The 57,671-nt window shown below is 55.6% G+C and carries 53 protein-coding genes (1 of these 53 running past the window's edge); 22 read left to right on the top strand and 31 right to left on the bottom strand.

Annotated elements, in window-relative coordinates; all coding sequences use genetic code 11:
• Both EKM95_RS01910 and EKM95_RS01905 read left to right on the top strand, forming a co-directional pair.
• Positions 1–206 carry the final stretch of a DUF554 domain-containing protein gene (locus tag EKM95_RS01910; protein WP_125696144.1) on the top strand. The gene continues 490 nt to the left of window position 1, outside the view, so the window shows 206 of its 696 coding nt (coding positions 491–696); the start codon falls outside the window, past its left edge; the stop codon is at positions 204–206.
• A 36-nt stretch (positions 207–242) separates the two neighbouring features.
• Positions 243–1,085 carry a metallophosphoesterase family protein gene (locus tag EKM95_RS01905; RefSeq protein WP_125696143.1) on the top strand — a complete coding sequence of 281 codons (843 nt, stop codon included), beginning with the start codon at positions 243–245 and terminating at the stop codon, positions 1,083–1,085.
• 491 nt (positions 1,086–1,576) lie between these two features.
• On the opposite strand, the gene EKM95_RS01900 is transcribed toward EKM95_RS01905, so the two are convergent.
• The 3 genes from EKM95_RS01900 to EKM95_RS01890 all read right to left on the bottom strand — a co-directional run bounded on the left by EKM95_RS01900 (position 1,577) and on the right by EKM95_RS01890 (position 3,274).
• Positions 1,577–1,987, bottom strand: coding sequence for a peptide deformylase (locus EKM95_RS01900; RefSeq protein ID WP_125696142.1), 411 nt, complete (start codon positions 1,985–1,987; stop codon positions 1,577–1,579).
• 10 nt (positions 1,988–1,997) lie between these two features.
• Positions 1,998–2,627, bottom strand: coding sequence for a LysE/ArgO family amino acid transporter (locus tag EKM95_RS01895; RefSeq protein ID WP_125696141.1), 630 nt, complete (start codon positions 2,625–2,627; stop codon positions 1,998–2,000).
• A gap of 227 nt (positions 2,628–2,854) precedes the next feature.
• Positions 2,855–3,274 (bottom strand): GNAT family N-acetyltransferase, encoded by a 420-nt coding sequence (locus tag EKM95_RS01890; RefSeq protein ID WP_164510047.1) that lies wholly within the window; start codon positions 3,272–3,274, stop codon positions 2,855–2,857.
• Between the two features lie 154 nt (positions 3,275–3,428).
• On the opposite strand from EKM95_RS01890, the gene EKM95_RS01885 reads away from it, so the two are divergent.
• Complete coding sequence (locus tag EKM95_RS01885; protein ID WP_125696139.1) at positions 3,429–4,100, top strand: type 1 glutamine amidotransferase; 672 nt, start codon at positions 3,429–3,431, stop codon at positions 4,098–4,100.
• Positions 4,101–4,176: 76 nt separating this feature from the next.
• Here EKM95_RS01885 and EKM95_RS01880 read toward each other — a convergent pair whose 3' ends face one another.
• The 6 genes from EKM95_RS01880 to EKM95_RS01855 form a co-directional block, all read right to left on the bottom strand.
• A complete protein-coding gene (locus EKM95_RS01880; protein ID WP_125696138.1) occupies positions 4,177–4,581 on the bottom strand; it encodes a pyridoxamine 5'-phosphate oxidase family protein in 405 nt (134 codons plus the stop codon).
• 46 nt (positions 4,582–4,627) lie between these two features.
• Complete coding sequence (locus EKM95_RS01875) at positions 4,628–4,813, bottom strand: hypothetical protein (protein ID WP_125696137.1); 186 nt, start codon at positions 4,811–4,813, stop codon at positions 4,628–4,630.
• Entirely contained in the window at positions 4,810–5,046 is a 237-nt protein-coding gene (locus EKM95_RS01870; protein WP_125696136.1) for a hypothetical protein, read from the bottom strand. Before EKM95_RS01870 ends, EKM95_RS01875 begins: the two co-directional genes overlap by 4 nt.
• A 39-nt stretch (positions 5,047–5,085) precedes the next feature.
• Entirely contained in the window at positions 5,086–5,547 is a 462-nt protein-coding gene (locus EKM95_RS01865) for a flavodoxin domain-containing protein (protein WP_125696135.1), read from the bottom strand.
• A 291-nt stretch (positions 5,548–5,838) separates the two neighbouring features.
• Positions 5,839–6,954 (bottom strand): lactate oxidase, encoded by a 1,116-nt coding sequence (locus EKM95_RS01860; RefSeq protein ID WP_125696134.1) that lies wholly within the window; start codon positions 6,952–6,954, stop codon positions 5,839–5,841.
• A gap of 141 nt (positions 6,955–7,095) precedes the next feature.
• Complete coding sequence (locus EKM95_RS01855) at positions 7,096–7,395, bottom strand: hypothetical protein (protein ID WP_125696182.1); 300 nt, start codon at positions 7,393–7,395, stop codon at positions 7,096–7,098.
• A 150-nt stretch (positions 7,396–7,545) separates the two neighbouring features.
• On the opposite strand from EKM95_RS01855, the gene EKM95_RS01850 reads away from it, so the two are divergent.
• A complete protein-coding gene (locus EKM95_RS01850) occupies positions 7,546–7,752 on the top strand; it encodes an LBP_cg2779 family protein (protein ID WP_125696133.1) in 207 nt (68 codons plus the stop codon).
• Between the two features lie 112 nt (positions 7,753–7,864).
• Here EKM95_RS01850 and EKM95_RS01845 read toward each other — a convergent pair whose 3' ends face one another.
• The 3 genes from EKM95_RS01845 to EKM95_RS01835 all read right to left on the bottom strand — a co-directional run bounded on the left by EKM95_RS01845 (position 7,865) and on the right by EKM95_RS01835 (position 11,006).
• Complete coding sequence (locus EKM95_RS01845; protein WP_125696132.1) at positions 7,865–8,497, bottom strand: LVIS_2131 family protein; 633 nt, start codon at positions 8,495–8,497, stop codon at positions 7,865–7,867.
• A 5-nt stretch (positions 8,498–8,502) separates the two neighbouring features.
• On the bottom strand, positions 8,503–9,861 hold the full coding sequence (locus EKM95_RS01840) for an FAD-dependent oxidoreductase (protein WP_125696131.1): 1,359 nt from the start codon (positions 9,859–9,861) through the stop codon (positions 8,503–8,505).
• Positions 9,862–10,340: 479 nt separating this feature from the next.
• Positions 10,341–11,006: a hypothetical protein gene (locus tag EKM95_RS01835; RefSeq protein ID WP_125696130.1), complete on the bottom strand. Its 666-nt coding sequence runs from the start codon at positions 11,004–11,006 to the stop codon at positions 10,341–10,343.
• 674 nt (positions 11,007–11,680) lie between these two features.
• Between EKM95_RS01835 and EKM95_RS01830 the strand changes: the two genes are divergently transcribed.
• The 6 genes from EKM95_RS01830 to EKM95_RS01805 all read left to right on the top strand — a co-directional run bounded on the left by EKM95_RS01830 (position 11,681) and on the right by EKM95_RS01805 (position 17,918).
• Positions 11,681–13,522, top strand: a complete 1,842-nt coding sequence (locus tag EKM95_RS01830; protein ID WP_125696129.1) for an FAD/NAD(P)-binding protein — start codon at positions 11,681–11,683, stop codon at positions 13,520–13,522.
• A gap of 651 nt (positions 13,523–14,173) precedes the next feature.
• On the top strand, positions 14,174–15,550 hold the full coding sequence (locus tag EKM95_RS01825) for a PTS sugar transporter subunit IIC (RefSeq protein WP_125696128.1): 1,377 nt from the start codon (positions 14,174–14,176) through the stop codon (positions 15,548–15,550).
• Positions 15,551–15,629: 79 nt separating this feature from the next.
• Positions 15,630–15,911: a hypothetical protein gene (locus tag EKM95_RS01820; RefSeq protein WP_373301784.1), complete on the top strand. Its 282-nt coding sequence runs from the start codon at positions 15,630–15,632 to the stop codon at positions 15,909–15,911.
• A complete protein-coding gene (locus EKM95_RS01815) occupies positions 15,908–16,159 on the top strand; it encodes a hypothetical protein (protein WP_125696126.1) in 252 nt (83 codons plus the stop codon). Before EKM95_RS01820 ends, EKM95_RS01815 begins: the two co-directional genes overlap by 4 nt.
• 239 nt (positions 16,160–16,398) lie before the next feature.
• Positions 16,399–17,145, top strand: a complete 747-nt coding sequence (locus EKM95_RS01810; RefSeq protein ID WP_125696125.1) for a gamma-glutamyl-gamma-aminobutyrate hydrolase family protein — start codon at positions 16,399–16,401, stop codon at positions 17,143–17,145.
• Between the two features lie 14 nt (positions 17,146–17,159).
• Entirely contained in the window at positions 17,160–17,918 is a 759-nt protein-coding gene (locus EKM95_RS01805) for a gamma-glutamyl-gamma-aminobutyrate hydrolase family protein (protein ID WP_164510046.1), read from the top strand.
• Between the two features lie 119 nt (positions 17,919–18,037).
• Here the strand turns inward: EKM95_RS01805 and EKM95_RS01800 are convergent, their stop codons facing one another.
• Entirely contained in the window at positions 18,038–19,177 is a 1,140-nt protein-coding gene (locus EKM95_RS01800; protein ID WP_125696123.1) for a baeRF6 domain-containing protein, read from the bottom strand.
• A gap of 833 nt (positions 19,178–20,010) precedes the next feature.
• Here EKM95_RS01800 and EKM95_RS01795 point away from each other — a divergent pair.
• Both EKM95_RS01795 and EKM95_RS11590 read left to right on the top strand, forming a co-directional pair.
• The gene (locus EKM95_RS01795) at positions 20,011–20,463 is read left to right on the top strand and encodes a hypothetical protein (RefSeq protein ID WP_125696122.1); all 453 of its coding nucleotides are present in this window, start codon (positions 20,011–20,013) and stop codon (positions 20,461–20,463) included.
• Between the two features lie 3 nt (positions 20,464–20,466).
• Positions 20,467–20,631, top strand: coding sequence for a hypothetical protein (locus EKM95_RS11590; RefSeq protein WP_164510045.1), 165 nt, complete (start codon positions 20,467–20,469; stop codon positions 20,629–20,631).
• 69 nt (positions 20,632–20,700) lie between these two features.
• Here the strand turns inward: EKM95_RS11590 and EKM95_RS01790 are convergent, their stop codons facing one another.
• Complete coding sequence (locus EKM95_RS01790) at positions 20,701–23,070, bottom strand: phosphoketolase family protein (RefSeq protein WP_125696121.1); 2,370 nt, start codon at positions 23,068–23,070, stop codon at positions 20,701–20,703.
• Between the two features lie 244 nt (positions 23,071–23,314).
• Between EKM95_RS01790 and EKM95_RS11915 the strand changes: the two genes are divergently transcribed.
• Positions 23,315–23,443 (top strand): hypothetical protein, encoded by a 129-nt coding sequence (locus EKM95_RS11915; protein WP_263852813.1) that lies wholly within the window; start codon positions 23,315–23,317, stop codon positions 23,441–23,443.
• 27 nt (positions 23,444–23,470) lie between these two features.
• Positions 23,471–23,644 (top strand): hypothetical protein, encoded by a 174-nt coding sequence (locus tag EKM95_RS11585; RefSeq protein ID WP_164510044.1) that lies wholly within the window; start codon positions 23,471–23,473, stop codon positions 23,642–23,644.
• Positions 23,645–23,773: 129 nt separating this feature from the next.
• On the opposite strand, the gene EKM95_RS01785 is transcribed toward EKM95_RS11585, so the two are convergent.
• The gene (locus tag EKM95_RS01785) at positions 23,774–25,096 is read right to left on the bottom strand and encodes a replication-associated recombination protein A (protein ID WP_164510043.1); all 1,323 of its coding nucleotides are present in this window, start codon (positions 25,094–25,096) and stop codon (positions 23,774–23,776) included.
• A 250-nt stretch (positions 25,097–25,346) separates the two neighbouring features.
• On the opposite strand from EKM95_RS01785, the gene EKM95_RS01780 reads away from it, so the two are divergent.
• Together EKM95_RS01780 and EKM95_RS01775 are read left to right on the top strand one after the other, a co-directional pair.
• Positions 25,347–25,673: a hypothetical protein gene (locus tag EKM95_RS01780; RefSeq protein WP_125696119.1), complete on the top strand. Its 327-nt coding sequence runs from the start codon at positions 25,347–25,349 to the stop codon at positions 25,671–25,673.
• Positions 25,674–25,681: 8 nt separating this feature from the next.
• Positions 25,682–26,254, top strand: coding sequence for a GNAT family N-acetyltransferase (locus EKM95_RS01775; RefSeq protein ID WP_125696118.1), 573 nt, complete (start codon positions 25,682–25,684; stop codon positions 26,252–26,254).
• Between the two features lie 62 nt (positions 26,255–26,316).
• Here EKM95_RS01775 and EKM95_RS01770 read toward each other — a convergent pair whose 3' ends face one another.
• Both EKM95_RS01770 and EKM95_RS01765 read right to left on the bottom strand, forming a co-directional pair.
• A complete protein-coding gene (locus EKM95_RS01770) occupies positions 26,317–27,774 on the bottom strand; it encodes an NCS2 family permease (RefSeq protein WP_125696117.1) in 1,458 nt (485 codons plus the stop codon).
• Positions 27,775–28,048: 274 nt separating this feature from the next.
• Entirely contained in the window at positions 28,049–29,044 is a 996-nt protein-coding gene (locus EKM95_RS01765; RefSeq protein ID WP_125696116.1) for a D-2-hydroxyacid dehydrogenase, read from the bottom strand.
• 263 nt (positions 29,045–29,307) lie between these two features.
• On the opposite strand from EKM95_RS01765, the gene EKM95_RS01760 reads away from it, so the two are divergent.
• Positions 29,308–30,366 carry a D-alanine--D-alanine ligase family protein gene (locus tag EKM95_RS01760; RefSeq protein ID WP_125696115.1) on the top strand — a complete coding sequence of 353 codons (1,059 nt, stop codon included), beginning with the start codon at positions 29,308–29,310 and terminating at the stop codon, positions 30,364–30,366.
• Positions 30,367–31,163: 797 nt separating this feature from the next.
• Here EKM95_RS01760 and EKM95_RS01755 read toward each other — a convergent pair.
• Positions 31,164–32,630: a family 20 glycosylhydrolase gene (locus EKM95_RS01755; protein WP_125696114.1), complete on the bottom strand. Its 1,467-nt coding sequence runs from the start codon at positions 32,628–32,630 to the stop codon at positions 31,164–31,166.
• The gene (locus tag EKM95_RS01750) at positions 32,623–33,933 is read right to left on the bottom strand and encodes a sialidase family protein (RefSeq protein ID WP_125696113.1); all 1,311 of its coding nucleotides are present in this window, start codon (positions 33,931–33,933) and stop codon (positions 32,623–32,625) included. Before EKM95_RS01750 ends, EKM95_RS01755 begins: the two co-directional genes overlap by 8 nt.
• Before the next feature lie 105 nt (positions 33,934–34,038).
• Between EKM95_RS01750 and EKM95_RS01745 the strand changes: the two genes are divergently transcribed.
• Positions 34,039–34,656 (top strand): SGNH/GDSL hydrolase family protein, encoded by a 618-nt coding sequence (locus EKM95_RS01745; RefSeq protein WP_164510042.1) that lies wholly within the window; start codon positions 34,039–34,041, stop codon positions 34,654–34,656.
• Positions 34,657–34,745: 89 nt separating this feature from the next.
• Here the strand turns inward: EKM95_RS01745 and EKM95_RS01740 are convergent, their stop codons facing one another.
• Both EKM95_RS01740 and EKM95_RS01735 read right to left on the bottom strand, forming a co-directional pair.
• On the bottom strand, positions 34,746–37,727 hold the full coding sequence (locus EKM95_RS01740; RefSeq protein ID WP_164510041.1) for a glycoside hydrolase family 2 TIM barrel-domain containing protein: 2,982 nt from the start codon (positions 37,725–37,727) through the stop codon (positions 34,746–34,748).
• Between the two features lie 306 nt (positions 37,728–38,033).
• Positions 38,034–38,861 (bottom strand): AraC family transcriptional regulator, encoded by an 828-nt coding sequence (locus EKM95_RS01735; RefSeq protein WP_125696110.1) that lies wholly within the window; start codon positions 38,859–38,861, stop codon positions 38,034–38,036.
• Positions 38,862–38,946: 85 nt separating this feature from the next.
• Between EKM95_RS01735 and EKM95_RS01730 the strand changes: the two genes are divergently transcribed.
• Genes EKM95_RS01730 through EKM95_RS01715 form a run of 4 tightly spaced genes read left to right on the top strand, consistent with a single transcriptional unit; the run spans position 38,947 to position 41,748 of the window.
• Positions 38,947–39,210: a hypothetical protein gene (locus tag EKM95_RS01730; protein WP_125696109.1), complete on the top strand. Its 264-nt coding sequence runs from the start codon at positions 38,947–38,949 to the stop codon at positions 39,208–39,210.
• Between the two features lie 14 nt (positions 39,211–39,224).
• Positions 39,225–39,953, top strand: a complete 729-nt coding sequence (locus tag EKM95_RS01725; RefSeq protein WP_125696108.1) for an ABC transporter ATP-binding protein — start codon at positions 39,225–39,227, stop codon at positions 39,951–39,953.
• Positions 39,943–41,088, top strand: a complete 1,146-nt coding sequence (locus EKM95_RS01720) for an ABC transporter permease (RefSeq protein WP_125696107.1) — start codon at positions 39,943–39,945, stop codon at positions 41,086–41,088. Before EKM95_RS01725 ends, EKM95_RS01720 begins: the two co-directional genes overlap by 11 nt.
• Positions 41,089–41,106: 18 nt before the next feature.
• On the top strand, positions 41,107–41,748 hold the full coding sequence (locus tag EKM95_RS01715; RefSeq protein ID WP_125696106.1) for a TetR/AcrR family transcriptional regulator: 642 nt from the start codon (positions 41,107–41,109) through the stop codon (positions 41,746–41,748).
• A gap of 622 nt (positions 41,749–42,370) precedes the next feature.
• On the opposite strand, the gene EKM95_RS01710 is transcribed toward EKM95_RS01715, so the two are convergent.
• From EKM95_RS01710 to EKM95_RS01665, 10 genes are all read right to left on the bottom strand, one after another.
• A complete protein-coding gene (locus EKM95_RS01710) occupies positions 42,371–42,724 on the bottom strand; it encodes a hypothetical protein (RefSeq protein ID WP_125696105.1) in 354 nt (117 codons plus the stop codon).
• A 28-nt stretch (positions 42,725–42,752) separates the two neighbouring features.
• Entirely contained in the window at positions 42,753–44,228 is a 1,476-nt protein-coding gene (locus EKM95_RS01705) for a metallophosphoesterase family protein (protein WP_164510040.1), read from the bottom strand.
• 259 nt (positions 44,229–44,487) lie between these two features.
• Positions 44,488–45,957 carry an ABC transporter substrate-binding protein gene (locus tag EKM95_RS01700; protein WP_125696103.1) on the bottom strand — a complete coding sequence of 490 codons (1,470 nt, stop codon included), beginning with the start codon at positions 45,955–45,957 and terminating at the stop codon, positions 44,488–44,490.
• A gap of 238 nt (positions 45,958–46,195) precedes the next feature.
• A complete protein-coding gene (locus EKM95_RS01695) occupies positions 46,196–47,665 on the bottom strand; it encodes a response regulator transcription factor (RefSeq protein WP_125696102.1) in 1,470 nt (489 codons plus the stop codon).
• On the bottom strand, positions 47,643–49,370 hold the full coding sequence (locus EKM95_RS01690) for a sensor histidine kinase (protein ID WP_125696101.1): 1,728 nt from the start codon (positions 49,368–49,370) through the stop codon (positions 47,643–47,645). Before EKM95_RS01690 ends, EKM95_RS01695 begins: the two co-directional genes overlap by 23 nt.
• A 119-nt stretch (positions 49,371–49,489) precedes the next feature.
• A complete protein-coding gene (locus EKM95_RS01685; RefSeq protein ID WP_164510039.1) occupies positions 49,490–52,555 on the bottom strand; it encodes an alpha-mannosidase in 3,066 nt (1,021 codons plus the stop codon).
• A gap of 267 nt (positions 52,556–52,822) precedes the next feature.
• On the bottom strand, positions 52,823–54,295 hold the full coding sequence (locus EKM95_RS01680; RefSeq protein WP_125696099.1) for an ABC transporter substrate-binding protein: 1,473 nt from the start codon (positions 54,293–54,295) through the stop codon (positions 52,823–52,825).
• A gap of 79 nt (positions 54,296–54,374) precedes the next feature.
• Entirely contained in the window at positions 54,375–55,292 is a 918-nt protein-coding gene (locus tag EKM95_RS01675; RefSeq protein ID WP_125696098.1) for a carbohydrate ABC transporter permease, read from the bottom strand.
• Between the two features lie 16 nt (positions 55,293–55,308).
• On the bottom strand, positions 55,309–56,289 hold the full coding sequence (locus EKM95_RS01670; protein ID WP_225423116.1) for an ABC transporter permease: 981 nt from the start codon (positions 56,287–56,289) through the stop codon (positions 55,309–55,311).
• A 198-nt stretch (positions 56,290–56,487) separates the two neighbouring features.
• Entirely contained in the window at positions 56,488–57,093 is a 606-nt protein-coding gene (locus EKM95_RS01665) for a YesL family protein (RefSeq protein ID WP_225423114.1), read from the bottom strand.
• Positions 57,094–57,671: the final 578 nt, after the last annotated feature.

The raw sequence follows: 57,671 nt of genomic DNA, 5'->3' as shown, positions 1-57,671 counted from the left end.
AAGGCGCAATTTTTGGCGTGACGCTACTGGCCAGTGACGCGATCTCCAGCGCCATGATTACGGAACTAACGATCACCGGCGGCGCGCTGATCTTGGCGTCCGGCCTTGGCCTGCTCAAGATCAAGGATTGCCATCCGATGAATCTCCTGCCTGCGTTGGCGGTGCCACTTGTGGTCGTACCGATCTTGCAGGCAATGGGTCTCTAACGAAATCGGCTTAATTTAATGAAGGAATGTGAAAAAATGAGAACGATCGCAGTTTTATCTGATTCGCATGGCAATTACAGTGCGCTGCAAGCTGTATTGGCAGATGCCAAAGACCAAGGCGTGACCGATTATTTGGTGGTGGGTGACATGGTCAACCGCGGGCCGCGGCCTCACGAGGTCACAGCGGCGCTCCAGGCGTTGCATCCCCTTGCCTGGGTGATTGGCAATCACGAGGAAGTCTATCAAAGTTTGCTCGCGCACCAGTTCAAGGGATTTGAGGACAACGCCAAGGCAATCATGGCCGTGGTGACCTCCGGGTATGACCGAAGCCAACTGTCCGCCGACGAATTTCGCTTTTACGCCAGCCGGCCGCTGCAGCAAGACGTCGACATTGATGGCCTAATTCTGTCTGTTTTTCACGCGACCCCGACCAGCTGCCGCGGTTCATATACGGCACCAGATGCGCCGCAGGATCATTTTGACAGCCTATTTGAGGGATCCAACGCCCTGATCGCCTTGTACGGGCACACCCACCAGCCACTCTTACGCCCAACGACCCATGGCCAACTCGTGCTGAATCCAGGCAGTATCGGCCAGGCGGTGACCGTCGATCTACGGTTGGCTGGCGCAAAAGCCGAGTACGGGCTCCTGCGCATCGACGACGGCCACTTCGCGGGCTGGGAGCAGCGCAACGTCCCATACGACCTCGCCCAGGAGATCGAATGGGCCAAAACGAGCGACCTGCCCTATGCCAATCTGTATCTCAAGCTGATTCAAACAGGCGGCTTCACCTACAATCGCCCGGCCGTCGCCGCAGACAACCTGGCAAACGACTTCCTGCGCCAAGCCCAGCAACTAATAGAAAAAGACCCGTGGTAAGAGAAGGGTGTGGAAGCCCGCGGGTATGGTCGAGCAGATAGGCTAGCCTGGCGCTTGGGGCGTACTTCGCCCCGAGTGACGGGCGTACCTATTTGCCTCGACCATGCGGGCTGGAACCCGACTAAAGGCTGTGGAGGGGCGCGTTTAGGGGTGAGCAGCTAACCTGGCTCGTGCGCTTGATAGCGGTCTTCGCTAGCGAGTGCGCGAGTCGGTTAGATGTCTCACCCCTGCGCACCGAAACCCGACTAAAGGGTGTGGAAGCCCGCGGGATGGTCGGTCGGGTAGCTTGGCTCGGGCGCTTGAGGCGCTCTTCACCTCGAGTGCCCGAGTCAGCTAGACGATCCGACAATGCGGGCTGGAACCCGACTAAAGGAAGGGTGGAGGGGCGCGCAGTTCTCACCACATAAACTTCACACGCCTTGTCCCACATAAAAACGGTTCAGCGCAACTCATACACATTCCGTGCGAGCTACGCCGAACCGTTTTTTCCGTCAAATCAACTTACCAGCAAGGTGATCGCATTCGTGCTGGATCACTTGCGCGACAAATCCGGTGAACGCCTGTGTATGGGCGACGCCGCCACGATCTTTGAAAGTGACGGTGATTGCCTGGTACCGGGTCGCGGGCCGTTCGCCAAGCAGAGATAGGCATCCTTCTTTTGTCTCATAACGGCCACTTTGTTTGATGATCTGTGGCGCGACCATCACGACTGGCAAGGCGCCCATAAACAGCACGATCATCGCTTTGTTGACGCCGATCATATTTGCGGCCATGCCAACGCAATGGTCTTGGTGCGCGAGCAATGTATCTACCAAATTCTGCGCCAATTGATCATCCGGTAGGCCCGTCGCTGGAGCCGGTTGACTCAAAAAAGTTGGATCTTTCATGATCTTTTGCTTCATATCGCGCCTCCTAGAACAATGCGCCGACGATCGCCTGGCCCGCGTGGAAGATCAAGACGACCCCATAGCCCATGACGATGAACCCCGAAATAATATTGACCCACATCAGTAGACGCCGCGGCAATCGATTTTTTAATAGGCCGATCAAGGTCGTGATGGCGATGAACCAGATCGCCGTCGATGTGATAATGCCGAGCAGAAACGGAATCGCCTGTGCGGCAGTCAGCGTGCTGCGCAAAGCGCCAAGGGTCACGCTGGTGTCGACCAACGCCTGGGGATTGGCAAACGCTACGATCCAGGCTTCGCCAAACGCCTCTCGCAAGGTCAACACCTGGTTGTCATTGCCAAACTGGGCGCTGTGCGCGCTTCGCAAGATGCCCCAGCCCATCCAGACCACGACCGCCCCGCCGATCAACATGATCGTCACCTTGAGGACCGCGTTGCTGGCGATGATCGACCCGAGGCCCAAGAACGCAACGGCGGTCAGTGCCGTATCGGCGACCCAAACGAAAAACGCGATCAGAAATGCGCGGCGCAACCGCTGACTCATTGCCTGATTGAACATGAATATATTTTGCATCCCGATCGAACTGACCAATGCAAAAGTGACGAGCATTCCCCGTAAATAAACCCCTACCATGTGTCCTCCCTAATTTCAAAAAAATAGCATCCGCCATGCGCTTATGGGAGACCCCCGTATCTGCGCGCATGCGAATGCCTGACCCGCCGACCCGATGATCGATGGGAAAATAGCCTTTAGTCAATAGTCTTATACTACTGATGAAACTCGGTGGCGTCAAGAAAGTGGGCAAGGATCACCAGGCTGGTCAGCCTGCTCACGAAGCGCATTGCCCGCGGACCCTGTTTTCACCCCAAAGCGCAACGCATATTGACCTCATGAACGGTCGGCGTGTCGACCACATCCGTCTGGGTGAAGCCGTGATGCCGATACAGCACCTCGGCGCGCTGATTGCCGCGTGTGTAAGTGACCGTCATCACCTTCGCCCCAGGCAGCGTGCGCCCATACGCCTTCAGCGCTTCGAGCACCTCGCCGCCCAGGCCTTGGCCTTGCCGATCGTGCCGAATCACCAGCTCCCAGAGAAAAAGCGTCTCCTGCCAAGGCGCCAGCAGCGCAAACCCCACCAACTCGCCATCGCGCTGCACATTGAGGCCAACCACGCCCGGCTGCATCAGACGTTCATTGAATTTTTCCGCGGTGCAGACCCATCGCAGCTCTGTTTTGGTCAGCGGCAGGTCAAAATGTGTGGTCGGTGTCAGGTCAAGCACGACGCATCCCTCCATTGTCTCGTCTGGCTTCAGTATAAAACAGGCTGCCGGGAAAAACACGCGGGTTGTAATTTCATTAAAGCGAAGGCGCCGGCGTCGACCCGTTCGCCTTCCTGTGGTATCATTGCGTCAAACCTAAAAGGGAGCGACGCAGATGGCAACGATTCGAATCGCCTATCTCTATGAGGACTTGATGAACACTTATGGCGACAGCGGTGACGTGAAGATCTTGCGCTACTGGCTAAATCAGGCCGGCTATGACGTGCAAGTCGATGACGTCTCACTGGATCACGAGTTCAACGCCAGCGACTACGACTTTGTGTTTTTCGGCGGCGGCCAGGATTATGAGCAGACCGTGGTCGCCAAAGACCTGTTTCGGCATAAAAATGAGTTGGCGAAATTCATCGACGCCGGTAAACCGATGCTGGCGATCTGTGGGGGCTACCAACTGTTGGGCGACTATTACGAGACTTCCGATGGGACCGTCATCAAAGGCCTCGGCATCCTGCCGCTACACACGATCTTCAAGGCGGACAGCCGCATGATCGGCGACACCGAATTTCAGACGGAGTTCGGCCTGGTCCGCGCGTTTGAAAATCACAGCGGCCGCACCTATTTTGACGACAAGGAAAAATTGCAGCCCCTGGGCAAAATGGTCGAGGGTTATGGCAACAACCCCGAAGACGGCGTCGAAGGCATGCGCTACAAAAATACGATCGGTAGCTACGCCCACGGCCCAATTTTGCGAAACGAAAACATCGCCAAGGCAATCACCGAAATGATCATCAAGAGCCACGAAGAACGGGTCGGCCAACCAACGGCATAGCCCGTCTCGCGCGCACGAAAAAGCCTGTCTGCAATGCTGACATTGACCAGCATGCAGACAGGCTTTATTGATTTGCTTAATCTTCTGCGATAACTGTCCCGGCATTCGGGCCAGCATCGAGCTTGATGATGCGATGCACATCGATCACAACGGCCGCGATTGCTGCTGGCAGATGACGGGCCTGCGCAAACGCCTGAGCGTCGTCGAAGATCTTGCCATCCTTATGAATCTCGACCGTGCCTTCGAAGCGGAAGCCCTTCAGCGCCGGCCGATCGACTGTCGCAACGGCGACTTTGCCAGAGGCCTGCAGATTGTGCCAAGCATGGCGGCCGGTCTCCTCGTTATAGATCAATTGATGATCGGAGAACACGCGCAATGTGCCTTTAGGGCCAACTTGCGGGTTGCCATCTTCATCGGCTGTCGCCAAAAAGTTGAGCTGAGCACCGATCATGTCTTTCATCTCTTGTGTCAATGTTGCCATATCACTCAGATCCCTTCATCAAAATCAGATGTGTCTCGACAGTTTTTTAGGAATGTGATGGCCACCAGAGTGCAATCAAAATGGCGATCAGCGCCCCGCCGGATAACCCGGCAAAACCGACAGCAAACGGGTTTGGTAGCGGCTCAGCCAATAGCCAGGCGATCAGTGCCACCAGCCCTGCCAGCACAGCCACGAGTCCCACCGTGAGCCAACGCCGTTTTGCGCTGCTCATAAATGTGCCAGAATCGTGTATTTACTTGCGGGCACGTCGCCGTAGTCATTTGCGTTCAACATTCCTGCCGCCTCATAAAAGACGGCGAACTCGCCGCTATCATCCTTGCCAACGACCAGGCCTTGGTCGGTCGGGTGATCGACCTTGAAGACCTCGGCGCTGCGGCGGGCGGCTTGAAAATCATGGTCACGGGCAACCGCGTCACCCGGATTGAAAAATACGATCTCATCCATGTCTTGTCCCTGCCTTTCAAATTGACTTGCGCAACTGAGCTACGCTGTGACCTCTTTGATCTTGGCCACAACGTCCTTGGTGAGTGTTGCAAACAATGGCACGTCTTCTTCGTCTACGCCTTGCTCGATCTTGATCGTCTTTGCCCCGCGAATCGCCCCGCTACCGCGCAACGCGCCGGAAAACAGATCCGGTGCGGTGTTGTAATCCTTGCCGTAAAACAGGTCACCGGTGCCCGCGATCCCGAACACCAGAGGTTTTTGACTATAATCCGTTTGGGCCAGATCCGCGAAGAAATCCTCAGACTCCTCGGGAATCGTGCCGCCAGACCAGGTATACGTCGAGATGATGATGCCGTCGTATGCTTTCAATTTTTCCGCGGCGGTCTGTTGCATGGTGCCAACGTCGACTTCAGCGCCTGCGTGTTTGAAAAATTGTTCGAGTAGCCGGGCCATCCCCTTGGCGTTCCCTGTGATCGATGCGTATAGAATCAAGACTTTCATTGCGCTCACCCCTTTGCTTCAAGTATACCTTGTCAGGCATGGGTGTAAAAGCTTTCAGAACTGATGGCCGGAAAAATCGGAGGCGGGGACGCAAACGCCGTAGCAGGCAGTAAGCAACAGGCTAGCCTACCTGCTCGACCATAGCCGCGCATCGCCACACCCTTTTCCAGTTGGGTTACAGCCCGCATGGTCGGATCGTCTAGCTGACTCGTGTACTCGCGGCTAAGCCCGCCGCAGCACCCGAGCCAAGCTACCCGCCCGACCATACCCGCGGGCTTCCACACCCTTTTATTAATCCGCGTAATTGAAATGGGTCAGTGGCGCGCGCTTCACGTCTTCGATCGTCTTGGTGCCGGCAAGCTGCATCGTGATCGTCAGTTCGTGGTCAAGCTGCTCGAAGACGCTTTGCACGCCAAGCGCACCGCCGAGGGCCAGGCCGTAGATTGCTGGCCGGCCGATCGCGACCAGGTCAGCGCCTGCCGCCAACGCCTTGAAGACATGGGAGCCGCGACGCACGCCAGAGTCGAAGATGATCGGTACTTGATGGTTGACCGCCTTGGCGATCGCTGGCAAAACATCAAACGAGGCCGGGCCACCGTTGAGCTGACGCCCGCCGTGATTGGAAACATAGATACCAGCCGCACCGGCGCCGATCGCCCGTAGCGCATCTTCAGGCGACTGCACCCCTTTGACGATCACGGGCAGATCCGTGTATGCTGCGATCCGCCGAACATCATCCTCGCTGATCTTCTGTGCCGCGGATGCGTAGATCTCGCCAATGCCCTTGCCTTTGCCATCGCCTTCGGAAAACTTGGTGAGGTTGGCCATCGGAATCGGGAACTGGAAGTTGTTAACGATATCCTCTTCACGATAGCCGTCAACGGTCGCATCGGATGTCAAAAGAATGGCTTTCGCGCCGGCTTTTTTCGCTTCGTCCAGCAGGCTCTCATTAAACGTCCAGTCCTTGCTCATGTACAGCTGGAAAAACTGTGGCGCGCCTTCGCCCGCGGCTGCGGTGTCTGCGATCGAAGTCGAGCTGTAAGTACTCTGCGCCATCAAGCCGCCGACTGCCGCCACGCCACGCGCGGTGTCTTTTTCACCTTGGCTGTGGGCGAGACCTTGGGCGGCGGTTGGGGCCATCATCACTGGCGTCTTGAGGGAGATACCAAAAATGCTGGTGGACAGATCAGGCTGCTCGATATTTGACAGGACTTTCGGGACGATCTGCGCGTGACTGAACGCCTTGGTGTTTTCCGCCAACGTCCATTCATCTTCAGATCCGCCGACAATATAGCCGAAGCCGCCTGCCGGAATGATCTTCTTCGCCTCTGCCTCAAGACTTGGCAGGTTCAAGATATCAAGTTTGTTTTCGTTATCGCTTTGTTCATACCCATTCACAATTGTCATGATGATTGCCTCCTACAACAATGATTGTCTTAACCATATCACTTACTAAAAAGAAGTTAAAGGATTTTCGCTTACTTTTCCGCAGAAAAACAAAAAGCGGCCGCCTCGTGGCAAGCCGCCTCACTGATTGGGTTAGGGCGATCAACTGACCGCCAACGTTTCGTCAACATGTAATAGATAGTGAATGGCCGCAGCCAGATCATTCTCCGAGAAAAAGCGGATATCCGCTTGCGCATCGAGCCGGTCGATCTCGATGACCGTCTCAAAGCCACCGAAAGGACGGAGCGCTTGATGAAGCCAGGCGTCCCACACCTCGGTGATCAGTCCGCGTTTATTTTGCAGATTGCGATGGATGATCACATTTTTATTTTCCCAGACCCGTACTTGGAGCGGGGTGGTCTGGGCGGCGGCCAAGTCTTTCAGGTAGGCAAATCGGTCCATGCAGATCACAGTCCTTTCGTCATGACCCACGTCTCTCATACCTTGATTATACAAACGCACGTTCGATTTTGCAAGTCGTGAGACTTTAAGTGCGCGCTTGCGCCAAAATTCGGTATACTAAGAGAGTAGCTTATCGAGGAGGGATAGATCTTGACTGAAAAAGACCAACTAAGCGAGTTCGCGCGTGAGATCATCGACTTTCAACGCAAAAACGACCTGACGGATGCGGAAATGGCGCTGAACAGCCATGTCTCAGTGGAGCACATTCACAACATCAAGGCCATGCGAGAAGCGCCGGACCCGACCATTGTGGCCAGCCTTCGCGATTACATGGAACACAAACCAAACGGCAAGTAAAACAAACGGCCCTTCTCGACATGAGAGGGGCCGTTTTGAGTCTGTGTGGTTTGTCTTGGAAATTGCGGTAAGCGTCAAAAGGGCTCAGACCTAACCGCCCCGCTTCGCACCCTTATTCTCCTCGCGGCAACACGCGCAGGAAGGTGTCGTTTGGAATGCGGATGATCGAGTAGCGCTGAGCAACGTGGCCCACGTGCATCCCGAGGCCGTTGAGGAAGGTCGGCGTGTAGGTCGCCGTGAATGTGGCGATCCAGGCTTTTTCCTCAGTCTTATCCAGCTTCTTGAGCTTTTTCAGCGACCACGGATAGCCCGCCGCCTGCACATTTAACGGATCCGTTCCATCGCTGATGGTCGCGTTGCGGCTTGTGATGGCGTATTTTGCGCCTTCGCGCCAATAGGAAAAATACTTGACCGGGTGATTGCCATTGCCTGACCGCGCCGTCACATAGTAGGAGCGATTCGTGTTGACCTGCAACACAAGCGGGGCGTAGCTGTAACTGCGGCTAACCGTCGCCTCGTCTGCATAATCGACCTGGCGGAAAAATGAGACCCAGCCCATCCCGACGATAGCGGCCAGTAACACGATCACTTCGAGCGTATCAAGGAGATGGTTGCGGTGCCGCCATTCTGTTTGGCGCGTGATCACCATTTTAATGTGGCGGTTGCGGATGTTGAAGATCACGAAGATCAAGTAGATCGCCAGTAGCACCCATGCGCCGAGGCCGATCAAGTTCCATGCGTTCATTACAGTCACCTTTTATTCTGACGATCCGCTTCCGCGACCGCCGCTTGTCCGAGCAAATTGAGGTAGTTCCAAGGTTTATCATAATTCGGATTGAACAACATGTCGACATATGCCAGGTCATCGATCGTGTTGCGATTTTGAATCATCACCGACAAGAGGTTTGCCGACTGCGCGATATCATAGGAAGAATAAAGTTGCGCGCCAAGAATCTGGCGGCTTTCCTTGTCCCACACAAGCGCCATCGTCACCGGCGCGGTGGTCGGCATGAACTCCGGCCGGTAATTGTCGGTCAGCGTCACCGTATCCGCCTCAAAGCCGTGATTGCGGGCGCGCTTCAGCGTCATCCCCGTGCACGCCATGGTTTTGTCATACAGCCGAAGCGCACTGGTCGCCTGGGTCCCCATGTATTTGACCTTATTGCCAAAAACATTGATCCCCGCCAATTTTCCTTGGCGCACAGCATTTGTGGCAAGCGGCGCGTAGGCATCACGGCCAGTTGGATTGTAGTGGACGGCCACGGTATCCCCGGCCGCATAAATATCGGAGTTGCTGGTCTGCATGTAGTCGTTCACATGAATCGAGCGGTCCGGATTCATTTTCACCTGGTCGTCCAGTAGCTCCGTCATCGGCTGAAAACCGGTGCAGACGACCGCCAGATCCGCCTGATGCTCGCCTTTATCGGTGCGCACATAAACGTGAGTCTCATCGCTGTCAAACTTGAGCGCGACCTCATCGAGGACCACCTCAACGTGATGCGCCCTGAGATCCGCGGCGATCACGCCGGCCAGCTCGTCATCGACGTAATGGCTAAGCAAGCCGTGGACACCATTGATCAAGATCACCTTGTGGCCAGTGTGGCTGTACGCCTCCGCAAGCTCCACGCCAATGTAGCCCCCGCCGATCACTGCGATCGTCTCCGCATCCTTTGCGCTTTCCTTGATGGCGATCGCATCGTCATAATTTTTGCACATCAACACCCGCGGCAAGCTGACCCCCTGAACCGGCGGCACAACGGGGTAACTGCCGGTGCAGAAGATCAACTTGTCGTAGTTTTCCGCAAAAGTCGCCTGCGTCTGCATGTTTTGCACCTGAAGCGTATGGGTCGCCGCATCGATGCTGAGGACATCATGGCGCATGAACAGGCGCACATTTGGGCCAAGTGCCGCCAACCCAGGTGCGTCCGCGTAAAACAGCGTCGTTGGATCTTCAACCACGCCTTCAAGATAAAGATAAATGCCGCAGGATAAAAACGAGATGTCGCCACGCCGCTCGAAAACATCGACTGCGGCGTCTGGATGGGTCCGCATAATTTCCTGAACGGCGGCGGTCCCGGCATGGGTACAGCCGATCACTGCGATCTTCATAATTCGTCGTCCTCACTTTACTGGCGGCCTCAGCCGCAACCCAAGTCGATAAAAAGGGTACATTACCATTATCTTAGCGCACAGACACAGGCAACGCAAAAATTTGGGGCGACAGTATGAGGTGTCCATAGCGAATGTGTATGTCTGGGTAAATAGTGTCCACTGAATGATTGCTGGCGCACCGCACCCACAAAGAGCCAGGCCGACTGTCTGTCTTTGATCTACCGTACTGACCCAGCTATCTCGACAATTAAGAACAGAATATGATTGTCTACAGTCAATTACTTATACCGTGAAGAGTCATAGCCGAAATGAACAATTCTGAACGAAAGATAACAACACGCAAAATTGAAAAATATGTAACAGCTTATCCCAGAACACAAAAAATGGGCGACACCTCATCCAATAAGAGACGAAGCGCCACCCACACGTTGACAGTTACATCAGAATATCGCCCCACACAAGATACTGGTTATGCGCTATTGCCAACCCCAGGAACCCTGCGAAAATCCCAGCAAATAATTATAGTCCGCCCAAATGCCACCAGGAGGGGTCAGCATCCCGATAAAGCCGATTAGCGCCGCGGCTACAAATTCTACTCGCACATCAGGCACCTTTCCCACTAAAACCCCTAACCCAGCTAAAAGGCCGGCTTGAACGCCTATAAGGTCGCTTTTTGAAATATAAATTCGCACAAAATTCCAGTGTACCGTTACCTTGCTGAGGCCGTTCTTATATCTAAGACGGCTTGCGGTATCGTGAGTTGTGCTGGTAAATGTTGCTGTCCTTGTAGCAACATCGATGGTGGCTTTGTTGTCCGAGATAACTTGGTTGGTTTTAACGATTAGCATTCTAGCTTCTTGAAGGGCTGTCGCATCCACCTCCAGATTCTGAGGAATATCCAATACAAATTGATTCTCGACGACTCTAACGTAAGGATCCAGCTCAGTGATAGCATGTTGAACAGTTGCTGTCTTTTCGGAAAGCGTGATACCAGGTAAAAAGCTCATGTCGGAAGGATGAACGACACTTTGCGATGTGGCGGCTGTTGCTGTCTCAGACTCCGCTGCAAAAATAGGTGTTGCGGGTGCAATTGCCGAAGCTAAAATAACAACAGTAATGAAGGACACAATACTCTTTTTCATCGGAAGACCTCCAAGCTTTATTTTTTGTGCAAAATAAGATTAATGCGTTTAACCATATATATGCAAGCGCTTTCCAACCCGGCTGGTATATAATTAACTCAGGTCAGAAAGGAGCTATTCCATGAAAACAATTCGATACCGCAAAACAATTCTCTTGGTAGGTGCATACTTCGTGTCGGCCTTACTCACACAGTGTTTCGTTAACGGCAGTTTAGAGCTGACTAAGATTGTGTTTGGTGCCGGCACATTCTTATTGATTATGTTAACAGCTGAAGCCTTCTTCAGGAAAGAGGGTCATGAGAAACGATTTAAATAAATCTGAAACGAATGCCATCAATAACCGTTGTTCAACAACCTTTCACTCGCCAAAATCCGGATTTGTAGTTCCCGTAGTTAAATTCATTGGCAAAAAAACAAGTTCTCTTTGCTTAAGCCGTCGTGTAATCCAGCTTCAAAAAGCACAATGAAGTATCAACAATACCGACCGTCTCACTCTGCCATCGCGAGACAGCTGTATGATGCTGATTTTATTGTTTATCTCCATAATGACCCCAAGTCTCTTTGCTTCCCAAGCCCCCTTCTTTCCAGCTATACTGACGCCAGAGGTGGCTATCTGCGTTGTGACGCACGTCGCCGCCAAATTTCACGTCTGATGAAGAAGGAGGCATCATTATATGCAGATCGCATTGATCGGCGCCGGTCCCCGCGGCCTGCTCGTGCTTGAGCGGCTGGTCGCCCTGCAGCGCGTGGCACTCCAGCCGACGCTGAGCATCACCCTGTTTGATCCATATGGCATCGGTGGGCGCGTCTGGCAAAGTGACCAGCCCCATGAGCTGATCATGAACACCGCCGCCCAACAGATCACCCTATTTTACGACCAGACCGTCGCCCATCCTGCGCCGTTCACCCCGGGCCCCAGTCTGTACGAATGGGCGCGTGATGAGGCAAGTGCTTATCTCGCCGGGCGCAATGACCTCGGGCAGGCCAACGCCCTGGCGACCGAGGCGACCACGCTTGGACCAAATGGGTATGCCAGCCGTGCACTGTATGGCGCCTACCAGCAATGGTTTTTCGCCAAGCTGACCGCCGACTTACCCAAACAGTCCTATGTCGACCTCCAGAAAGAAACAGTGACCGCAGTTCGCAAAAATGGCCAGCGGTTCACGGTGGCGGCACATCATGGCGGCGACTTTGATGCGGTCGTCATGGCGCTGGGCAATAGTGCGAATACGCTGACCCGGGAACAGGAGGTCCTCGCCCAATTTTCAACCGCCAACAACCTCCAATATTGGCCGCCGAACTGGCCGAGCGAACCCGATCTGTCCGCCATCACCACTGAGGACACCGTCATTTTGCGCGGGCTGGGCCTGAGTTTCTTTGACTTCACAGCGCGGCTGACGGAGGGGCGCGGCGGTCGCTTTGTTGAAAAAGATGGTCAGCTCACCTACCTGCCCAGCGGCAACGAACCGCATCTGTTGGCGGGATCGCGGCGCGGCCTGCCTTATCACGCGAAGGCGCGGAATGAAAAAGGCCCAAGCGAACTGGTGCCTGCGCATTTCTTGACTCCTGCCTATCTGGCCAAAATGCGTGCGCAAAAGCCCGCCAGTAGCAGCTGGTTTTGGGAAGGCCTGCAGCACGAAGCCGAGTTCATTTATTATTCGCTTCTATTAAAGGCAGACTATCCCGACCAGTCTGTCATCGATTTTCAGCTGCGCATGCTGGCGGATCCCGAAAAAGCTGTGAGCGCGCTTGCCATCAAGGAAGCAGACCGGCTAGATTGGGCGACACTGATGGCGCCACCGAAGCCAGCCGACAATGCGGCCTTTCAGCGCCTGCTGGATGCCTATCTGCCTGCGGACATTGAAGCGGCCAAGGCAGGGAGTAAGCATGGCCCGTTAACGGCTGCGCTGGAAGTCTGGCGGGATCTGCGGGATGTGGTGCGGACCGTCGCAAGTGGCGGGATGCTGACGGATGACCAGTACCTGGATCAATTTTTGCGCTGGTTCAACGGACTGAACGATTTTCTGACCATTGGCCCGCCGGTGGTGCGCATCGCGGAACTCAAGGCCCTGCGCGACGCCGGCATCGTCACCTTACTGCCACCGCAGATGCAGGTCGCTGGAAAAAAAGGCCGGTTTGAAGTCACATCCGGGCTCTTCCCAGACTTTCGCGCGCGTGGCACCGCCCTGATCGAGGCCCGCGTGCCCGCCGCCAATGCGCCGACTGCCCAAAACCCGCTGATGCAGCAATTACTGCACGATGACATGGCAACGCTTTATGAACTCCAGCTTGCAGGTGATAGACGTTTCCAATCTGGGGCGGTCGTCAACGATCGCCGCACGCTGCAACTCCTCAACAGCGCTCGAGACACCCAGGGGCTGCTCTTTTTCTGGGGTGTGCCGACCGAGGGGTATCATTGGTTGACCACGGCAAGCCCAAGACCGTATGTCAATGACGTCGCGCTGCGAGAAGCCGCCAGCATCGCGTCGGTGATCTGGGGGCAAGATCCCGCATAAGGCATCGACACAAGGTGGACCACTCGGCCGTTCCCAGAACCGGTCCACGCCGTTGAAACCGCGTCCCCATCGCGTTTCGCTCAACCAACAAGAATCCCGGTCTATCAACATCGGTCCCCGGACCGGTGTTTTTGTATACACTAATTTTCGCCCATTGGAAGCGGCTCCGCGCCGATTCTTTTTTGCGGAAAGTGACTGGTATCGCTGTTTTATAATCCTGCCCGGCGCCGTGGTTTCCGCCAAACGCGTGTTACGTTTGACAAACGGCTGGTCAATGGTATACCGGGAAAATGCGTCAAACACGGGCACTCTAAGGCAGATGTTCACACGTTTCAAAAGATAAACGCTACACTTTTCTTGTTTCTTTTTGCGTATGATTTTCATGAATGGTCAATTATAGTAAAGCGTGTTAATCGGAACCGTGAATCTATTTTCGTTATATTTCAAAACTAATTGCCCTACCGTTATCTAAATATGCTACACTGTTCAAGTAATGAAAGCCGTTTCATTACGCCGCATCTCCGAGGCGGTCATTCATTTCGGAGGAAACACGCCGCAACTGCCACTGCGACGGGCTTCCGACAGCCATGATCACCTATTCGCCGACTCGGAAAAGCGGAAGTTTGCATATAACTTAGGGGAGGTAAGTACATGCAAGTCATTATGAACTGGCTCGAGAAGTATGTCGTGCCAGTGGCTGCCAAGATCGGTTCGATCCCTTGGCTGGTCGCGCTGCGTGATTCATTCATCGCAACATTGCCGATCACCATGGCCGGATCTCTTGCAACGCTGCTGAACGCGCTGCTTTCGACATATCCAGCACAATGGGGCTGGACGGGCTTTGTCAATGCAATGGCACCAGTCATTGCCATCGACGGCATCGTCGGCACCGGATCTTTGTCCATCTTTGCGGTATTCTTTGCCGCTATGTGGGGTTACCATCTGTCTACCGCTTATGACGTTGACGGTGTCGCAGGGGCTTTGGTTTCTCTGTCCGCCTTCTTCATGGGTATCAACAGCAACGCAACCGTCACAGTTGCAAAGAACCTGTCCAAGAGCGTTTCCAAGCTCTTCACCGATGCTGGTGCAACCGTAACTGGCGGCACTGTCACCGTACCAAGCGCATTTGCGATTGGTAACATGGGTTCCGCATCTCTGTTTACTGCCATGATCTTCGGCGCAATTGCGCTGGTCGTTTATATCTTCTTGATGAAGAAGGATATCTCCATCAAGATGCCAGATACGGTTCCGCCTGCAGTTTCCAAGGCATTCGTTTCCCTGATCCCTGGGATCGCTGCCTTGTATGCAGTTGCGATCATCGGTTACCTGTTCTCGCACTTCACTGGCAAGAACTTCGGCGACTGGCTGAGCGCAACCATCCAGGCACCACTGCTGCACGCCGGCCAAGGCGCAGGCATGGTTATCCTGGTTGCCCTGCTCGTTCAGATCTTCTGGTTCTTCGGTATTCATGGTCCTAACGTTTTGGCACCTATCCTCGAATCCATCTGGGGCACTTCCCAGATTGCGAACGTTCAGGCTTTCCAAAACGGCGATCCGCTTCCATTCAAGTGGGTTCGTGGTTCCTTCGATGCCTACGTATGGTTCGGCGGTTCAGGTGGTACGATCGTTCTGTTGATCGCCATCCTGCTGTTCTCCAAGCGTGCTGATGAAAAGACTGTCGCAAAACTTGCTTTTGCCCCAGGTCTCTTCAACATCAACGAGCCAGTTATGTTCGGTCTGCCAATCGTTTTGAACGCGATCTACTTCATCCCGTTCATCGTAGCGCCAGTTCTGAACACCGCTATCGCTTACTTTGTAACGATGGCTGGCTGGGTCGGCCCTGTTAAGATCGCTGTTCCTTGGATCACCCCGCCAGTTCTCAATGCCTTGATGGCTACTGGGTTTGACTGGCGTGCTGCGGTTCTTGCGATCGTCAACATGGTCATCGCGTTCTTTATCTGGGTACCGTTCGTCATGGCTTCTAGCCGTGTTCAACAGGACACAGTTGATGAATCCGCGAATGCTTGATCGCATCGCCTAGGCGTCAATAAAGTAAGCCACCGGTTGCCTCGTTGCAGCGGGTGGCTTATTATTACGGCGAGGGCTTTTGCCCATTGCAAAAAAATTCGCCGACTTGCTCGGCATCGATAAAGGAGTGACAACGATGATCTTCATCAATGCACCACTAGAACAAGACAAGATGATCGAAACACTTGAAAGCTACAACGAAAACGGTGTGACCTTCAAGCTCGAAAAAAAGGCAGGTATGAAGCTCACCTTCTCCACGAACATGGAAGACCTCGACGCAGCGGCCAAACTCGCTAAGTCGACGATCAAGGCGCAGCGCTGGGCGTCTGTGCTCTACTTCCAAGTCGGCGTCGAAAAGTGACCAAAAAAGCTGACGCGCCAACGCCCGAGTCTAAGCCGAAAAAGGACTACACGCCAGGGTTGTTGCCACTTGCCATCGGGTTTTTCATCATTATGATCAGCCCGACTGTACCTGGTGCGACCCGTGCGGATCCCGGCCTTGTGACCTTGGGCATCGCGTTTGTGCTCGTCGGGTTCTACATGATGACCCGCAAGCACACGAAAAAAAAGCCGACTGACGCCAGCGCGCAGTCGAACAATAAGAAGTAAGCGAAACGGCGACCTCATCTGGGGGCGCCGTTTTTGCGTCTTGTGACCGGTCTTGAAATTGGCTCCTTGAGCCGGCCCGGAGAGCGTCTGCGTACCGGCCCCGCAAGCGTCGCCTTTGGACCGGAAAGGCTGCATGGCCCACCTGCCTATTTTCCGCCTAGCAAAAGGCCTGCGAATTGCGTCAATCGGCCTCGGCCTCGTATGATTAAAGTAAAGCCAGTTCACTAGGAGGGCCCCCAATGCATCCAGTCATCGCGATTCCCGCCGATAGCCTCACCACGCCCAGCGCCGCCATTAATCTCAATCAGGCGGATTACTCACCGCATATGATCAAAAACGCGCTGATCGCCTGCAAAGCGGTCCCCATCGTCCTGCCATTTCCAGAAGTTGATGATGCCGTGACGCCGCTTGTCGATCATTACATCGGCTTGTTTGACGGGCTCCTTCTGCCAGGCGGGCCCGACATTGACCCGACGCTTTATGGCGAGGAGCCCATCCCAGAATTAGGCGCGGTCATTTATCCAGAGGATCGCTTTGAAGTCGCCCTTGTACGCAAGGCGATCGCGGCTGGCAAACCGCTTTTTGCCATCTGTCGTGGAATGCAGGTGTTGAATGTGGCGCTGGGCGGCGACTTATACCAGGATCTGGTCACCGAAGACCCCGACTCGCGAATCCGGCACGCCCAGGCAGCGTCCGGCCAGTATCCGACCCATCATATCAAAACAATGGCCGATAGCCGGCTGAACATGTTGCTTGGCGATCGCGTCTATGTCAATTCGCGCCATCACCAGGCGATCAGGCGCGTGGCCCCAAGCCTGAAAGTCACCGCCGTTGCCGAAGACGGCGTGGTCGAAGGTGTGGAGAGTCGCGATTCACATCAATTGGTCGGTGTGCAATGGCATCCGGAAAATTTGTGGGAAACGCAGCCCAGCCAGTTGGATCTATTTGCCGACCTTGTCGCCCGCGCCATCGCGCATGCCCAATAAAAAGGAGTGAGTTTATGCGTCCGCTAATTGCCATTGCCGCTGATGTGATCGAAGACACCAGCGTTTTTACCAAACCAAATACCGTCGACATCGCCCCAACCATGTTCAAAGACACCGTGATCGAGGCCGGCGGGGTCCCAGTGATCATTCCATTTCCCACGCACATGCGCGAGGCGCCGGGACTGATTGAACGCTTCGTGAGCCTGTTTGACGGCCTGATCATCCCCGGCGGCCCAAATGTGGACCCCACACGCTATGGCGAGCAGCCCGGGCCCTTTATCGGTGCCGCCATGCCGCGCCGCGATGCCTTTGAGCTCGCGCTGATCAAGGCGACGCGCGCTGCACGCAAGCCCATGTTTGGCCTTTGCCGAGGCAGCCATATTCTCAACGTCGCGTGCGGTGGGAGCTTATACCAGGACCTCGCCAGCCAAAAACAGGACAGTCTGCGCCATCTGCAGCGGACCTCCGGCGAATACCCAACACACCACGTTACGATTGCCCGCGACTCGCGGCTGTTTTCGCTGATTGGGGAAACAGCGTACGTCAACTCCCGCCATCATCAAGCCGTCCGCAACCTAGGCCGCGGCTTGAAGGCGATTGCCACCGCCCCAGACGGCACTGTTGAAGGTTTCGAAAGCACAGACGACGACCTGATCTTCGGCCTGCAATGGCACCCGGAAAATCTGTGGCAGGATGACCCTGCGGAGCTGTCGATCTATCAGGACTTCATCGCCCGGGCCGCGGCGCACCAAGAGGCGGCTGGGGCGCTTTGAAACGGCAATCACAGGGTCTCGCATCCCGTCAATGTGCTGTCAAGCATCGTCTTAGATCTGTCGAATCAAAAAGGAGCGCCGACTTCACGTCAGACGCTCCTTTTTTCGACCCCGCGCGTTTATTCTTCGCTGTAACGACGAATGGCTGCGGCCGCCGGTTCCATCAGGTCACTTGGCAACACGTTCACGGTGCCGCCTTGCGCAATCGTCAGGTCGGCCAGGTCATTGAGTAGATTGTTGTGCTTCGCCATTTCACTTTCGGTGTCGATCTTTTGCCCATGCAGGCGGCCATTGATGCGCGCGCCTTGACGAATCACTAACTGCGCGATTGCCCGATGATGCAACGCATCGATAATGCCACCGACATCTTCAAGATAGCGGCCTTTACTGCGGGCACCATCCAGCTGGGCAGAAATGGCCTCTTGGCGCTGGCGGACGTGCTCGAGCCGCACTGGGTTGACCGCTTCGTCCAGTTGAAGCAGCGTCATGTTGGCCGGGCTTGCTTCCACCTGCATCGACCCGGAAAGATGCGTGTTGCGCGACACTTCGCGGAACATGGCAATATTTTGCGGCAGCCCCATCACAACCAGGCGACGCGCATTCGGCTTGGAAAAATGATCCGCGACATAGCTATCCACCGCTTGGTAATAGCGACGGCGGTCGATCTCGTCTTCTTCGGACTTCGCATTGTGGCCATGATACGTGGCGCCCGGTCCGCCTTGGCGCACCGAATTCAGGGACCCGCCGCGCAGCTCAGTGCCCAATGTCCCCTTCAGCGTCAACGGGGCATCGGCACCAAGGGCAACCGGCGTCAGAACGTCCCCTGCATTGTGATACAAACCGATCTGATCGCCTTGCAGCGTCAGCAGGTCAAAATCCAAATGACGTTGATCATCCAACAATAGTGGCAAGATCTGCGGCATTGCTGTGACCATCGCCATTTCTGAGACCGGATATTCCAGGTCACGGATATAGATCGCATCGCTGTTCGCAAGGACCCCAATCCCTTGACCGGAGAGACTGGCGATCTGGCTTGGATCGTCGACCAACGGCTGCAACAAGTCGGCAAACGGCGCCCAATCAACGTCAGGCCAAGCGGAGGCCATCACCTCTTTGGCGTGAGTGAGCAGGTGGCGCATCATCAGTTTGGATTTATCCGCACTTTGATTTGCCTCGAGGGGCATGTAAAGCGAAACGAACGGACCGCTGCTTGCCTCGGTCAATAGATCTTGGAGCGTGGTATAGGTCATCGTAGCCATGAACAATCGTCCCCTTTCTGTAGTGGCACTACTATTTAAGTATAGCAAGAACCCCCGCTTTAAGGCAAAAAAGCGCTTGCACCTTGCCCCATCTAGTTTCTTTTTAAAATCATAACTTTCTACTCACAAAATCTTCACAGGTGGCCGGTACCAGCCGGCAAGATCCCGCCTTCCCCCCAAGGACGGGATCTTTTTGTAGGGTGCGGAGCGCGGCGTTCAGGTCTGAGCAGCTAGTGCGGCCTGGGCGCGTATGGCGCTTTTAGCCATGCGTGACCGAGCCGACTAGATGCCTCAGACCTGCCGCGCGGAGCCCAACTGTAGGGTGCGAAGGTGCGCGCTTATGGTCGAGCGGATAGGCTAGCCAAGCGCTTGGTGGTGCTTCTTGCCACCGAGTGCTTGGCGTACCTAGCTGTCTCGACCATGCGCACCGGAGCCCAACTGTAGGCTGCGGAGGCCCGCGGGATGGTGGGGCAGCTAACTTGGCTTGGGTGCTTGAGGCGTTCTTCGCCTCGAGAGCACAAGACAGTTAGATGTCCCCGCCATGCGGGCCGGAGCCCAACTGTAGGCTGCGGAGGCCCGCGGGATGGTGGGCAGCTAACTTGGCTCGGGTGCTTGAGGCGTTCTTCGCCTCGAGTGCACAAGACAGTTAGATGTCCCCGCCATGCGGGCCGGAGCGCAACTGTAGGCTGCGGAGCGCGGCGTTCAGGTCTGAGCAGCTAGTGCGGCCTGGGCAGCACGTTCCCCCGCATAATTTCCGCGCACCAGTTTTCTCAAATCTGACCCCCCACACCCCCTTTTCTCTGCTAAGCTCAAAGCAGAAAAGAGGAATTCGCATGCCAAGACCCACGCCTCCACGCAACCACAGCGGCTTGATCACCTTGCTGTGGTGCCTACTTCAAGAAACAACTATTTTTATCGCAGCTATTGCCGCCCAGACCGCCGGAATTATGACCACAGAATTCCTGAACCCTGCGATGGTCAGCACCTTTTTGCTGTTTTACCTGACCGGGCGGACGCTCAACTATGGCCTCATTCACCTGCTGGGCTATCACGCAGCGGCGGCGCTCGACGACATTGGCGGTAGCGCGTCCAGTCGCCCGAGCGTCTCACTGCCGGATTTTCAGCGGAGCAGCAATCATTTTAAACGCATTCATCACCAGCGTGCAAAAGGCCGCCACTTGCTTTATCAGGGCGGCTTCATCCTGATGGAAAGCGGCGTGACCTGGGCCACCACAGCGCTGTTCAACCAGTTTTTTCCCGCCGGTAGCGCCCGCATCTGGGTGTGACTCGTGTGCTGGATCATCGTGCTGATCGCTTGTACGATCGGATACGAGACCTATTTTCCAAAAATCTTCCGGCTCAATGTGATGATGACGGAGCACGGCCAACCGGTCCTCCTTCGCCGCGGGGTGCCGCTGCCGCGCATCCCCGACAACATGCGGGCGGACGACTGACTGATCGACACGCAAAGAAGCGCCGCATCTCCCATGATCGAGGGAAATGCGGCGCTTCTTGCATGCAAGTTACTTGATCGGCTTCCAGGTCCAGTTCAGGACTTCAGGAATATCTTCGCCGGTCTCGCGAATATAATCGTAGTGATATTGCAGCGTGTCATCCATTTTCTGTACAAAGCCCGCAGCCTTCTGAGCGTAACTCGGGACATGCAGGATGATGTCCTTGGCCAAGTGGAATCGGTCGAGCTCATTGAGCACCCGCATGTCAAACGGCGTGGTGATCGCGCCTTCTTCACGGAACCCGTGCACATGGACGTCGCGGTTGTGGCGATCAAAGAAGATGTCGCGAATCAGGTCCTCGAAGCCATGGAAGGCAAAGAAGACTGGCTTGTCCGCGGTGAAGTACTGGTCAAAGACCTCATCGCTCAGCCCACGCGGATCGCTCTTCTTCAGCTTCAACAGGTCCAACACGTTGACGAAGCGAATCTTCAGCTCTGGGAAGTTATCATGCAGAATGTCGATCGCAGCGAGGCTTTCCAAGTTGGGCTCGGTGCCGGCTGCCGCCAAAACAACGTCAGGCTCGACCCCATCATCCGTCGATGCCCAGTCGATGCGCTTCAGGCCATTATTAGCCAGGACGGTTGCCTCTTCGATGGAATAGAACTGCGGCCGCGGCTGCTTCGACGTGATCAAGAGGTTGATCGTGTTTTCACTGGAAAAGACTTTCGGCGAGATCGCAAGCAGGGAGTTCGCATCCGCCGGCAGATATTCGCGAATGTATTCGCCCTTCTTTTCCGCCAAATGGGTGAGGACACCCGGATCCATATGGGTGTAACCATTATGATCCTGCTGGAAGGAGGTCGAAGTCGACACGACGTTCAGCGATGGATATGGCTTGTGCCACTTCTGCTCATGCGCTTCACGCAGCCACTTGAAATGCTGGGTGAGCATCGAATCGACCACGCGCAGAAAGGCTTCATAGGACGTGAAGACGCCGTGTCGGCCCGTCAGCGTGTACCCTTCAAGAAAACCTTCCGCCTGATGTTCGGACAGCTGCGAGTCAATGATCCGGCCACTTGCCGCCATGTCCTCATCGGAGCCATTCGTTGAAATGCCTTCTAACCACTGACGGTCAGTGGTCTCAAACAGGCCATACAGGCGGTTGGACATGGTCTCATCCGGTCCAAACACGCGGAAGTTATGCGCGTTGAGCTTGATCAGGTCGCGCAGGTAATCCGACCAAATGATCATATCCTGCTTGACGTTTTTCCCATGCTCCGTGTTGTCCAGCGCGTATTGCTTATAGTCTGGCAACACCAGCGGCTTCGCGTTCAAGCCCATGTTGGTGATTGGGTTGGCGGCCATCCGCTTGGCCCCTTTTGGCGTCAACGTCTTTAGCTCTGGCTTCAGTACCCCGTTTTCATCAAACAGTTCTTCCGGCTTGTAGGACTTGAGCCAAGCAACCAGCTCATCTGCATGGGTCATATCGTCGCGCTTGACCGGAATCGGCACCTGATGCGCGCGGAACGAGCCTTCGATCTTCTCGCCGTTGAATTCCTTTGGACCCGTCCAGCCCTTAGGCGTGCGCACGATCAACACTGGCCAATGCGGCATGGTCGCATCATGTGTCTCGCGGGCATGCTTTTGAATCGCCTTGATCTCTTCGATGATCGTATCGAGCGTCTTGGCCATTTCCGGACTGAGTTTCTCCGGATCATCGCCTTCGACAAAATACGGATGCCAGCCCATACCTTCATAATACTTAGTCAGATCCGCATCGGATTTGCGCGACAAGATCGTCGGATTCGAGATCTTGAACCCGTTCATGTGGACGATCGGCAACACCGCGCCATCTGTGATGGGATTGATGAACGTATTGGAGAACCAGCTGGTCGCCAGCGGCCCCGTTTCGCTTTCGCCATCCCCGATCACCGTGGCCGCAATGACCTCTGGGTTGTCCAAGATCGCGCCGGTCGCATGGCTCAGCGCATAACCCAGCTCGCCGCCTTCATGAATGGAGCCAGGAATCTGCGCATTGGCATGAGACGCCGCACCCCCCGGAAAACTGAAGCGCTTGAACAGCAGCTTCATGCCCGTCTCGTTTTGCGGCATTTCCGGATAGGCCTCGGTGTACGTGCCATCCAAATACGCGTTGGAGATCATGACCTGACCGCCGTGACCCGGGCCTTCAATGTAAAACATATCCAGGTCATACTTATTGATCACGCGATTGAGATGCGCGTAGATGAAGTTTTGGCCGGCAATGGTGCCCCAGTGGCCCAGCGGATTGAATTTCACATCGCTTGATTGAAGCGGCCGCTTCAACAGCGGGTTATCGCGTAAGTAAAGTTGGCCAACGGAGATATAGTTCGCCGCGCGCCAGTATGCGTTCAGTTTGGCAAAGTAGGCTGTGGAATCAAAATCTTTGATAGCTGCCATGACGTAATCCCTGCTTTCTTAATTGTTGCCTTCAGTGTAGCACAAAATAAGCAAGTCCGCTTAATAATACTTACAACGACTTATTACAATTTCTCATTCACCCTTAGTCTAGCAACTCGGCCGCGCCGACCCAAACAATGTGTCTCGAGCAATCAGATTTTTGTAAAAGTTGACCCGCCGCGCCCCTTCACGGTGTTAAAATAATCACAAGGGGGAGCGACCCCAGACACAAGGAGGCGGCGCCATGACGAAAAGTCAACGGTTGACAGCACTCGGCGGCATCTTGATCGGGGTGTGCGCCACGCTACTCGTTCAGTCTTGGCTCGACCAAGTCGTGGTGATCCACGACGATCGCCGACCGGCCCAGCCATAGTTTCAGTTCGCAAAGGAGTGGAGATCCATGAGACTAACATTTTTCGAATGGTTGATCGCTGCATTTGCACTTATCGCGTTTATCGCGCTGATCGCGATCGGCGCCTATATTAGCGCCATCGTCGTCGCCCTACTGATGGTGGGCGCGATCTTGATCGACCGTGACCCGCGCAACGATCTGCGCGGTAAGCATTTGATCTAAATAGACAGAAGCGACGCACGAATCGGGCACCAGCCTAAGCTCACGTTCCGAGCCCGCATCCGTATCAAAAAAGTCCGTAGTCGGCCAAAATTGGCCTTCTGCGGACTTTTTTATTGCTTGCGTCACGGCTTACTTGTTGTCATGTTCGGCATGCCAGGCCTTGATCTGATCCAGCCGGGCCTTCACACGCGCCTCGCTACCCTGATCCGTGGGATGATAATAAGTGCGGCCTTGCAAATTGTCCGGCATGGTCTGCATATTGGTCAACTTATCGGCGCTGTTATGAGCATACTGATAGTCCTTGCCATAGCCGAGATCCTTCATCAGGCCCGTGACGCCGTTTCTGATCTGCAGGGGCACCGGCTCCGCGAGCGTTTCCATCGCATCTTTTTTCGCCGATTCGTAGGCGGTGTATACGGCGTTCGATTTCGGCGCCATGCTCAAATAGGTCACCGCGTGCGTCAGATGCACGCTACACTCAGGCATCCCGATGAACTGACAGGCCTGAAAAACGGCGATCGCGATCTCCAAGGCCCGACTGTCGGCCATGCCGATGTCTTCCGAGGCAAAACGCACAAGCCGCCGCGCGATATACAGCGGGTCTTCCCCCGCCTCCAGCATCCGCGCCAGCCAGTAGATGGCCGCGTCGACGTCTGAATTGCGCATCGATTTGTGCAATGCGGAGATCAGATTGTAGTGCTCCTCACCGTTTTTGTCGTACAGCAGCGCCTTTTTCGTCAGCAGCTGGCCAACCCCCGCAGCCGTCAGTGTGATCGGCTCGCCATCGCTTTGATTGGCGTTCGTCACCGCCATTTCCAGCGTGTTCAGCGCGATACGGGCATCCCCGTTGGCAAAATCGGCCATGCGTTCAAGCAGTTCCTCGCTGACGTTAATGGTTTGCGAGCCATAACCGCGGGGATCGCTGAGGGCCTGATGCAGCACCCGCACGAGGTCTTGCGTCGTCAGCGGCTGAAGCACGAACACCCGCGTCCGCGACAGCAGCGCGGCGTTCACTTCAAAGGAAGGATTTTCCGTCGTCGCCCCGATCAAGATGATCGCCCCGCGTTCCACATACGGGAGGAAGGCATCCTGCTGGGCCTTATTGAAGCGATGAATCTCGTCGACAAAGACGATGGTTTTTTGCCCAAGCTCGCGGTTCGAGGCGGCTTCTTCCATCACCGCCTTGATCTCCTTGATGCCGGCGGTGACCGCCGAAAATGTGACGAATTGCGCCCGGGTGCGGCGCGCGATGATCTGCGCCAGTGTGGTCTTTCCAACACCAGGCGGCCCCCAAAAGATCATTGAAGGGACCTCATCATTTTCGATCACGTTGGTCAACACTTTACCCGGCCCCAGCAGTTGGCTCTGGCCGACAAATTCTTCCAATGTTTGTGGCCGCATCCGGTCCGCCAGCGGCTGAAACTGGCCGGCCTGATCAAATAAAGAGGCCATGACGCTCACTTCCTTTGTTGTGGCCTGCGTTTCCGCGGGTCTGTGCATCCTTTTAGTTGAGCTCCGCCGTGCAGGGGTGAGGCGTTTAGCTGGCGCGTGTGTGTATGGCTGAGTGCGCCATACGCACGCGCGCCAAGCTACCCGCTCACCCCTGAGCGCACGACTGCGCATCCTTTTCTTCATAATACCATGACAACGCCTTGTTGGCGGGGGTATGCTACACTTAAGAAAAGCGAAATGAGGTGCAAGGATGACTGATACAAAAGTACTGGCAAGTTTTCCAAGCGGCGAGTTCGCGGCGTTTTCCACCGCAAAAATGTCGTATTTTTTGCCCATGCGTGCGGACATGACCCGCAGTGAGATCGAACAATTCTTCGGCGAGGACGCAAAATTCGTGGCGCTGACTCCGATGCCGACGGTCGAACTCCATTTGCCCGACACCAAAGTCCAGATCGCACACCCTGGCGACATCATCGCCCATTTTATCAACGGCAAGTATAAAGTGATCTCCGAAGAATACTACAACAAAAATTTCAACGCCCCGATCGTCGACAAAGACGACCACGGCATGATCTGAGGCATGCGATGACTCGTTTTGAAAAATACCACCCACTTTTATCCGCCCATTACACCATGGACTGGCTGACAATGGCCAAGCTCAAAGACGTGTTTGCCTTGCGCAATGATCCGCTCGTCGCTGCGATTTCGGGCCGCGAGCGCGACAGTAGCATCGAGGCCACCGCCCATTACGTCAATCAGTCGATGCGCCTCGTCATGGCGGACCACGCGCTGCTCTATGGCGTGACCGCGCGCGACGACCACAGTTTCTGCGGCAGTTTTTGCCTGTGGAACTTCAGCGAAAATAAATCTCAAGCGCAGATTCGTTTCGAGGTCCTCGCCGCCCAAGCGAGTCGCCCCGTGATGACCGAAGTGCTGCCACGGATGCTGGGCTTCGCCTTTTTCGAGCTCGGCGTCGCCCAGGTCTATGCCCTGTTGCCGGAAACCGCCACAGCGGATGTGGCCTTGCTGAAGGCGAACCACTTCACGGCAACATCGACTGGCCGAACGCGCACAATGCCAGATGGGCAAAGTGTGCCGCTGCTCAAATTGACACTTGCCGGCGAGACAGTCAAAGACGACCCACAGTATCAGTTCTAAGTTTACTCACGAAAAATGGCGCCTCCACCCATGTGAAGACGCCATTTTTTCGTGCCGACTTTTTACAAAACAGCCAGCACAATGAAGTTCAAGATGAAGCCGAGGGTCGCAATACCCAAAACCGGATGAATGTCGCGGATCTTGCCTGTCAGAATCTTGACCAAGCAGTAGAAGATAAACCCAGCGGCGATGCCGTACGAGATGTTGTAGATGAGGCCCATCACAACGGACGCCATAAATGCCGGCAGGGCCTCTTCCATGCTGCTCCAATCGATCTCCTTGAGACTGGAGACCATCATGACCCCGACGAGAATGAGCGCCGGCGCAACCGCTTGGGTCGGCACGATGCTGATCAGTGGGGCAAAAACAGCTGAGAGCAGGAAGCAGGCCGCAGTGGTCACGGACGTAAGGCCAGTGCGCCCACCAGCACCGATTCCAGCGGCACTTTCAACATAAGTCGTCGTGTTGGAAGTCCCGAAGATCGCACCGATCGAAGTGGCGATAGAATCGGCGAAAAGCGCCTTATCCATTTTCGAGGAGAACCCGTGGCCGGTCTCCATCGCGATCTCATCGGCATCGGAGAAGATTCCGGTGCGCCGGCCCGTGCCGATGAAGGTACCCAGTGTGTCAAAGGTATCGGAGAAACTAAAGGCGAAAATCGTCATCAAGCTGATCACGATCTTATCCGGCGAGGTGAACAGGCTGCCCATCCCCTTGGCCGAAAACGCTGCACCAAATGTGGTGCTGAGCTGGCCGATCGCGTGGCCGAGCGAATTGTTCGCGGAAAAATCAAGACTGGTGACCCCCATCGGAATCCCGATGATGGTCGTGATCACGATGCTCAGCAGAACCGCGCCCGGCACTTTTTTGATGACCAAGATCGCCATCACGAACAACCCGATCAGCGCAAGCAACGCGCCGGACTGCGTGAAATTGACCAGCGCCGGCACGATGCCGCCGCCTGTGACAACGCCGGTGACGCCATCTTTATAGGAAGTCGTGCCGGCGTTGTAAGCCGCATTGTTGATGCTCAAGATATTCGAACTGTCCGACGTGAATTGGAGGAAACCGGCATTTTTCAAACCGATGTAGGCAACGAAGACGCCGATCCCACCGCCGATCGCGTGCTGTAAGCTTTCTGGAATGGCGGTGATGATCAGCTTACGCACTTTGGTCACGGTGATCAGGATGTTGATGAGCCCGCAGATGAAGACCATCGCGAGAGCCTGTTGCCAAGAATACCCGAGGGCGAAGACAACGGTGTAGGTGAAAAACGCGTTCAGGCCCATCCCCGGCGCCAGCGCGTAAGGAACGTTCGCGAACAACCCCATAAACAGTGTCCCGACTGCACTTGCAATGATCGTTGCGAGGAAAACAGCCTGCGATGGCATGCCGGCCAACGACAGGACTTGCGGGTTGACGAATAAAATATAAGACATGGCAAAGAATGTGGTAAGGCCCGCAAGAATTTCACGACCGGTCGTTGTTCCGTTCGCTTTTAATTGGAAAAAGTGATCCATGATGCACCTCTTTGTTCGTATTTGACGATAAACCCAATATACCAAAAAAATGACCACAGTCAAGCGGAAACACGTCTTATTTTTAATTTTTTAGATTTAACGTTCGGTTTATAACGAACAACGGACGTGTTGCGTCGTGAGGCAGTCAACATCATGCCGATTCTTGTTCACCAACGATAACTAGCCGACAATCTTTACTTTTTCCTCGTTCGTGTTTTCGAGCAATCAAAAAGGCCCCGCGTTTGTTTGCGCAAGGCCTTCGATCCGCTGAACTTTATTTTGGATGGACGATTGTTTCCGTGGTGCCTGTGGTCAACAGCTCTGTCAGATAAGTCAGCGAGAAGGTCACCATGTTGTGGACCGCCGTCTCGGTGTAATACGCGACATGCGGCGTTAGCAACACATTCGGCATTTTCTGCAGCTGATCCCATTGTGGGTCGGAAAACCGGCCGGTGTGTGCCATATCCAGCAGCGCCGCCGTTTCATGCTCGTAGGTATCGATGCCAGCCCCTGCTAAGTGGCCACTTTCCAGCGCCGCGATCATGGCGGCAGTATCGACTAAATTACCACGCGCCGTATTGATCAGCACCGCCCCAGGCTTCATCTGCGCCAGCGCCCGGGCATCAATGATGTGATCATTCGCCGGAACGCCCGGAATATGCAGGTCGACCACATCACTGGCCGCGAGCAATTCATCCATGTCGGCATAGCGGCAGGCCAGGGTGTCGTCCTTGGAAGGATGCGGATCATACGTGATCACCTTGGCGCCAAATCCGGAAAACATCTGGATGGCCGCACGCCCAATGCGCCCAGCGCCGATGATGCCGACCGTCTGGCTGCGCAGTTCGCGGCCGATCAATCGCGTTGACCCCGCATAATCGCCATGGCGCAGGGCATGCTCGACTTCCCCCACCCGCCGCAACAGGTTCAGCGTCATCGTCACCGCAAACTCCGCGATGGCTTCCGGGGAATACGCCGGCGTATTGGCCAGCGTCACACCATTTTTGGCTGCGGCTGCAAAATCGACATTATCCGTGCCGACGTTGCGCAACGTCAAATAGTGGATCCCGTATTCGCCCATTTTATCGAAGACAGCCGCCGAATACGGGGTCGTCTGCAGGCAGTTGATGCCATCGTACCCCTTTGCCCATTCGACCGTATCGGCTTCAAGCAGTTCTTCTTTGATCGTCAGTTCGTCGCCTGTTTCTTGTGCCCATTGCTTCATATATGGAATCTCGTCGACGCGCGCCCCATAGGCAATGATTTTCAAGTTCGCCACTCCCTTTTTCAGATATTTTCAGTATACGGGAAGAACGACCCGGTTGGCTAGTCGAACCGCGGGGAAAATAACGAGCGACATCAGGCAGCTGCGAAGCGTTCAACCAAAAACAACGAAGCCCCTCGACTCCTTAATTTTTGGTGAAAGCGCTTCATTCGTTCCAATGACTGCTTCGTTTGTGCTATGCTTAAGGTTCTAAAACTATCGGCTGCGCGGTTCACCCCGCGCGGGAAAAATCAGGAGGTTCTACCCTTATGAAAATTGCCGTATTAGCCGGCGGGCGCAGTACCGAGCGCAACGTCTCGTTCTCCAGCGGCTACCGCATCACCAACGCCCTTCGCGAAAAAGGGCACGAAGCGACATTCATCGACCTGTTTCTCGGCTACGACTTGGCAGGCAAGGCGCCAGTCTCAGCCTTTGACGACGCGAACACGTCCAAAGATCTGAACATCTCGGATGCGATCTTGACCGACGCCGACATCAACGCGCTGCGCAGCGACGGCTCAACCGAGCTCTTCGGCCCAAACGTCCTGGCCATTTGCAAAGAAGCCGACATCGTTTTCCTCGCCCTGCACGGCGGCGACGGCGAAAACGGCAAGGTGCAAGCCGTGCTTGACCTGAACAACATCAAATACACCGGCTCCGGCTCGACTGCATCCGGCATCACGATGAATAAGGTCTACAGCAAAGAGATCATGCTGTATCACGGCATCCAGACCGCGGCCTTCATCGAGTACACCCGCGATCAAGGCGCCACGGGCCATGTCTTGCCATTCGCCTACCCAGTCGTGGTCAAGCCAACTTCCGGCGGTTCCTCTGTCGGCACCCATATCGTGCATGATGCAGACGAACTGGAAAACAGCTTGAATGATGTCTTCCGGTTTGACAACTCGGCCATCGTGGAGGAATTCACCCCAGGGCGCGAGTTCTCACTCGGCGTTGTCAACGGCCATGCCTTCCCAGCCATCGAGATTCAGGTCCATGATGGCTGGTACGATTTCGAACATAAATTCCAACCAGGTCACACCGACTTCGTGACCCCGCCGCATGACCTTGACGACGACGTTCACCAGCAAATGAAAGACGTTGCGGTCCAAACCATGAAGGTCCTCGGTATGCAAAACTACGGCCGTATCGACTTCTTTGCCAACGACGGCGGCGTTTGGGTCATCGAAGCCAATAACCTGCCAGGCATGACACCGCTCTCCCTTCTGCCGCAAGAAGCAGAAGCAGAAGGCGTGGCCTACCCAGACCTCGTCGAAAGCATCGTCGAAGGCAAACTCGCCCTTTACGAAAGTGGCATGAATAATTAAGGAAGGGTGCGGAGCGCGGCGTTCAGGTCTGAGTAGCTAGTGCGGCCTGGGCGCGTATGGCGCACCTAGCCATACGTGACCAGGTCGACTAGATGCTTCAGACCTGCCGCGCGAAGCCCAACTGGAAAAGGGTGCGGAGGCCTGCGGGATGGTCGAGTAGCTAGTTTGGCTCGGGTACTTGGTGGCGAACCTTGCCACCGAGTGCACGAGACAACTAGATACCTCGACCATGCGGGCCGGAGCCCAACTGGAAAAGGGTGCGGAGGCCCGCGGGATGGTCTATGCCTCACAGTCGGGCGCCATCCCATTTTCTCCAATTGACAACTGCACCATGACCCGTCATAATACAGGGCATGGTGCCAAACCATACTGTGAGTCAGGACGATCGGCGCGCAAACGTTCAGAAGGTCGAAGGGGCTCACTTTTTTTGTGCAGTTTTTTGCGCGACCGCAGTCCTAGTTATGTTCGCATCAAGTAGATCATAACCCCGTCTCACCGGCATTTCTAATCAGTTCGCCATTTATATAACCGCTTTCTTAAAAATGTCAAGGGGCAATCTTACCTTTAATTTGTGTAGACTTTTATTGATTTTGGCTATTGAGGCAAGGGCGCTGCGATGAGATAGTAATCATGTCTTCAAGGGGACCTCCCCATCCGCTTGAAGGCGTAACATCCTCTAAAGACTTTCTCTAACGCCTAGGCGGCAGTGCGTTGCACAGCCGCTATTTTTGTACGAAAAAAGCATCGAGCTGCCCAGCACTTTGGCGTCTCGATGCTTTTTTGAACCTGCTTCTTGGTCAGTCCCGCCCTGCCAGTGGCTTCAAAGCCGCCATTAGTCGCTGCTGCTCAGTCCAGGACCGGGCTACGTTGATCGCCGGTGTCCATGCTTTCGCCGCAAACGCCTGCAGCGCCGAACTGATCTCTTGCCGAATCGTCTTTTCATCGGTCAGATCCGGTTCATCGCACCAGATCGCTAAGGCTGCCCCACAGATGCGCGGGTCGTCATCCGGCAGCTCGGTGCCGGCGAACAGCCCCGGATGCCAATTCTCGTAGATGTTCCGATCTTGATCTGGGACGTCGAAGCTGTGCTGGGCGCGCCCGTCTTCGGGCAGCTCGGTGCGCAAGACATAATAGAAGAACGTCGAATTAACGTTGAACAGCCGGCGCTGACCGCGCGCCAGAAAGACCGGCAATTCGGCGACTGCCTTGTTCCAATTCATCGGATACCAGTAGTCGATGCCAAGTGCCGGATCGATCTGGATCCGCTGAGGGGCACCCTGCTCCCCATTTTCGCTGTAATACAGACCGTCATTCCAGACGCGCGCGTGGAAGCCGTGGTCCTCGGCCAAGTCCGCGAGATCGGCGACATAGCCGGCCAGCGCGTCCTTGAACGTCGCCTCCTTGCCATACCGGTGCTTGGCATACGTGTCCAGCACCGGCTGGTAAGTGGTCAAAAACGGCTCGCGGTCCAGTTCCATATATTCGTCGCCGCCAATGTGAAAGTCGCGGCACCCTGCAAACAGGGCAAAATACTCCTCATACAGGCTGCGGAAGTACGCCTTGGCCGCCGGGTCGGTAATATCCAGTCCAGTCGTCGACCGGGTGCCATCCACCCCGCGTTGGCCGAATTCCGGATGTACCTTCAAAATATGTTCCACGTGCCCCGGCGTATCAAAAGACGGAATCACATCAACCTGATACCGCCGCGCTTCGGCCAAGATCTCGCGGACATCTGCCTTGCTCAGATGATGCGTCGACACGATTGCCGGGTCCGTGTCACAGTCGATTCGAAACCCACGATTTTCCGAAAAATGGAACTGCAAGGTGTTGATGCGCAGGAATGAGAGCCAGTGAATCAGGTCAATGAGCCATGCCTTGGAAAAATATTTGCGGCCGGCATCGACAAATAGCCGGCGCTCACCTAATGCGGGCTGTTCGTGCACACTGCCCAGCGGCCAACCACCTGCCACGTGCAGGCGCGCGATCACCGTCCGTAAGCCGTACAGCAACCCCCGCGTGGTCGCAGCCGAAATGGTCAGGCGCGCTTCAGTCGCTTCGATTGCAAACCCGTCCCCACTAGCCATGTCGTCAGCCAGCGCCAGCTGCAAAGCCTGCGTCCCCGTCGCGCCAGCTGCCGGCAGCGACAAGCCCCAGCCGCTTGTCGCTAATTCATCGGCGACGATCGCGACCAGGTCGGCGATGGCCGGCGTCTCTGCCCCACGTAAGGTCGTCTCTGCATTCAATTGCCACATTGGCTCAGTCATTTGGTTCCTCCATCTGTGAAAAATCCGCTAATGTAAATATTTTCAAACATAGCCGCATATGCGCCCAATCACTTTGATCGGCGATGCGCTCGTACAGCACCGCAAACCGCTGATCATCCAGCTGCGTCAGACAAGAATAGCCAAACCCCATCGTGGGCGGTTCAACTTGCAGGACCTGCGACCAGGTCTGGCCGCCGTCGCGCGAAAGATGAATCTGCCCATTTTGCCGCGTTTCGGTGGCGCTCTCCGCATGACTCGCCAACAGGACTGTTTTTCCCCGATCATAGAGGTAGCTCGCCTGATTGATCGGTGTCTGGAAACCGGTGACGGGGCGCAACGTGTCAAAATGGCCCCCGCCATCGCCGCTTGTCGCCACCAGCGCATGCGGCGCCGGCAGATGATTGCGCATAAACAGCTGAACAGTACCGTCTTGCGCCACGACCGCCTGTGCTTCGGTCAAGTTGGCCGCGCCCACATCACTTGTCGCCGGATCGATCACCTGACCAGCCACCACGCGGCCCGCATTTGGCGTTTCGCCCAGCTGCCACGTCGCGCCATGGTCATCGCTATAGATCAGCGCCGCCGACATGAAATGCGCCGCATTGGCAAAATACACCGGAAACAGCAGGCGGCCTTGATGCGCGCCGGCTTCGATCACCGTCCCAATGCCTGGCCCCGCCCCAAGAAATGACATCCAGGGCTGTTTGACCTGTGGATTGAGATCAATGGGCGCCGACCAGGTCACACCGTCATCATCACTGAAGACCGTCTGCAAAAACACAGTGGGCTGTTCCATTAAGTCCTGTGCTTTGTCGCGGGCGTGATACCAATGATGCCCATCGATCATCGTCCCGGCCGCCTGCTGGCCAGTCGGCGTCCCGGCTGCATCGCGCACGATCCCGGCGCCATCGACGGAAAACAAGTGGCCGGCTTCGTCGCTCAGTCGCCGGCCAAACGGGCCAAACCCCGTTCCGACGACGGAATTGAACAGCCCGACACCACTGGGCGAATGGGAAAACAGGACCCAGATGCACCCAGTGGCAGGATCCTGCAGGCTACTCGAGTCGATCGCCGAGGCGCCGTTCAATCCGCGCCCGGGATAGGCGACGACCGTTTGCATCAGGCCAAACGTCGCGCCGCCATCCGTGCTACGCCGAAGTACGCAATGAATCTCGTTGGGACTGTCATTTGAGGACGCCACGCGCCCATCCGCAAACGCCAGCACCGTGCCAGCCGCAGTGGTCAGCAAATTTGGAATCCGGTAGGTGGCGATGCCATTTGTCTCTGGTTCAAATAGTGCCATTTGTGTCTCCTTTACGCATAGTCGCGTCAAAAGTCCATATTCACGAGCCACGTCGCCATTGTGTTTTCCGTCTGGCCTCGTATCATGGCCACAGGAGGATTTATCATGAAACGACTGATCACATTCGGCGATTCGGTGACGTGGTACGATCGCCAGCGCTATTTAGCCACCACTCACACCCCGGGGCAGCGCTGTGTCGGCTACCAACAGGTGTTGCGAGAGACATTCGGCGTACCCGTCCTCAATGAAGGGGTCTCCGGCGAAACGCTCCAGCAGATCACCCAGCGTATGGCGACTTTTGCCTTTCGCCCCGGGGACGCGCTGGTGCTGTTTGGTGGCATCAACAACTTCAACAAGGAGTCGCTCAGCCAGATCGGCGCGCCAACCACGCTGGCGCCCGAGACCTTTACCGGTGCCACCCGACACTGCCTCACCCAATTGGCACAAACGTCCCCGACCATCCCCGTCCTGCTGGTGGCTCCCTACCCCGTTTATAAGCGGGAAAAAGGCTGGAGCGCCGGCGCTTATCGTGAGCGCATCCTGGCCCTTGGTCGGGAATTCGACCGGCCCGTGTGTGACTTGTGGCCGCTGGACGTCAAGGCGGACGTCACACGATTTTTCGCCGATGACGTGGCGCAGACCGGGTTCTTGTTTCATCCGACCGATTGGGGCCATCGCCTGATTGGCCGCCAGATCGCGGATACGCTCGCACAACTTATTTGAACAGCCAACGAAAAACGGCGACGGTCCATGCGGCCCTCGCCGTTTTTTCTATTCCACGGAAATGCAGCCTCGCACTTTGAGGCCGTCGCTCACTGCCCGGCCGCCTCAAAGCGCAGCGTCCACTGCCAATCGATGGTTTCCGGCGTCAGTCGATACCGTTCCGGAAGCCGCGGACCACAGCTGTTTGAGCCGATGCCGGCCTGGGCAAAATCAAGGGTGAGAACCGTTTGCTCGGAAACAGGCAAATCGCGCCGGTTTTCCGCCCGAGTCAGTGTTTCCGCCGTGTATGGCAATACGCTGAATGAGGATGGCTGCGCGAATTGCGCCGTCATCACTTCCGCGCCAAGTCCCACCTGCACACACCAGGTATGGACATGACTGCCATTTTCCTGGGGACGTACATACGGCTCATAATTTTGCTGGGCATCGGTCTCAAACCAGCCCAACACACTGCCCTCCTGCTTATCGATATAGCTTTCGCGTGGACCTTTGCCAAAATAGTGCACCGGCTTGGCCCCGCCGCCCAGCGGCATCACCAGCCCAAACTGTGGCCATTCCGCCATTTCGTCATTGCGGACGACATGTACCGTTGCGCCAAGCGTGCCAGCAGCATCGATCGTCCACTCAGTTTTGATCGTCGCGATCCGCTGCTTGGATACCGCCGTCAGCCCAATGATTGCCGTGACGGTCACCTGGCCATCGCGCGCGTCGGCGGTCAACGCATCGCCCTTAAACAAGACACGGTCAAAGCCGTTGTCCTGCCACTCGTTTTTGATATTGCGATCATTGTCCGTCGGTGCCCGCCAGATCGTCCAGCGGCTCGGCCCGGCCAGCGTTTCACTGCCGCGACGCACCAAGGAAGTCGGCGTGCCGAAATGACGGTCGAAGCGATAGGCAAAATTCGGGCCGCTGACCGTGATCGTAAGTGGCGTTTCGGTGACCGTCAGCTTGCCGGTCGAGGCTGGCCCTGCCGGAAGCGTTGGCGCCGCATCCTGCAAGATGATCTGCTGCAAACCTAGTACTTCATTTGGCGTTGTCGCGTCTGGTGCGCCAAGCGCCCATTCCAGCGTGACCGGTACGCCAGCAGGAATCTGCACCGGAAAGTCAGCAGTTGTAGCCGTCAGCGGTGCCAAACCAGCCAAGTTGACCGCCTGCCACGCACCGGCGACGCCATCAGTGGTGACCCGCGCAAAACCCTGATAGCGCGCATCCGCCGAGGTAAACGCGAGCCGGTTGAACGCCGTCAGCTGGCCATTCTGCCAGGCTGTCAGTTGCACCGGCAAATGGACCGCCTGATATTCTTTCAGCCCGGTGTGCGGCGTACGGTCGGGATAGACCAACCCATCCATGCAGAAATTACCATCATTCGGCTCGTCGCCAAACTCACCGCCGTACCCATAGACTGGCGCCTCATCGACCGCATCCGGGTTCATCAACATGGCGTGGTCGCACCATTCCCACACAAAGGCCCCGACGAAATTGTCGTATTGCTGCATCAATTCATCATAGTGTTTGACACCGCCTGGGCCATTGCCCATCGCATGCGCATATTCGCATTGAAGCAGCGGAATCTTCGGGTGTTCCTTCAAGAAGGTCTCGCAGTCTTCAGGGCTCAGATACATCCGGCTGTAGCAATCCACCAACGGCAACGTCTGCGCTGGGTCTTTTTCAAACCGGCTGGAAAATTGTTCGTAGTGGCGGATACGGCTCGGGTCCGCTTGCTTCGTCCATTCAAGGGCGGCGGCAAAATTCTGCCCCCAACCAGACTCGTTGCCCATCGACCAGCCAAAGATCGACGTAAACAGATGGTCTGCCTTGACCATGCGTTGCACGCGATCAAGAAAGATTGGCTGATAGGCGGAATCGTCGGCGAGCTTATCGCCATCAGCGCCTGCGCCGACCAACGCCCCTGTGCCGTGGGTCTCAATATCCGCCTCGCTCAGCACATAAAAACCCATTTCATCGCAAAGCTCATAGAACCGCGGCGCCTTTGGATAATGTGAGGTGCGAATCGCGTTGACATGATGCGCCTTCATTAACTGCAAGTCGCGGCGCATTTCATTTTCCCCGATCGCCGCCCCCAGCCGCGGATCGCTATCATGATAATTGACACCGTAGAGCTTGACTGGCGTGCCATTAAGTACGAATTGGCCGTCTTGATGGACCCACTGGCGAAAACCGATGGCAAACGGAATCACTTCCGCACCCGCCGTAATTGTCAGGTGATACAACACCGGGTCTTCTGCATTCCAAAAGCGGCATCCAGTCACCTCGATCTGAGTGCTGGCATCCAGTGGCCCCTCCGCCACTTGCTGACCGTGATCATCCGTGAGCTGATACGAAGCAGCTCCGGCAAACTCAAAGCGTGTCATGACCAACCGGCCTATTTGTGTCACGGAATCGGTTGTGATCGTCCAGTCGAAATCGCCCAGATGCGTCTCCGGCCGTGTCAGCAAATACACCGACCGGAACAAGCCACTGACACGGAATTTGTCCTGATCCTCAAAATACGTGCCAACCGACCACTTTAACACCGCGATGGTGAGCAGGTTAGTTCCAGCCACGAGATGATCGGTCAGATCAAATTCACTGTTGGCATAGGAGACGGTGTCGTAGCCGACGAACTGATGATTGACGAAGACATACAGACAGCTGTCCTTGCCTTCGACGTTCAAATAAGCGCGATGCCCCGCAGTTGGCGTGTACGCAAACTGACGCTCATACACACCGATCGGGTTTTCGTCTGGGACATAGGGCGGATCATACGGAATCGGATAATTCACATTTGTATACTGATGCCGGTCATAACCCTGATTCTGCCAGTCGCTTGGCACCGGCGCCGTGGCCGTGAGAAGCGCGTCACCATTTTCCCAGAAGGTGGTTGGAAGCGCGGCGGCACTTGGAAAATAGCCAAACGCCCACTGGCCATCGAGCAAGCTGACCTGCGCCGATGCGGTCCGGTCACCGGTCGCGGCTGTTTCGACCGAGTCATATGGAATGTAATAGGCACGCGGCGGGCAGGTGTTCACCGTCAACGTGGTTGGATCTTCTGCCAAATTTAAGATCGTCATCTTCGCTACCTCCTGAGCATTTTGCCCCATTCGATCCCCATCAGTATAGCGGGCGGGCAAGACCGCTTCCATCTGTAAAACACGCCCATATCAGGCATTATGTTGCATGCCGCGTGGGGCTGGAACTGGCCAGTCACTTTTTTGCCTGGTTTTGGCTGAGCCGAACTATCTGCTCAGCCCTATACGCCCCGCTTTGCACCCTTTTTTAGTTGGGCGCCGCGGGGCAGGGCTGAGACAGATAGTCGGCCCGGTCGTTCGCTGGCTAAGTGCGCCATCAACCGCTCGGGCCGAACTATCTGCTCAGCCCTAAACGCCCCGCTTTGCACCCTTTTTTCGATAATCCCGTGGGGCGAGTTGGTAATGGGCCTTGAATTGTTTGGTGAAATGCAGCGCATCTCGGTACCCGGATTGGCTGGCGACCGTTTCGATCGACAGCTGGGTGGTCTCAAGGAGCTGTTGGGCATGCCCGAGGCGCAAACGCTGAAGATATTGTTGCGGGGACAGGCGCAGCTCCTTCATGAACAATTTGTATAGGTAACTGCGCGTGATATGAACCGAATCCGCCACATCCTGCACCGTGATCGGCTGCTCAAACGAGGCGTTCAGATAGGTCAACGCCCGCATCACCAACTGCGGATGCGGCGGCTGTTCAGGCTCCGTCAACCCCTCAGCCTCGCAGAACGCGGAGAAAAAGGCCGCCAGATCCCGCAGCCGCCGCAAGCTATCATCCCCCTGGCCAGCCGCGGGCATCCGTGCTTCGTTGAACCCCACCAAAAGCTTCCCAGCCACTTGCGGCATCTCGCCGATCCACCACCCCGCCGGCAGAACTGAATCCAAGTACCGCCCCGCCAGTTGGCCGCCAAACCCCAGCCAGCAATACTCCCAGGGGTCATCAAAGGCCGGCCAGTAGCTGACCTCAGTGCCACTTTTTAACAAAAAACATTGGCCGACGCGGACTTCATGCGTTTGTCCCGCCACCTTGAGATAGCCGCGACCCCGGACCACAAAATGAATGATGTGATCGCACTGAATGCGATACGCATAGCGATCCAGCGGCGTGCACCGCTGCCAGCCGCATTCCTGTGGGGCAAGATCGAGCTCACGCGCCGGAAACTTTTGCCATAACAGTTGCATGGTGCCCTCCGATAAGTCGATTTGTTTCCTGTTCGGGCCGACTATAGCACATCTACAACACACCCGGTGGAAGCGCTGTCCAATTGTGGAAAAAGTGGAGCTAAGTGCTTATAACAAGCATTCAAGAACCGGTCGCAAGTCATGGCCTGTTTTCGAAGACTCTGCCATGCCCAGCAAAGAAACGAAAGCGCTGATGTTGCGAAAAGGTTTGCTCGCCGCATTATTTGAGGTTGCGCTCTTGTTGTCGCTGACTATAATGAGTGAGTGGAAACTCACCAACGGGGTTTCAGCATCGAATATGATCGCATCTTATTATTTTCAACGCGGTGAGCGCGTGCTCGCCGCATGAAGGAGGCAACATCCATGGCAACTGTGATCAACGTGAGCCACCTCACGCAAGGCTATGGCAAGACAATCGTGCTTCATGACATTTCGCTTCAAGTGGCGCCAGGGCAGATTCTCGCCTTGATCGGTCCAAGTGGCGCAGGCAAGACAACGCTGGTCAGTTCGATCATGGGCATGCTGCGGCCAAAATCAGGCACAGTCGAGGTCTTGAATACGCCGATGCCCGATCGCGCACTATTGGCAAAGATCGGCTACATGGCGCAGACCGACGCCTTATATGACGAGCTGACCGGCCGCGAGAATCTGGCCTTTTTCGGCACGATGCAAGGCGTGCTGAAAATTGAATTGCAGCAGCGCATCCCACGCGCGGCGGGTGTTGTCGATCTCCAGGGTGATCTGGATAAGCCGCTCAAAGATTATTCAGGCGGAATGCGGCGACGGTTGTCCTTGGCCATCGCGCTGTTGGCCGATCCGCCATTACTGATTCTGGATGAGCCGACTGTTGGCATCGATCCGGAGCTTCGCCAACAGATCTGGGCGGAGCTCCACCGCATGGCTAAGCGCGGCATCACGATTTTATTAACGACTCACGTGATGGAAGACGCCGAAGAAGCCGATCAGGTGATGATGATTCGGCAGGGCGCCGCGATCGCCCAAGGGACGCCGGCCGCTTTGACGGCACAATACCATGTCGACTCGATCGAGCAAGTCTTTTTGCAGGCAGGGAGGAATCAGGATGCGCGTTAAAGGAATGATTCATCGCATTTTCACCGAGATGCTTCGAGACAAACGGACGCTGGCGCTGATGTTCCTCGGTCCCCTCTTGATCTTGACGCTGGTCTATTTTCTCTTCCAGGGGAACGGCACGCAGACCGCGAGCTTGCTGGTGAAAAATGTCGACCAGCCCCTGACCACGGCAATGAAAAATGACCACTTGAAACTAAAGCCCACCAGCGCATCAGGTAGTGCAAAATCGCAGATTCGCCAGCACGATGCAGCAGGCATGCTGGTGCAAACTGGCGACAAGCTCACGTTGACCCTGGCCAACAGTGACCAAAGCCAAAGCGCCATCCTCAAACAGAGCCTGCAACAAGCGCAGGTCAAGCTGAAAATGCAGACTGCGGCCGCCACGATCAAGACCCAAGCAGCCGCCCTCAAGCAGCTTCAAACAGCCCTCGCCAAGGCAACGGGCCAGGCTGGCATCAAAGGGGCCTCGCAACCGACGACCACCGAAAAAGGCGTCACGGTCAAAACCCATTACCTATATGGCGGGGCAGACGCGACCTATTTTGACACGCTTCTGCCAATTCTGCTGGGCTTTATCGTGTTTTTCTTTGTCTTCCTGATCTCCGGCATCGCACTGCTTCGCGAGCGCACGACTGGCACCTTGTATCGCCTGCTGGCAACGCCGGTGCGGCGCGGCGAGATCATTGCCGGGTACCTGGCCGGTTATGGCCTTTTCGCGGTGGTTCAAACGCTTTTGATCGTGCTCTATACGATCGGCGTCTTCAAAGTGCAGATCATCGGGAGTCTGTGGCTGGTCTTGCTGATCAATCTGTTGATGGCGGCCGTCGCCCTGACGATGGGGCTCTTCATTTCGACTTTTGCCGACTCCGAGTTTCAGATGATTCAGTTCATCCCCATCGTTGCCTTGCCACAGATCTTTTTCTCCGGCATCATCCCGGTCGCAACCATGCCTGGCTGGCTCCAGGTCGTCGCCCATGTCTTTCCGCTGTACTTTGGCGCCCAAAGCATGACCGCAGTGATCGAAAAAGGCGCGACCCTTTCGGCGATCGGCCCAAGCCTGCTGATCTTGCTCGGCTTTGCCCTCGTCTTCCTGGTGCTGAATGGGCAAACGATGAAACGCTACCGGCAAGTCTGACAAAGGAGTGGACGCACAATGAGTGAACTGGCAAAACTTTTTGATGAAACCGTCGCCGCAACTGATCTTTCTGAAAAACAAAAAGCGGTCCTGAAGGCAAGCCTGCAATTGTTTGCTGCCAAGGGATTCGACAATACCTCGACTGCGGACATCGCGGCCGCAGCCCACGTTTCAGAAGGCACCGTTTATAAACACTTCAAGACCAAAGACCAGTTGCTGGCGGCCGTCATGCGCCCCTTCGTGCGACAAGTGGTCCCGCGCGTCGCAGGGGACTTCATTGCCCGCATTCAAGGCCAAGCGGCGCCAGACTTTGCGACCTTTTTGCATTATGTGATCAAAGACCGCCTGGAATTTGCCCAGGAAAATCGGGCCGAGGCCAAAATATTTCTCGGTGAGCTGATGCATGACCAGGCCATGCTCAATATGCTTCTCAAGGACTTCCAGCAGGTCGCGCAAGGCCCGTTGACCGCGATCTTCCAGCACTATCAAGCGACTGGAGAAGTTGTCGATTGGCCGGTCGGCGAACTGTTTCGGACGTTTCTCGGGGTGATGGCCGGCCATGCGGTGCCACTGATCTTGATGCCGACGAACAAGTTTGACCTAGAGCGGGCGGCGGACGAAGCAACCGCTGTGCTCGTGCAAGGGCTGCGGCCGGCATAAAAAATAGGCGTCTCTCAGCAGGATCGCACGTTGCGATCTGTGAGAGACGCCTATTTCATTTGAGTTATCCGTTTGTAGCCCCGAAGAAATCAGGGCCGGCCACGACAAAGAGGCCCCGAAAGGCCCCATTTTTAACTTGATGCGATTACGTGACTGCAGTGCCCTATGTGACCGCCAGCACCTACCACTGGCGGGACCCTTTTCACCTTGGCGGGTAACGGCGATGGAACTGTCGCTACCTCTAGTCACTATAGTAGTAATGGTGACCGTCGTGGCTTTATACCACTTGAACTAAGTCAGCGGACCTCGCCCAAGTGGCCCCGGGAAAAGCTGATGATGCTCGGAACCCGGCGCACCGGGTGGATCTCCGAAAAATTGTACAGGAGAGCAGTAGGTTAGCAAGGCCTACACCTGCAATCGAGAATTCTACTTTATTTTATATAGTAAGCGGTTTCTTGTCAATCATCTGAACCGCTTGGCTCAAAGCTTCAGAGCGCCATAAGAACCGCGCCAAGACGCGGTTTCCATTCATCCACAGACAGTTGAGACCCCCAAAACGGTGAATCGTTCATTTTATTGGCGAATCGCCAACCCATTTTGGCGTTTGTATGACCAATGCGCCTCAGACAGACTTCCCTGAGCGCGCCAGCCAGCCCTCAGCCCCGATCAAGCCCGCAAACACCATACAGCATGCGGCAAGTGCAGTGCTCGCTGGCCACACGAGCCAAAGCATCAGTGCCGCGATAAACACCAGGCCGGCCATGATGAGCAGCGTGTGCACGTAATGGCCAAACGCCAGCGCGGCGCCCCCAGCAATGCTAAGCATCAACAGGACCAACAGTACGATCTCAATCGTCAGTTTCTCGGTTGCCCCCGCATAAGAGGCTTCCGTGACGGCGGCCAGCAGATTTGCCGCGATCAAAAATTCCGCGGCGAGGCCAAAGCCAAATTGAAGGAAACGTCGCGTAAATATCATCGAAAGGCTCCTTCCGTATCAAAGCGCATTAGTGCCCCATCGCTGCCAGTAAGTCTTTCATCAACGTCGCCAATTGCCCCGGCGTGGTGGTCGCATCCGCAAGTGCCAGGCGCGCCGGCATCAACGCACGCGTCAGCTGCGGTGTTTTCGTGAGCGCCTGGGCCTGGCTAACGGTCTGCTGCAACTGTGGCCGCTGATCGATCGGATAGCTAGTCGACAGGACCCACGCCAGCGCGTCCAGGGCCTCCTGCAGCGCCGCATCACTGTACCGGGCAAGTTGGCCCTGCATCCGCGCGAGCCGGTCTAGCGCCTCAAAACGGGCCGTTTTGGCGGCCGGCGTGTGCGGGGTCAACGCGGTCACTTTTTTCCCCGCTTCGATCAGCTGATCGAGATACAAGTCGCGAGTCGCAAATACGACCCCATCATGGGCAGCCGACCACGGCGCCGGCGTCTCGCGCTTTCCACCTGGCGCCGTTTCGATCAGCTCACGCATCGTCGTCTGGACGCCCGCGCCAAACAAGGGGGCCTCAAGCGCCTCCTCATCGGCATCCACGTCCTGCGCACTTTGCGAATACGTCGCTGTCAAAAGCGGCAGTGCGCAATCGAGCCAGTCGGTATCCGGCGCCTTTTGGCTCAGTGCATCCGCCCACACACTGCCCAACGTCCGCGCTGGCAGGGCCGCATCGAATGCCGGAAGCCGCTGGTCGTTGGCAAAATCCCAGGCGGCAAGCGTCAGGTGCGCGTCATCCAGCGTCACCTCGTAGCCGCACCCTGCGCTGTGCAGGCCAGCCTTGGCGCGACCGTACGCCGGCGTGTCGATGCACGTCGCATAGGCGCGCGGAATGACCTCGGCCACGCCAAACGCGTTGTGGATGTGCCCACTGAAGAAAAACGTGTCCGGGTGCCGCCGCAACACATCCTTGAGCAGGGCATCCTGCTGACCTGTCCCGCCGTATAGATCCGACAGCCGATGCGTATCGTTCAATGGCTCATGCAAAAACACGAGGTGCGGGCCGGCCTCTTCTGCCAACTGCCGGTCCAGCCAATTGAGGGTCGCGGCTGGCAAATAAACGGCATCCTTCAACCCTTTTTCCGTATTCAGGAAGATCAGTCGCGCGGACCCTGCGCGCAACGTGTACGACAGGCCTTGCCGCTCGCTGATGGGCGCGTTCGCCAGGAACCGCAGGAAAAATGGGGCCGCCACTTGATGAAAATGCTGCGGATCCTCCTCTTGCATGTTCGTCCACTCAAAATTGCGGGGGCCGCGCACATCATGGTTGCCCAGGGTCAGCGCGAAATCCAGCCGGTCGGAAAAATCGTCGAGCACCTCGGCAAACGCCTGATACTCCACTGGGTCTCCGGTGTTCGTCAGATCCCCGTTGATCACCACCAGCGGCCGGCCCGCTTGCTTGCTGATCGTCTCCAGGCCGCGTCGCAGCGCCGCCTGGCTGGCCGAATCTGTTGTCAGATGCGTATCCGCTAATAGGAAAAAATGTGTCTGCATGAGTCGATTTCCTTTCTTTGCCATCACTGTCTAAGAACGAGTTGCGAATCGTCTTGCGCTTCTATTTTGCACGGATCTGCCGCTCAGTCAAAGTGAAATGGGGAAATTTGGAGAAGATGGCGACGATTTTTGCGGCTCTCGCGCCCGAGCCAAGTTAGCCACTCAGACCTAAGCGCCCCGCTCCGCATCCTACAACAAAAAGCACGCCTCTTGGGGGTCCATCCAGAGGCGTGCTCGTTTCGCTGTTACCAGTCAGCGATTATTTGGCTGCGAGGAATTTGTCGTATTGGCTCTGCAATTCCTTGGCAACGGTATCCCAGCCAGCTGTCTTCAGCTCAGCGTTCATCTTGTTGATCGTCGGAACAGGATCCGCGGTACCTGTGTTGATGATATCCGAGTACTTGCTCATGACGTTCGCGATGTTGGTCAGTTCCGTCTTGTACTTATCAAGGTTCGGCATGAAGCCCAAGTCAGCGGCTTCTGGGGTATCCTTGATACTTTGATCGCGTTCCTCGATCTGCTTGTCAGTAACACTGTCAAGCGTGTAGAGGTTGCGGTTGTTACCGGTCATCCAAGCGCCGTAGTAGGTGTTTTGCTTGTAGCCAGGCAGGGTCTTGATCTTGCCCTTGGCCTTGTCAGTGAACTCCCACTGCTTGCCTTCAATGCCCCAGACCATCGTGTTGATGATCTTCTTGTTGGTGTTGATCGCGTTGAGGACCTCGACCGCTTCCTTCTTGTGCTTGGAAGCCTTGGAGATCACATACAGCGCCATCTGTGCGTCAGCCGTGCTCTTGTACGGCTGGGAGATCTGCTTGGTGACAACTGGCTTGCCACCGCGGGCGTTCAAGATCGCCGTGTCGCCATAATCGAATGGGCCGGTGGTCTCGATGCGGCCGAACCAGGTGTCGTCAGCCAGCGAGTACTGTGTGGTCGATGTTGCGGCATCCCGTGGGACATAGCCCTTTTGGTACCATTCATGCAAGGTCGCCAAGTTCTTGCGCATGATGTCCAGGTTGTAAGGATTTTGAACCTTGGTGTCCTTGCCGCTTTGGTCAACGACGAATGGATAGCCATTGGAAAGTGGGTAGGACCAGCCTGGTGTCGGGGCGTGGTAGCCCTTCACGATCGCCATCGGGTTGACACTTGGGTCAGCCTTCTTGAACGCGGCCATTGCGTCGGTCGCGGTCTGCAGCGAGTCGACATTGTCCACATTGATGTTGTACTTATCCGTGAACGTGCCGTTGAAGACCAGCTTCTCTTGTGAAAAGACGTTGGCGTTGGTCGGGAAACCATAGATCTTGCCATCCAGGGTCACGCCTTTCCAGTAAGCTGGGTCGATCTCGTCATATGCCTTGGACGCATATTTCTTGATCAATTCAGTCATATCGGCAAAGCCGCCTTTTTGCGCATTTGCGGAATAGCTGTTCGCAAACGCAAGGTCAAAACCATCACCGGATGTCAGCATCACAGAGAACTTTTGGCCATAATCCCCCCAAGAGATCGGCTTGATCTGTAATTCGACATTCGGATACTGTTTTTGAATCTCCTTGTTGACGATCTTCATCATTTCGGTGGAGTTCGTCAGCGGATCGCCAGGACGATACATCGTGACAACGACCTTCTTGGACGAAGACCCGCTGCCTGAAGAACTGTTGTTGCCGCATGCTGCCAGTGTGACGGCACAGACAGCCGCCGCACTCAAAGCCAAACCTTTACGCCACATACTCATAACAATTTCCCCCTAAAAAACAAATTTGGTGTAGACCCTCCAAACAATTATTAATATGCGCCATGAAAGCGGTTTCGTCAAGTGATTGGACTCGAAACGCCACGAACCGGCCACATTCTTCACCATTTTCACATCGTGGCCTAATTTTCATAAGTCCTTAACCATTAACGAATAAATCTGTAATTAAAAAACAGCGTATACATTGGTATACACTGTTTTGTTTCTCATATTTGAGGGGTCAGTCGGCCGTGCCGTTGTCTGCGGCCGCTCGATATTCGCGAGGCGACATGCCAGTCTGTTGCTTGAAAAGTTTGTAGAAATAGCTTGGCGTCTGGTAGCCGACCCGCTCTGCGATCTGATTGACGTCCTCGCCTGAGTTGCGCAATAGGTCGATGGCGATGCTCATGCGCCAGTCGTTCAGATACTGAGAAAAGCTGCGGCCGACTTCCTGTTTGAATAATTGGCCTAGGTAAACGGCGTTCAAATGAAGCTCATCGGCGACCTCCGCCAAGGTCAGCGGTTCGCCGTAGCGTTCCTGGATCAGCCGGCGCATGGCCAGCACATTGCGCGAGTAGCGGCGATCACTTTCCTGGGCGGCGCGCTGGGCGATGTCGACCAGAATCTCGGTCAGCTTGGTCACCGTCTGCGCCTGATTGATGGCGTTGATCGCCGCGGGTTTGCGCTCGCTGGCCGTCCCTTTTTCACTGATCACCAGCAGGACGATCATCGCGAATTGGCGGGTGAAGGCCACGGTGGCGTTTAGTTCCTTGAGTGTTTCAAGCTGTTCGACGAGCCATTTCTTGAAGGCCACCGGATCCAGTGGGCCAAGCGTTTCGCGCAGCTCGGAAAAACCGGGCAGCGTCGGCATCGCCTCGGTTTCCTCGGGCCTTGGCAGCCGGCGCAGGCCCGCATTGGTCTCGAAGAAATACTGCCGGGCGATCTCCCCGCGCATGGTGTGGTACGCCTCTGTCAGGGTGGTCATGTTCGACACGGTCGGTCCGATCAATTCCGGCCGGCGCGTCGAGGAGATCGGCTGCGGGGCTTCGTTGATGAAGGCGTTGAGCTGGTTGTCATCCCCTTGAAACAGGATGATGAAGTCCTGGCCCTCGCGGAAAAAGCCGGGGACCGCTGCCTGTTCCTGCAAAAAATCCACCAGATCCGTCGGCGGCAATGGATTCAGGACCGCGATCAGGCGCACCGGCGCGGCGGGATTGGTGAAGACGATCTCGAGTCTTTTCAACAGGTCGTGTGCACTGCCGGGGTCGGTGCCGGCCACCAGCGCGCGCATTTCGGCCTGAGCCGCAAGCGTTGCGTTGTGATCGCTGGCCTGCCGCTCGTCGATGCGCTTGAGCGCCGCCTCGAGCGCCGTCACCAATTCCTCAGTGTCAACGGGCTTGCTGAGGTAATTCACCGCGTGCTGCTGCAGGCCCGCACGCACGTAATCAAAGTCGGCGTAACCGGAGATCACGATCAGTTCCATGTCCGGCTGCAATTTTTTTGCCTTGGCCACAAAGGTCGGGCCGTCCAGCTCGGGCATGTTCATGTCTGACAACAGGATGTCCACCGGATTCTCGGCCAACCAATCAAGCGCCTTGAGCGGATTCTGCTCGGTCTTCACGATAGTCAGGCCGAGGCGCGCCCAGTCGATCAATTTCGGCAGGCCGCGCAACAACATGTATTCGTCATCAACGATCATTACTTTTTTCATCGTGGCCTCCTTTGTCGGCAGCGGGGTCGCGGAATTGAATCGTGGTCTGGACCCCTCTCAACCCGTCGCTGGTCATAAACATATTAAAGCTATCACCGAAATAATCGGCGAGTCGTGAATAAACATTTTGAATTCCGATCGACGTGCTCTGGTCCCCGGCCAGCGGTTCCTTCATCCGTTTGTTGAGGCTTTGGACCTCATCCAGCGCCAGCGGTTTGCCGTTGTTGGCGATGCTGATGGTGATCAGGTCGCCTTCCCGCCAGGACTTGATGCGAATCACGTTGTCGCCGCGCGAGAAGTCGACGCCATGCACGAAATAATTTTCAACTAACGGCTGGAAGCTGAACTTCGGAATGCTCAGTGCCGCAATCGTTGGGTCCACCGTGATCTGGTAGGCCAAGCGGTCTGGAAAACGCACCTGATACAGGAACACATATTTGTCGATGAAATCCAATTCGTGCTGAATCGTCGTCAGCGGTGAAAAATCGGTGTTATTTCGCAGCAGGGCGGCAAAATTATACACGACATTGGCCAGCTCCGGCTGATCGGCATCCAGCGCGGCCATGCGAATATATTCCAGGGTGTTGGACATGAAATGCGGATTGATCTGTGCCTGCAGAGCCTTGATATTGGCCTCCTGCTGGGCGATCCGCAGCTGGTAGATCGTATAAATATATTGATCGATGTCACCGAGCATCCGGTTGATGCCATCGCCGAGCTCGCTGAGGTCGGATTGATCCACCGTGACCGGCACCCGCGCCTTGAGATCGCCGTTGCCCACTGTTTTTACCGTGGCCAAGATCGTGTTGAGCTGGACCCGGTACCGGCCAAACGTGACCCACAGCAGCGCACTGAGCAGCGCCAGCACAAACAGGCCGAGCAAGGCGATGGACGCGACCCGCCAGAACATGAGGGCGCGCATGCCACTGCGGCTGACCACAAAGATCAAGGTAAACTCATTGGGCAGCTCCTTTTTCTCGACAGTGAAGTCGTGGAGCTTGCCGAAATCGTCGTTTTTGGCGGCCTTGGTCGCCAGCGCGCGCTCATTTTTATCCACCGAGCTGTCGCTAAAGTGGTTGACCAACACGCCGCTATTGTTGAGGACCAGCACCTGCAAATGCGCCCGGGCGTCGATTGCGGCGAGCTGCTGATCCAGCGTGCTGCGGTCATAATCGATGCCCAGGGTGCCATCGATCGTCGCGTCGGTCGGATTGATCAGGCTCGTGGAAAAATCGGGACTGACGGTCTGGTTCGTGAGCAGCTGGCCCTCTTTTTTCTTCTGGGTGGCCACAAACACCTGGCCCGCTTTGGCCTTCGTCACATTCAGCGTCAGGGTCAGCCGTTTGACCTCGGGATGCTGCATCATGAACGTCGAGGATTCGTTGGACCAATTGTAATACTGGCCCTCCCCTTGGCTCTGGGTGATCGCATATTGCGCGTAGGCGGCCGGTGATAGGGCAAAATACTGCGCGATATTCGTCAACCGGCGGCCATCCGAGGTGATATTTGCGGCGTAGTCATCAGCGATGGTTTGGTAGCGGGTCACCGTTTCGGTCGCGCGCTGCGTTGCCATGTTTTCCGCTTGTTCCAGCGACGATTGGTAACTGCTGACCGAGCTGACGATGCCAACGGTGGTGATGCCCAAGCCCAAAACGAGCAGCACCACGGTATAGATCTGCATCAATCGTCGAAAATTGAGTTTCATCCCGGTCGCCTCCTGTCCCCTCAGTTTACCACACCAAAAGACGAGCCTCGCCGCGAGATTTCGCGGCGGAGCCCGCCTTTGAGAGTGCAGTCAAAACGTGTTTCTTCTATTATATAGGCTTACTTTTGGAAAGTGATCTTAACTGTCTGTATTTCAAATGGCTTAAACGGCACGGTGACCGACCGGCCGTCTTCGCTGATGATCAGTGGGGTCTGCTCGTTTTCCAGCAAGTCGCAGATGGCAGCGCTGGCCAGCGGTTTGGTGAAGGTCCAGGTCGCCTGGCTTGCGGCGTCCGTGAATTCGTAGCCGCGCAGGATGGTGGCGTCGCTGTCCTCCGCGACCTTGATGGTGTCGATCAGGATATCATCCTTGTCGCAGGTGACAAACGGCGCGGTCTCGCTGGCCGCATAACCTTGCCAGACGATCGGCTGGTTGTTCAGCGCGAGCGCGGCCTGCATCGTGCCGGCCTGCACCCAATCGCCGGCATGCGGCATCAAGGTGTAAGTGAAGTGATCCGCGCCAGTATCGGCTTCCGAATCCGGCATCGTCGGGCAGCGGTGCAGCGACAGGCCGAGATGCTGATAGGCGGCATCATAGCCATACTTCGCGTCGGTCAAAATACTCAGGCCATAGCCGCGATCGGAGAGATCCGCCCACAGCTGGGCCGGCACCTCGAATTTGGCCTGTTCCCATGAGGTGTTCTTGTTGACCGGGCGCTTGAGGGTCCCGAACTGAATGTCATACGTCGCGCTGTCGGCGTTCACATCCACCGCGTTTTCGCTGCGCAGGAGCATGTGGTCGTCGTGCCAGTCAAGATCCGTTTCGACCGCGATCCGTGTGGTGCCATGGGTGAAGTGCCAGCGCTGATCGATCAGCGATTGACCGAAGCGGCGAACGATGTGCAGGACATCCTCCAGCGGGCCGCGGCTGGCGATCGTCGCGCTAACGACGTCGCTGACCGGCCAGGACTTCGCGTGATACGTGCTGTCGATATTCCACGCGTCATATTCCGTCGGCAGGTCCTGGTAGACGACGAGCTCATTGAGCTTACCGCCCGCCGGCACAACCTCGCGCCCGGCGTGTTTGTCGATCAGGCTGGTGATGGCAAAATTCGTATCAAACGTGACCGCCAGATCCGCGGTCTCAAACGACGGCCCAAGAGGCTCTTCTGCTGGCAGGTCCGCGGCCGCTTCAGAGCCAGTCGTGATCGTCGTCATGGAAAATGGCGCGGCGGCTGGCACCCGCACCAGCGCCTGTTTGTCGGACAGATGCTGCACCGGCAGCGGCTTGCCCGCCGCGTTGGCCGTTTGCGTCAGCGAAAGCGGCAGGACCACATCCATGTTGCGCGTTTCGCCAAGCGGATTGTACAGCGTGATGGCATCCGTCTGGGCGGTCAGGTGATCCGTCGCAACAGCGGTCAGGATCTTGTCCAGCTCGGCGAAGCCCTTGGCGTAATCCTTGTCCGTTTGATCGTACACTTCTTTGATCGAACTGCCAGGCAAAACGTCGTGGAACTGGTTCATCATGGTGCGCTCCCAAATGTCATCGAGCGTTTCGTGATGGGCGGCCGCTCCCGGCACGGTGGCCAACAGCTTCTCGGTGGCGGACAAAAGCGCCTCGATGGCCCGGTTGTTGTGTTTATTTTTCGCAAGGCTTGTGAAGACGCCGCGGTGGAACTCAAAATACATTTCACCCATCCAGGTCGGCACTTCGCCGGGGTGTTCAGCGAGCTGGGCGGCCAGGTGGTCGAAGTATTCGGCGGCGCCAGCGTTTTTGATGCGCGGCATGCCGGCGATCCCCTGCTTGAACCGCTTGAGGTATTCCATCATCTCGGCAGTCGGGCCGCCCCCGCCATCGCCCCAGCCGTACGCGACCAAAACGGAGTCGGAGACGTCTTTTTGCCGGTACTTGTCCCAAGTCTTCTTGAGGACATTCGGGGTAACAAGGCCGGAATAGGTTGAGTACCACTCGTTGAGGCTCCAGAATTCGGAGATGGTGTTGATGATGTGAGCGACGACCTTGGAGCCGTCGATGCCTTGCCAGTAAAAACTGGTGTCGGGCCAGATGTTCGTGTCGTTCCAGGCGAGCTTGGTCGTCATGAAATAATCCACGCCGGCTTTTTTCATGATCTGCGGCAAGGCGCCGGTGTAGCCAAACGCATCCGGCAGCCAAAGCACGCGCGAGTCGAGGTCAAATTCCTTCTTGAAGAACCGCTTACCGTACAAGATCTGGCGGACCAGGGACTCCCCGGATGGTAGATTGGTGTCAGGCTCGACCCACATGGCCCCCTCTGGCTCCCAGCGGCCGTCCTTGACCGCCTGCTTGATCTGGGCGTACTCCTCGGGATATTTTTCCTTGATCCACTTGTAGAGCTGCGGCGAGCTGTGCATGAACTGAAAATCGGGATACTGCTTCATCAGATTCAGCACGGTCGCCCAGCTGCGGTTGGCTTTTTCGACGGTCTGGCGAATCGGCCAGAGCCACGCCATATCGATATGCGTGTGGCCAATCGCGTAGATCGTCCCGTTTTTCGCATCCGGCGCCTCGTCGAGTTGGCTGTGCAACAGGTCAGACGCCTGGCGCAGACTCTGCTCGTAGTCATCCGAATACGGCGCGCGCAGATCGACAAGATTGGCCGCCGCCTCCAGCGCGCGGTGGTAGCGATTGTCCAGATTATCGTCGCTGTCGACATTTTGCCAGCAGCCCAGATACGTCATGAAGTCAAAATAAGTCGTCCAGCTCTGTTCATCCAGCCAAAACGCCTCGATGTCGACCGGAAACTGCTTGTCGTCGCGCCCGGCATAGATCTGCAGGCGCAGGTCGATCTGATCGTCGACCACCCAGCTCGACTCAACGCGCGTGGTGCGGTGATTGACGTCCAGGCCTTGGACCAGCTCATCGCCGATAAATAATTTCATCTGCGGATTACGACTATTGTCATCGTTGTAGCCGCGCGTCGCAATCGACAGCGCATAATGGCGGCTCGCATCGTAATCGGGCAGCGGCACCGTGGCGGTCATATCGTAATTACCATCGGCCTTGCCAAAATAGTCCCCGGCATGATAGTCGCGGGTGGGTATATCGCCGCCAACCGTTGCCTTGGAAAAAGGATAATGCGCGCGCTGAATGTTGTCCTTCAGCGCTTCCGCGATGCGGGAAATTCGTTTAAAACTCGCTTCGTTCATATTTGGCCTCCAGAAATTTGGAAAATTGAGAAGTGAAATGGGTCTGTATCTTGTCTTGCGGTGCAGGGCGCGGCTCCGCACCCTTTTCATAGCCGGGCTCCGCCTCGCATGGTCGGAGCGTCTAGCAGTCTCGTGCACTCGATGGCCAAGTGCGCCATCAAGCGCCCGAGCCAAGCTAGACGTCCGCCCATCCCACGAGCCTCCGCACCCTCAAAAAAAAGGCATCGATGTCAGCCATCGATACCTTTTGATTAGGGAGGCACTTAGTTACTTGCTTGCAAGGAATGCGTCATACTGCTTTTGCAGGGACTTTTGTACTTTATCCCAGCCCGCAGCCTTGAGTTCCTTGTCCATCTGTTTAACGGTCGTTGTCGGATCGGCAGTCCCGGTGTTCAGAATGTCAGCGTACTTGCTCATGACGTTCGACACGTTGGTCAGCTCGGTCTTCACATCATCCGTTGTCGGGTTGAAGCCCAGCGTTGCGGAGTCCTTGGCAGACTTGATGGAGCTGTCGCGGGTCGCAATGTCGTCAGGTGTGATGTTGGACTTGGTGTAAAGCAGACGGTTGTTACCGGTCAGCCATGCGCCAAGCGCCTTGGTTGCATCGTAACCTTTAAGCGTTTCGATCTGGCCGTTTGCCTTGTTCGTGAACTTCCACTGCTGGCCTTCAACACCCCATACCAGGATGTTTTCGAGCTTCTTGTCAGTGTTGATCGCGTTCATGACTTGCATGGCTTCCTTCTTGTGGTTGGAAGTCTTGCTCATGACATAAACGGCCATCTGTGCATCAGAAGTCTGCTTGTAAGCATCGGTGAACTTGTTGACAATAATGTCCTTGCCGTTCGCCGCCGTCTTCAACGCATTGTTACCATAGTCGAATGGGCCGACCGTCTGGTTCTGAACGAACCAGGTGTCATCCGCCGCATTGTAAGTGGTGGAAGAGGTCGCGGCATCCTTTGGCAGGTAGCCGGCTTGGTAATACTTGTGCAGCGTCTTCATGTCGTCCATCATTTCCTTGGTGTCATACTGGTTGACGACCTTGGTGGACTTGCCCGAAGCGTCGATCGCAAATGGGAAGTTGTTCCCCAGCGGATAAGACATTGCCTTCAGGGAGATACGTGCGCCCTTGACCAGTGGGAAGGCCACGACGTTCGGGTTCTTTTCGTGGAATTCTTTCAAAACTGGCTCGAGTGACTGATACGAATCAACTTTGGAAACGTCGATGCCGTACTTCTTGGTGAAGGTCGGGTTGAAGACGAAAGCCTGCTGAGAAAAGACGTTGGCGTTGGTTGGGAAACCATAGATCTTGCCATCGACTTTGACACCTTGCCAGTACGCAGGGTCGATCGCGTCATAAGCTTCCTTGGCGTTGTCCTTGATCAATGAGGTCAAGTCCTGGAAAACACCTTTGGACGCATTGGCTGCGTAATCCTGAGAAAAGGCCAAGTCGTAGGATTCACCAGAAGTGACCATGACGTTGAACTTCTGGCCATAATCGCCCCAGTCGATCTGCTTGATCTTCAGTTCGATGTTCGGATACTTCTTTTGAAGTTCCTTGTTCGCGGCGGCCATCAGCTTTGTTTCGTTCTGAATGCCACTGCCTGGTTGGATCATCGTCACAACGGTCTTGCTGCTGCTTCCCCCGTTGCTGCTACTGCTACCGTTGCTACCGCAAGCTGCCAGCAAAATGGCACTGGCGGAAGCGGCGGCGATCATCAAAACACGCTTAGAATAATGCATGAATGAACCCCTCCGTGGATTTATTTAAAACTGGACAAACTTTTCATAACGCCTGGAACACTAGATTAGGTAAAACGGATCAACCCTTGACCCCGCCAATGGTCATGCCTTTGACGAAGTACTTCTGGAAGAATGGGTAGGTCAATGCAATTGGCAAGGTCGCCACAACTACGACCGCAAACTGCATGGATTCCGTTGGGAGCTGGGATGCGATCTGGGCAGCGCCGCCCTGAGCGGCTTGCTGCGACAGAATCTGAATGTTGTTTTGAATTTTGACCAGCAAGTACTGCAACGGAATGATGTTACTGGAACTCGTATACAGCAGGGCGTTGAACCAATCGTTCCAGTAGCCGAGCGTCGTGAACAAGGAAATGGTCGCGATGCCAGGTACCGCAAGCGGCACAACGATGCTGCGGAAGGTGCGGAACTCGGATGCCCCATCCATCCGGGCACTTTCGATGATTGCTTCAGGAACAGATGTCTTGAAGAACGTCCGCATAATCAAAACGTTCCAGACAGAGAAACTCATCGGCAAGATCAAGGCCCAGATATTATCTGACAAGTTCAACATCTTGGTGACGACCAAGTAAGTCGGCACCATGCCAGGTGTGAACAGCATGGAGATCAGGGCAAAAACGGTAAAGAACCGAGCAAAGTGGAAGTTCGGCCGGGAGATCGCATACGCGTAAGTCGAAACGAACGTGGAGTTGATGATGGTCCCGACGATGGTAACAAACAAGGTGACACCCAGGGACGTCATGAGCTGGCCGCCCATGCTGCCGAGGTATTCGTAAGCGCCAAACGACCAGTGTTTTGGCCAGAATTGGTAGCCGTACAAGGTGATGTCGCTTTCCTTGGTCAGTGACAAAACAACGATGAACAGGAATGGTGCCACACAGCTGATCGCAAAGAGGGCTAAGAAAATGTTGAAGAACACGTTGGTTCCGTAGCTAAATTTGCGAATCTCTTCTGAAGTAATGTGCCTTTTTTTCCGCAAAACGTGTCCCTCCCCTCTAGAACAATGCGGCGTCTGGCTGACGCTTGCGAACGATCAAGTTGGTGATGATGATCAGCGCGGCCCCGACAACGGACTGAACCAGCCCAGCGGCGGTCGACATGCCGATATCATTGGTGGTGGTCAACGCACGGTAGATGTAGGTATCAAACGTCTGCGTGACATTGATCAAGGTCCCGGATGTTCGTGGCAACAAGTAGAACAGCCCGAAGTCGGAACGGAAGATCCCGCCGATGTTCAAGATCAGCATCAACGTCGCAACTGGCATGATATGTGGCAGTGTGACGTTGCGGATCTGTTGCCACTTGTTGGCACCATCGATCATCGCGGCGTCATAGTATGACGGGTCGATCCCGCTGGCAGTGGCGAAGTAGAGAATACTGTTGTAGCCGATGCCCTTCCAAACACCCATAAAGATGATGATGAAAGGCCAGAACTGCGGCGCGTTGTAGAAGTCGATCGCGGTCCCACCGCCACCAGTGATCCAGTGGTTGATGATCCCTTTGTCCGTGCTCAGGAAGGCATAAACGAAGTATGCCAGGATGGCCCAAGACAAGAAGTACGGGAACAGCATCGATGTTTGATAAACGCGCAGCGCCCGGTGGTTACGCAGCTGACTCATAACGATCCCAAAGAAGATCGCGAAGAAGAAATTTAATAGCAGGAATGTCAGACTGTACCCGACGGTGTTACGCAAGACCAGCATGAAATCCGCTGACTTGAAGAAAAATTCAAAGTTCTTGAACCCGACAAACGGACTGGTGAGCAAGCTCCAGAGGAACCCCTTTTCCGAATATTGGAAGTTCTGGAATGCGACGATGTTGGCGAACACTGGAATGTAGAAAAAGATGATCAGGAACAATGTCCCAGGCAAAACGAACAACAGATAGGTCTTGTTTTCGTTGACCTTTTGGAAAAAGCTCTTCTTCTTTTTCTTGGTCCGTACCGGTGCTTGTTCAATAGCGGCACTATTTTCCACGTTGACCCTCCCCCTTACTTAACTGATAACGGTTACATTGTAAAAAACGGTTGTTCCGATGCCAATATACATATTTAAGAGATTAGTGTCCAAATTAAAGTCTCGGAAGTTTCAAAAGTGTCGCAACCCGGAAACACAGGGCTTTGGCGGACGCCTCCGGACAACAAAAAAACGGGCATCGCGGCCCGTTTTAGTGACTTACTTGACTTGTTTGTCGACAAACTTGTACCACTTCGTCGACATGTACGAGGTCCAGACCAATACGCCTGGCACACTGAGGAACAGAATCAGGCCCGACCATTTGGCACTGACCACGATGATGATGATCAGCCCCGTCCAGAACAGCAAGAGCCGTGGAAAACTGGCGAAAAATTGGCCCGCCGCCAAGCGCAGCGCTGGTTTGAAGCTCACATCATAATGGCTGTGCACTCCGTTGAGGAACAGCCAGAGACTGACGACCAACAGCAGCGCGAAAATGAGAATGAAGGTAATGACCAGCATCCAGATCACTTTCAGCTGCAGAGCGAGATAGAGGTTATACCCCAAGATCGCGCCGACCGCCGCAAAGCCCCAGAATTCCAGGTTAGCTTGCTTGAACACTTTTTTATAAACGGCCCAGACATCTTTGAAATGATACTGCCGGTATTCCCACTGGTTCTGGTCGAACACCTCGGCGATCGCGCGATACGCCGGCCCGATGCCGAGTACGACCACCCCGCACAAGGTGAAGACCCAGAAGAAGAGGCTGAGCATCAGCATGACATAGACTTTGATAAAAATATTTTGTGAGGCCTTCCCGATCACGAGCGGCACCATCCTTTATTTCGATTTGCCTTTCCAGTGTAGCACAGCCTTTCAAGTCCCCGACCGAAAAAGTTGCGGCGGCCCCGCCAAATCAGTCCAAAGCCTGAGAGACAAATACCCGCGTCACAAGGCGCCACCCATCGCGTGCAAAAATGGACCCGCAGCAGATTCCACGGCGCGTGCCTCCCGTTGACGCATCCCGTGCCACAATGAATAATTTGTTTTTATTTAGCCAAATACGATGGTGGAAAATTCATTTCACGCCGGGTTAATGGTCAAAATCAGGAAAACTGTTCATTATCGCAAAGATACTGAACAGATCATGCATAAACGTCAACCCCCGAGATCGGAATCCCAAATATTTCTTACGAATGTTGACGGAAATTCCCATTAAAAACCAGTTGACGTATCCGCTTACATCGGTTATACTGATCTCGACACTGAGAGGCGTGGAGGAGCTGGCCACGAGTTCTCTCCCAGCGTCGGTCAGTCCGGCGGGAACCAACCCGCGACCCACCCCGAGCGACGCAATGACGGTTACCTGCAGTAAGGGAGTAACCCAAAGGGCTTAAACGGAC

It is taken from the genome of Lacticaseibacillus yichunensis, from assembly GCF_003946405.1.
In the GTDB taxonomy this organism is placed as follows: domain Bacteria; phylum Bacillota; class Bacilli; order Lactobacillales; family Lactobacillaceae; genus Lacticaseibacillus; species Lacticaseibacillus yichunensis.
This window is presented reverse-complemented; position numbering and strand designations above follow the sequence as displayed.

What these genes read in the sequence shown, in the direction of transcription:
- EKM95_RS01905 (WP_125696143.1), top strand. Translation starts at nt 243, where the DNA reads ATGAGAACGATCGCAGTTTTATCTGATTCGCATGGCAATTACAGTGCG.
- EKM95_RS01900 (WP_125696142.1), bottom strand. Translation starts at nt 1,987, where the DNA reads ATGAAGCAAAAGATCATGAAAGATCCAACTTTTTTGAGTCAACCGGCT.
- EKM95_RS01895 (WP_125696141.1), bottom strand. Translation starts at nt 2,627, where the DNA reads ATGGTAGGGGTTTATTTACGGGGAATGCTCGTCACTTTTGCATTGGTC.
- EKM95_RS01885 (WP_125696139.1), top strand. Translation starts at nt 3,429, where the DNA reads ATGGCAACGATTCGAATCGCCTATCTCTATGAGGACTTGATGAACACT.
- EKM95_RS01880 (WP_125696138.1), bottom strand. Translation starts at nt 4,581, where the DNA reads ATGGCAACATTGACACAAGAGATGAAAGACATGATCGGTGCTCAGCTC.
- EKM95_RS01875 (WP_125696137.1), bottom strand. Translation starts at nt 4,813, where the DNA reads ATGAGCAGCGCAAAACGGCGTTGGCTCACGGTGGGACTCGTGGCTGTG.
- EKM95_RS01870 (WP_125696136.1), bottom strand. Translation starts at nt 5,046, where the DNA reads ATGGATGAGATCGTATTTTTCAATCCGGGTGACGCGGTTGCCCGTGAC.
- EKM95_RS01865 (WP_125696135.1), bottom strand. Translation starts at nt 5,547, where the DNA reads ATGAAAGTCTTGATTCTATACGCATCGATCACAGGGAACGCCAAGGGG.
- EKM95_RS01860 (WP_125696134.1), bottom strand. Translation starts at nt 6,954, where the DNA reads ATGACAATTGTGAATGGGTATGAACAAAGCGATAACGAAAACAAACTT.
- EKM95_RS01855 (WP_125696182.1), bottom strand. Translation starts at nt 7,395, where the DNA reads ATGGACCGATTTGCCTACCTGAAAGACTTGGCCGCCGCCCAGACCACC.
- EKM95_RS01845 (WP_125696132.1), bottom strand. Translation starts at nt 8,497, where the DNA reads ATGAACGCATGGAACTTGATCGGCCTCGGCGCATGGGTGCTACTGGCG.
- EKM95_RS01840 (WP_125696131.1), bottom strand. Translation starts at nt 9,861, where the DNA reads ATGAAGATCGCAGTGATCGGCTGTACCCATGCCGGGACCGCCGCCGTT.
- EKM95_RS01835 (WP_125696130.1), bottom strand. Translation starts at nt 11,006, where the DNA reads ATGAAAAAGAGTATTGTGTCCTTCATTACTGTTGTTATTTTAGCTTCG.
- EKM95_RS01830 (WP_125696129.1), top strand. Translation starts at nt 11,681, where the DNA reads ATGCAGATCGCATTGATCGGCGCCGGTCCCCGCGGCCTGCTCGTGCTT.
- EKM95_RS01825 (WP_125696128.1), top strand. Translation starts at nt 14,174, where the DNA reads ATGCAAGTCATTATGAACTGGCTCGAGAAGTATGTCGTGCCAGTGGCT.
- EKM95_RS01810 (WP_125696125.1), top strand. Translation starts at nt 16,399, where the DNA reads ATGCATCCAGTCATCGCGATTCCCGCCGATAGCCTCACCACGCCCAGC.
- EKM95_RS01805 (WP_164510046.1), top strand. Translation starts at nt 17,160, where the DNA reads ATGCGTCCGCTAATTGCCATTGCCGCTGATGTGATCGAAGACACCAGC.
- EKM95_RS01800 (WP_125696123.1), bottom strand. Translation starts at nt 19,177, where the DNA reads ATGGCTACGATGACCTATACCACGCTCCAAGATCTATTGACCGAGGCA.
- EKM95_RS01795 (WP_125696122.1), top strand. Translation starts at nt 20,011, where the DNA reads ATGCCAAGACCCACGCCTCCACGCAACCACAGCGGCTTGATCACCTTG.
- EKM95_RS01790 (WP_125696121.1), bottom strand. Translation starts at nt 23,070, where the DNA reads ATGGCAGCTATCAAAGATTTTGATTCCACAGCCTACTTTGCCAAACTG.
- EKM95_RS11915 (WP_263852813.1), top strand. Translation starts at nt 23,315, where the DNA reads ATGACGAAAAGTCAACGGTTGACAGCACTCGGCGGCATCTTGATCGGG.
- EKM95_RS11585 (WP_164510044.1), top strand. Translation starts at nt 23,471, where the DNA reads ATGAGACTAACATTTTTCGAATGGTTGATCGCTGCATTTGCACTTATC.
- EKM95_RS01785 (WP_164510043.1), bottom strand. Translation starts at nt 25,096, where the DNA reads ATGGCCTCTTTATTTGATCAGGCCGGCCAGTTTCAGCCGCTGGCGGAC.
- EKM95_RS01780 (WP_125696119.1), top strand. Translation starts at nt 25,347, where the DNA reads ATGACTGATACAAAAGTACTGGCAAGTTTTCCAAGCGGCGAGTTCGCG.
- EKM95_RS01775 (WP_125696118.1), top strand. Translation starts at nt 25,682, where the DNA reads ATGACTCGTTTTGAAAAATACCACCCACTTTTATCCGCCCATTACACC.
- EKM95_RS01770 (WP_125696117.1), bottom strand. Translation starts at nt 27,774, where the DNA reads ATGGATCACTTTTTCCAATTAAAAGCGAACGGAACAACGACCGGTCGT.
- EKM95_RS01760 (WP_125696115.1), top strand. Translation starts at nt 29,308, where the DNA reads ATGAAAATTGCCGTATTAGCCGGCGGGCGCAGTACCGAGCGCAACGTC.
- EKM95_RS01755 (WP_125696114.1), bottom strand. Translation starts at nt 32,630, where the DNA reads ATGACTGAGCCAATGTGGCAATTGAATGCAGAGACGACCTTACGTGGG.
- EKM95_RS01750 (WP_125696113.1), bottom strand. Translation starts at nt 33,933, where the DNA reads ATGGCACTATTTGAACCAGAGACAAATGGCATCGCCACCTACCGGATT.
- EKM95_RS01745 (WP_164510042.1), top strand. Translation starts at nt 34,039, where the DNA reads ATGAAACGACTGATCACATTCGGCGATTCGGTGACGTGGTACGATCGC.
- EKM95_RS01740 (WP_164510041.1), bottom strand. Translation starts at nt 37,727, where the DNA reads ATGACGATCTTAAATTTGGCAGAAGATCCAACCACGTTGACGGTGAAC.
- EKM95_RS01735 (WP_125696110.1), bottom strand. Translation starts at nt 38,861, where the DNA reads ATGCAACTGTTATGGCAAAAGTTTCCGGCGCGTGAGCTCGATCTTGCC.
- EKM95_RS01725 (WP_125696108.1), top strand. Translation starts at nt 39,225, where the DNA reads ATGGCAACTGTGATCAACGTGAGCCACCTCACGCAAGGCTATGGCAAG.
- EKM95_RS01720 (WP_125696107.1), top strand. Translation starts at nt 39,943, where the DNA reads ATGCGCGTTAAAGGAATGATTCATCGCATTTTCACCGAGATGCTTCGA.
- EKM95_RS01715 (WP_125696106.1), top strand. Translation starts at nt 41,107, where the DNA reads ATGAGTGAACTGGCAAAACTTTTTGATGAAACCGTCGCCGCAACTGAT.
- EKM95_RS01710 (WP_125696105.1), bottom strand. Translation starts at nt 42,724, where the DNA reads ATGATATTTACGCGACGTTTCCTTCAATTTGGCTTTGGCCTCGCCGCG.
- EKM95_RS01705 (WP_164510040.1), bottom strand. Translation starts at nt 44,228, where the DNA reads ATGCAGACACATTTTTTCCTATTAGCGGATACGCATCTGACAACAGAT.
- EKM95_RS01700 (WP_125696103.1), bottom strand. Translation starts at nt 45,957, where the DNA reads ATGAGTATGTGGCGTAAAGGTTTGGCTTTGAGTGCGGCGGCTGTCTGT.
- EKM95_RS01695 (WP_125696102.1), bottom strand. Translation starts at nt 47,665, where the DNA reads ATGAAAAAAGTAATGATCGTTGATGACGAATACATGTTGTTGCGCGGC.
- EKM95_RS01690 (WP_125696101.1), bottom strand. Translation starts at nt 49,370, where the DNA reads ATGAAACTCAATTTTCGACGATTGATGCAGATCTATACCGTGGTGCTG.
- EKM95_RS01685 (WP_164510039.1), bottom strand. Translation starts at nt 52,555, where the DNA reads ATGAACGAAGCGAGTTTTAAACGAATTTCCCGCATCGCGGAAGCGCTG.
- EKM95_RS01680 (WP_125696099.1), bottom strand. Translation starts at nt 54,295, where the DNA reads ATGCATTATTCTAAGCGTGTTTTGATGATCGCCGCCGCTTCCGCCAGT.